Raw genomic sequence first — 55761 nt, forward strand, 5'->3', positions numbered from 1 at the left:
CCAGTGTCGCGCATATTGGTCGCCTTAAACACCGACGATGAGTAATGGCATTCAGCTATTCACCTACATGAATAGAAACTCAACTCATCAAGAAACCTTAAATGCAAAACTGAAAGTTAGGATGACGACCTGAATACTAAACGCCGTCATTCGCTAAGAACTTTTTATAAAAACATTCCCACCATCAATATCGAAAAAATTTAATGCCCCTTGTATGAAACGTCCTACACTCCGTTGCGTGCCGGATCTTTTGGATCCATTTTGCGCCCCCCCAGCAATACCAATGGAGACTCTGTAATGGAAACGTGGAAGGAGTCGCAGTTAAAGCAACTGACTTTCGCCAGGGATATAGACGCTGCTTATACGATTCTGTTGAGATTCGCCGAAAACCTGGGCTTTAATTTTTGTGCCATTTCGGTTACTTCACCCAATCGGGAACTACGTCTTGATCCCTTGCAAATCAACAACTACCCCAAAGAATGGAACGCACAATATGATCAGAAACATTACAGTAAAATCGACCCACTAATAGCACACTGCAATCACTCAATGATGCCCATCGTCTGGAGCGAGTCGGTATTTTCAGAAAAGCCTCAGCTTTGGCAGGGTTTGCAGCAATATGGACTGCAATATGGCTGGTCACAGTCGTTCCACCATGAGCAAAGCGGTTTGTGCAGCATTATCAGCCTGGCGCGCAAGCATTGCCCCATCAGTCCTCTGGAGTTGTATGAACATTTTGGTTATATGTTCTACGCCACCAGTCACCTGAGTGAACTGTTCGCCAGGACGCTGCCGCCCCAATCTCTCAAGCCCCGCCAACCGCACCTGTCGCCCCGCGAACTGGAGGTTCTGCAATTATCAGCCGGCGGCAAGACCGCTTATGAGATTTCGAAAATCCTCAGCCTGAGCGAACGCACCGTGAACTACCACGTGCAGAACGTCATCGAGAAACTCAACGTCTGCAACAAGATTTCCGCTGTCATCGCGGCCGCCAGAGCCGGCATCATCTAATCAAGCAGTCTTGCGTCCCCTATAAAACGTGCAGGTAATAACCAAGAAAAAAACGTACCATTCGCGACCCTCCTGAGTGATGACGTGAACGTTCGGCGTTGCAGTACACTCGGTCGGTGCCGCAGCACAATGTCAGGGCTGTGGAACACCCCGTTGATTACCCTGAGTTCCCGCCCCATGCCTTTGCTTGATACGCCCTTTGCCCAACTCGACCTGATCCGCCAGCCCGAACAGCAGAACGAACCGCTGCAAGCCTTCGATGCCGCTGACGAATACCTGCTCAACCATCTGGCCGCGCAGCAACCGGCGGCAGACACGCACGTATTGGTGCTCAACGACAGCTTCGGTGCCTTGGCTGCCAGTTTGTCAGGCAAGGTCAGGGTCAGTAGCAGCGGTGACTCATTCCTCGGTTTCCAGGGGTTGGAAAAAAACCTGCTGCGCAATGGTCAGGCATTCGACGCTGTTCGCGGGATCCCCGCCAGCGAGCCATTGGTCGGACCGTTTGATCGGGTGCTGATCCGCGTGCCGAAAACCCTTGCACTGCTGGAAGAACAACTGATCCGTTTACAGGGGCAACTCGCGCCCGGCGCTGAAGTCGTCGCAGCGGCCATGGTCAAACACCTGCCACGCGCCGCCGGTGATCTGCTTGAACGCTATATTGGTCCGGTGCAAGCCTCGCTGGCGGTGAAAAAGGCTCGCTTGTTGATCGCCACGCCTGAAGCAAAAGCCCCGGCCGTCTCGCCCTACCCGTCACGCTATCGCCTCGACGAGCCACCGATCGAGTTGCTCAACCACGCCAACGTGTTCTGTCGCGAAGGCCTGGATATCGGCACGCGTGCGTTCCTGCCGCATCTGCCGAAAAACCTGGGCAACGCCCGCGTCGCCGATCTGGGCTGTGGCAACGGTGTACTGGCAATCGCGAGTGCTCTGCAGAACCCTGATGCGCACTACACGCTGGTTGACGAGTCGTACATGGCGGTGCAATCGGCTAGCGAAAACTGGCGCGCAGCGCTGGGCGACCGCGAAGTGATCGTGCGAGCCGGCGACGGTCTGGCCGGACAGGAAGCGCAGTCGCTGGACGTGGTGCTGTGCAATCCGCCGTTTCATCAGCAGCAGGTGGTGGGCGATTTCCTCGCCTGGCGCATGTTCCAGCAGGCGCGCGAAGCGCTGGTAGTGGGTGGCGCGCTGTACATCGTCGGCAACCGTCATCTGGGTTACCACAGCAAACTGGCGCGGCTGTTCCGCGGCGTCGAGCAAGTGGCGGCCACGCCAAAGTTCGTCATTATCAAAGCGCGCAAGTAAACCTCAAGGCAAAAAAAACCCTCCGTGAGGAGGGTTGCAAAACCGTACCCGAAGGCGCCGGGACGGGATGATTCAGTGTGTGGTCAGGCCTGCCGCATTCATGAACAGGCGCATCAGGCTGGCAGCGATAAACAGCGCACCGACGCTACCGACCCAGATCAAGGCCAACCAGCCGAGCCGCTGCCACAGCGGTTTTTTTTCGGCTTCTTCAATGTCGTGCAGGGAATGTTTGCCGGTCATTGTTTCGATCCTCAGTAAGATCGATGGCGCCGTTGCCGACGCCATCGCGAGCAAGCTCGCTGCCAAAGGGTTTCGCTTAGTGATAACCGTCCTCATGGGTGACCTTGCCGCGGAACACGTAGTAGCTCCAGAAGGTGTAACCCAGGATGAACGGAATGATGAACAGCGTACCCACCAGCATGAAGCCCTGACTTTGCGGCGGTGCGGCGGCGTCCCAGATCGAGATCGACGGCGGCACGATATTCGGCCACAGGCTGATGCCCAGACCGCTGTAGCCGAGGAAGATCAGCACCAGGGTCAGCAGGAACGGCATGTAGTTGGCATTGCGCGCCACAGCGCGGATCAGGCCGTACATTGTCACCAACACCAGAATCGGCACCGGCATGAACCACAACAGGTTCGGCATGCTGAACCAGCGCGAAGCGATTTCCGGGTGTGCCAGCGGTGTCCACAGGCTGACGACACCGATCACCGCCAACAGCACGAATGCCAGTGGCCTCGCCAGATTGTGCATTTGCTCTTGCAACTTGCCTTCGGTTTTCATGATCAGCCAGGTGCAGCCGAGCAAGGCATACGCCACCACGAGTGCGGCGCCGCAGAACAGGGTGAACGGTGTCAGCCAATCCAGTGAGCCGCCGGCGAACTGCCGATTGACCACCGGCAAGCCGTCGATGAACGCGCCCAGCGCCACGCCCTGGAAGAACGTCGCCGCCACCGAGCCGCCGATAAAGGCTTTGTCCCACAAGTGGCGCTTGTCGTCCTTGGCCTTGAAGCGGAATTCGAACGCCACGCCGCGGAAGATCAATCCGATCAGCATGAAGATCAGCGGCAAGTACAGCGCCGACAACACCACCGAATAAGCCAGCGGGAAGGCGCCGAACAACGCCGCGCCGCCCAGTACCAGCCAGGTTTCGTTGCCGTCCCAGACCGGGGCGACCGTATTCATCATTACGTCACGGTCGACTTTGCCCGGGATGAACGGGAAAAGAATCCCGATGCCCAGATCGAAGCCGTCCATGACCACGTACATCATGATGCCGAAGATGATGATCACGGCCCAGATCAGCGGAAGATCAATACCCATGGCTCAAATCTCCTTGGTCAGGCTGGGGGTGTCGTGATCGGCATCGGCCGAATCGTCGGCGGCGGACAACGGACGCGCCGGAGTACGCTGCTTGCCTGGACCACCGTCCGGCGTCTCGGCGCCTTCGCTGATCTTCGGCCCTTTGCGCACCAAGCGCATCATGTAACCGAGACCTGCGCCGAACAGGGCGAAATACACCACCACAAACATGATCAGGGTGATGCTCATCTGCATGAAGCTGTGGTTTGAAGACGCATCCGCCGTGCGCATCAGTCCGTAGACCACCCACGGCTGACGACCGATTTCGGTGGTGAACCAGCCAGCGAGAATCGCGATCAGGCCGGAAGGCCCCATCCACAATGCCAGATAGAGGAATGGGCGCGAGGTGTAGAGCGTGTCGCGTTTACGCAGCCATAGGCTCCACAGCCCGGTGAAGATCATCAGGAAACCGAGGCCGACCATGATCCGGAACGACCAGAACACAATGGTCGAATTCGGCCGGTCTTCCGGCGGGAATTCCTTGAGCGCCGGGACCTGTTTGTCCAGCGAGTGAGTGAGGATCAGGCTGCCGAGGTACGGGATTTCCACGGCAAATCTGGTTTTTTCTTCTTTCATGTCCGGCCAGCCGAACAGGATCAGCGGCGTCGCTTCGTCGCCCTTGTTTTCCCAGTGACCTTCGATCGCGGCGATTTTCGCCGGCTGATGCTCGAGCGTATTCAGGCCATGGAAGTCGCCGATGACAGCCTGGATCGGCGCGACGATCAGCGCCATCCACATCGCCATCGACAGCATCGTGCGGATCGCCGGATTGTCCTTGCCGCGCAGCAAGTGCCAGGCCGCCGAAGAGCCGACGAAGAACGCCGTGGCGACAAACGCAGCCGTTGCCATGTGCATCAGACGATAAGGGAACGAAGGGTTGAAAATGATTGCCAGCCAGTCGGTGGGGATTACCTGACCGTTGACGATCTCGAAGCCCTGCGGAGTCTGCATCCAGCTATTGGACGCGAGAATCCAGAACGTCGAAATCAGCGTGCCGATGGCCACCATGACGGTGGAAAAGAAGTGCAGCCCACGTCCGACCTTATTCCAGCCAAACAGCATCACCCCGAGGAAACCGGCCTCAAGGAAGAATGCCGTGAGCACTTCATAGGTCAGCAACGGCCCGGTGACGGCACCGGCGAAGTCCGAGAAGCGGCTCCAGTTGGTGCCGAACTGGTAGGCCATGACGAGCCCCGAGACCACGCCCATGCCGAAGTTGACGGCAAAGATCTTCGACCAGAAATGGTAAAGGTCACGGTAGGTGTCGTTATGGGTTTTCAGCCACAAGCCTTCGAGCACCGCGAGGTAACTCGCCAGGCCGATGGTGATGGCCGGGAACAGGATGTGGAACGAAATGGTGAACGCGAACTGAATTCGGGCGAGATCGAGTGCCTCTAAACCGAACATAAGTCTTCCTCTGTCAGGTAATACCGGCTTCGGGGCTTGTGGCCCCTGCGCCTACTGCCCCCACGGATATGGAGTGCGGCGAATTCTGATTCGTTCTTTTTTAACAACCATCGCAACGCAGGGAGTCTGGCCAACGGGCCACCAGAGCATGGCCCGGGAGGGTCTTGATCTGGATCAAGCAACGTTGAAAGAGTAGTCCCATTTCCGACGAACAACTGCGTGGTCGTTTGCCGCGTGACAAGTTGCCTCATCGGCGCGGCAATGCTCTGCAATGGATTTCTTGCGGCGAGCTGGAGGAAATCGATGTCTGGCTAACTAAATTTTTTGTCATAGCAACTTCCTGTTACAGACTGGTGATAACCTCGCGGTTCCCCTCGAGCCAGACCTGCCTTCAGATGCCCAGCCAAGAGCCCCTGCTGTTACGTCACCATCGTCCGTTTCTCGCTTTCTGGTTCGCGCGGATCTTCACCGCCAGTGGCTTTCAGATGCTCACTGTGGCAATTGGCTGGAACCTCTACCAATTGACCGGCAACGTCCTCGATCTGGGTCTGGTCGGGCTCGTCGAATTCGCCCCGCGTGTGCTGTTCATGCTGCACACCGGGCATGTCGCTGATCGTTACGACCGGCGCAAAGTCGCGGCGATCTGTCAGTCGTTGCAGGCATTGATCGCCCTGGCGCTGGCCATCGGCAGCGCCACCGATCACGTCACCCGCGAGATGATCTTCATCCTCGCCTTCCTGCTCGGCGCGGCGCGTTCGTTCGAGATGCCGACCACCCAGGCACTGCTGCCGAGTATTGTGCCCAGCGCACTGTTCCCACGGGCGGTGGCAGCGGCACAATCGGCGCAACAGTCGGCAACCATCGTCGCCCCGGCGCTGGGCGGCTTGCTCTATGCATTCGGCAGCGTCTGGGTCTATGGCCCGACTGTGCTGCTTTACGTCATTGCCTGCACCTTGATGCTCAACCTGCCCGCGCGACAGACGCCGTTGAACAAAGGCAAAGCCACGCTGGATTCGTTATTGGCCGGGATTCGCTTCATTCGCAGCCGCCCGGACATTCTCGGTGCTATTTCGCTGGATTTGTTTGCGGTACTGCTCGGCGGCGCCACGGCGTTGCTGCCGGTATTCGCCAAGGACATCCTGCTGACCGGGCCGTGGGGCCTCGGCCTGCTACGTTCGGCACCGGCGGTCGGCGCACTGGGGATGTCGCTGTTCCTCGCCCGATTTGCCGTAGAACGCAACGTTGGCCGAGTGATGTTCACCGCAGTCGGGGTATTCGGCGTTGCGACCATCGCCTTCGGCCTGTCGACCTCGTTCTGGTTCTCGCTGGCGGTGCTGGTGGTGCTCGGCGCGGCGGACATGATCAGCATGGTCATCCGCGCCTCTTTCGTACAATTGGAAACCCCCGACGAAATGCGCGGCCGGGTCAGCGCGGTGAACGGGTTGTTCATCGGTGCTTCCAATCAGTTGGGCGAATTCGAGTCCGGTGTCACCGCTCACTGGTTCGGTACTGTCCCAGCGGTGGTCATGGGCGGGATCGGCACGCTGGTGGTGACCGGGACGTGGATCAAGTTGTTTCCGACGCTGGCTAACCGGGACCGGATGCATGTGCCGGTGGAAGAGGTGAAGGTCTGACAACCTCCAAAACACAAAATAACTGAAAAGGTGCGGTACATAGTTACCGCACCAAGTGTAATGTATCGCCTTACACTCCAGCCCATGATCAAATCCTTTCAGCACAAAGGCCTTCGAGGCTTCTATGAAACAGGTTCGCCTCGCGGGATTCGTGCCGACCACGCAAAACGGCTGTCGCGCATGCTGCAGTTCATGGATCGCGCTACGATTCCCGCAGATCTAGACCTTCCGGGTTGGCGCCTGCATCGATTGAAAGGTGAACTGACGGAGTACTGGTCGCTGAGCGTTTCAGGCAACTGGCGAGTGATCTTTCGTTTTGTCGGTTCGGATATTGAACTGGTCGATTATCTGGATTACCACTGACAGGAGGCAGGCTCATGCCCATGCACAACCCGCCACACCCCGGCGAAACCCTGCTGATGGATGTTTTGCCCGAGCTTGGCATCAGCGTGACCGAATTGGCCCGACACTTGGGCTTCGCGCGCCCACATCTTTCCCGTGTACTACACGGACATGCGCCAATCAGCCCGGATCTGGCTGTGCGTCTTGAGCGTGCTGGCATTGGCAAGGCGCGTGTGTGGCTAGGCGTACAAACCGACTACGATCTGTGGCAAGCGGAGCATCGGGAGCAACCGGTTATCGAACTGATCGCTGTCCACCCCTGACACCTCCAGCCACTACAACTCCCCCGCCACTTTTGCCCGCACGGCCTTGCCGCCGAGTTGCTCGACCAGCGTCAAGGCAAACTCCAGCGCAGCGCCTGAGCCTTGTGCGGTGACGCAGTTGCCGTCGACCACCACCGGTTGATCAACAAACGTACAGCCCGAGAGTTGATGGCTCGCGCTGGGCAGGCAGGTCATGCGCCGCTGGCGCAGCACGCCGAAGGATTGCAGGGCGATGGCCGGGGATTCGGCGATGGCGGCGAACAGGCGGCCGGCACTGGCCTGATCCTTGACCAGTTGTTGCAGCGGTTGATGCGCAGCCAGGTGTTGCGAACCGACGGCGCCGCCGGGCAGTACGATCAGGTCGAAGGTTTGCGCCAGCACGTCGACCAGCATGCCATCGGCGGTCAGGCGTGTGCCACGGGCGCAGGTGAGCATGCGTCGCCCTTCAATACTGGCGGCCACCACCTCGATGCCGGCCCTGCGCAGCACGTCGATCAGGGTCACGCTTTGCAGATCATCGATGCCCTCGGCGAGGGTAATCAGGGCTCTAAAGGTCATGGGCGTTATCCGCTGGGTGATCTTCCAAGCGTAGACAGCTTTGTCCGGCCCTGTTCGCAGACAGCCGTTACTTGATGTAAAGCTGGGTCGACATCGTATTGCGTGGCGCGTTGATCGAGGTGTTGCTGAAGGTGAAGGTGCCTTCCTGCTTGCCCGCCAGATCGAAGGTATAAAGAGAACCGACGGTTTTGTTGCCGGGAGTGCACTCGGTCAGGTTGCCGTTATCAAAGGCACAGACCGGCGCTCGGGTGCCGTTCACCTCGAAACCGTCCAGGGTGGCATGCGGCTGGCTCTGGCCGTATCCGACTTCCAGTACATAGACCTTGATGCTCGGCCCACTATGATTGCATTGGGTCTGCGTCTGGCCATCGGCAATGTCCTCCAGGCCACAGGCCGGCGATTGCACCTTGATCACTTTCACTTGGGTCAACGGCTCCGCCGAGGCCGCCAGCACTATCGGAGCCACGGCCATCAGTGCTGCAATCAAACCCGAAACCTTCATCCAGCACCTGCTCATGCGCTTCCCGTCCCGAAAAAATCAGCGCGCAGTATGGCGCAGTTGGCTTCTAGGCAAAACTTCGCCGACGATCGACACCAACAACCGCCATATTCCTCACGCTGCTGGTATGATGCGCGGCTTTTTCCGGCCCACCACAATTTTCCAGGCGCTTGCGATGGTCTGTGCTTTGCTGTTGAGGTCGATACATTCACGGCGCCACGCGCGCCACGGGGAGCAGACATGCTGGAAAGGCTGTTTCAACTCAAGGCACACAACACCAACGTGCGCACCGAGATTCTGGCGGGCATCACGACTTTCTTGGCCATGGCCTACATTCTGTTCGTCAACCCGAGCATTCTCGGTGAGACCGGCATGGACAAGGGCGCAGTGTTCGTCGCTACCTGTCTGGCCGCCGCGATCGGTTCGACGATCATGGGCCTGATCGCCAATTACCCGATCGCCCTTGCGCCGGGCATGGGTCTGAACGCCTTCTTCACCTACACCGTTGTCCTGCACATGGGCCACACCTGGCAAGTGGCGCTGGGCGCGGTGTTCATCTCGGCGGTGTGCTTCTTCCTGCTGTCGATCTTCCGCATCCGTGAATGGATCATCAACAGCATCCCGCTGCCGCTGCGCTCGGCGATTGCTGCCGGTATCGGCCTGTTCCTGGCACTGATCGCCCTGCACAACGCAGGTATCGTCGTCAGCAATCCGGCGACCATGGTCGGCCTTGGTGACCTGAAACAACCTGCACCGATTCTCGCCACCCTCGGTTTCGCCCTGATCGTCGCCCTCGAAGCATTGAAAGTGCGCGGCGCGGTGCTGATCGGCATTCTGGCGGTGACCATCATTTCCATCGCCATGGGTTTCACCCCGTTCGGCGGCGTGACCTCGATGCCGCCTTCGCTGGCCCCGACCTTCCTGCAACTGGACATCAAAGGTGCGCTGGACATCGGTCTGGTCAGCGTGATCTTCGCGTTCCTGTTCGTTGATCTGTTCGACAACTCCGGCACCCTGATCGGCGTCGCCAAGCGCGCCGGCCTGATGGGCAAAGACGGCCACATGCCGAAAATGGGTCGTGCGCTGATCGCCGACAGCACCGCGGCCATGGCCGGTTCGTTGCTCGGCACGTCGACCACCACCAGCTACATCGAATCCGCGGCTGGCGTGAGTGCGGGCGGGCGTACCGGTCTGACGGCCATCGTCGTGGCGATTCTGTTCCTGCTGGCACTGTTCTTCTCGCCACTGGCGGCCAGCGTTCCGGCGTTCGCCACCGCGCCGGCACTGCTGTTCGTCGCCGTGTTGATGACTTCCGGTCTGGCGGAAATAGACTGGGACGACATCACCGTCGCCGCGCCGGTCGTGGTGACCGCGCTGGCCATGCCATTCACTTACTCGATCGCCAACGGCATCGCGTTCGGCTTCATCGCCTGGACCGTGATCAAGTTGCTGTCCGGCCGCGCTCGTGAGCTGAACCCGGCGCTGGTGATTCTGTCGATTCTGTTTGTGATCAAGTTGGGTTGGTTCAACGCATGACATTCGATTCCCAGGCTTACGCCGAGCAACTTGAAGCCAAGGTCACGCGTTTGCGTGATCTGCTGGCGCCGTTCGATGCCCCCGAGCCGACCGTGTTCGACTCGCCGCTGCAGAACTTCCGTCTGCGCGCCGAATTCCGCCTATGGCGCGAAGGTGGCGAGCGGCATTACGCGATGTTTTCTCAGGACGACAAACGCACGCCGATCCTCATCGAAGCGTTCCCGATTGCCAGCCTGCGCATCAACCAGTTGATGCCGCAATTAAAGGCTGCCTGGCAGGCCAGTTCGGCGCTGAGCCACAAGCTGTTTCAAGTGGAGTTTCTGACCACACTGTCTGGCGATGCGATGATCACCCTGTGCTATCACCGCCCGCTGGACGAACACTGGCACGCGGCAGCAACCAGGTTGTCGGCGGATCTCGGTGTGAGCATCATTGGACGCTCGAAGGGTAAACGCGAAGTGCTTGGCCTCGATTACGTGGTCGAAAAACTCGAAGTCGGCGGCCGCACTTTCAGCTATCGCCAGCCGGAAGGCGCGTTCACCCAGCCGAACGGTACGGTGAACCAGAAGATGCTCAACTGGGCGTACGAAGCACTCGGTGACCGCACTGACGACTTGCTGGAGCTGTATTGCGGTAACGGCAACTTCACCCTGCCGCTCGCGACTCGCGTGCGCAAAGTGCTGGCTACCGAAATCAGCAAAACCTCGGTCAACGCTGCACTGAGTAACCTCAGCGAAAACGCTGTGGATAACGTCACCCTGGTGCGTTTGTCCGCCGAAGAACTGACCGAAGCGCTCAACGACGTGCGCCCGTTCCGTCGCCTGCAAGGCATCGACCTGAAGAGCTACGAGTTCGGCAGCGTCTTTGTCGACCCGCCGCGCGCCGGCATGGATCCGGACACCTGCGAGCTGACCCGACGTTTCGATAACATCCTGTACATCTCCTGCAACCCGGAAACCCTGGCGGCGAACATTGCCCAGTTGCACGACACCCACCGCATTACGCAGTGTGCGTTGTTCGACCAGTTCCCGTGGACGCATCATATGGAATCGGGTGTGTTGCTGACCCGGCGTTGATTACGGGACAGCAGATACGAAAAAGCCGTCGTGATTGACGGCTTTTTTGTGGGCGCTCACTAAGCGGGATCGACCTTACGCGGACGCCCGCCCTTTTTGCCATTCGCCCGAGCAGCTTCGGACTTCGCAGCACTGCTTTGACGACCGTTACGTGAAGCAACCACCGACGCGGCCATCCTCATGAGTGACGGGCTCGCTGAAATCAGCCCGGCAATGGAAACGTCAAGGTCTTTGCCCTCATGGCACAGCGCAGTGCCTGCGAAGCCGACTGTCAGCCCCTCGTAATCGCCTGCATCAAACCCGTCAAACTCTGGATACTGGTTCACCGGAAGCAACACACCACTGCCATCCTCAAAACGGATGACCAGAGATGATTCTTCAAAGGTTACGGAGACAGCCTGCAAGCTACTCGCTCGGCGTGCCTCCCCTTGCAGGATGGCGGCGTCGATCATCTCCTCCGTCAGGGGACGATGTGTGGATGGCTTAGCCTTGATGACTTTCATAAATCGATTTCCACTCCTTCCAATGCGCCTATCAATGTCAGAAGAGTTTTGCCCTCTTCTGGCAGATAACGCGCCGATCCCACTCTGTATGTCTTGTCAGTGACGAGTTTCATCCCCAGCACTTCGTTTGAATGGCTGTCCCACAATTGATTGTCGAGACAGACAGTTTGCAATCTTGACCACCAGATCCCGCGTGCTCGTCGCAGATGAGCAGGCTGCTCAAGAGATCGACACAAGCCATCCAGCACGGTTAACGGTGGTCGACGAGAAAGCGGCATGACATCCCAAAGCTCAATATCGTTGTGCCAGAAACTGAACTGTAATCGGGCGCTCCAGCTACCTGAATTCACGTGAACGTGCGGGGGGCAATGCTCATCTCGCAACATGATGACAATCGACAATCCTTTGTAGCTGCACACCTTCATGCTAACCCATCCGTTAGGTTAATAAGTTTCAGGATTCAAGATTCCTTTCAAATCCGACGACTGGTGATCGGCACATGACGTTTCACCGCTTTTCAGGCTAGCGTCGCAACAGGTCATGAGCCGGGCAATCTCCAGTGAAAAACGTAAGCAAAGCTGTCGTCATATCTCGATCAATATTGCTTCTGTGCGATCACCGAACATAAAACGCCACCTCCATTTTTGTTCAATTGACCATGGTAACCATCTAGTACATTTTATCTCCACAGGCTGAAATCCTCGGCCAAAGCCAAAAACAATAAGTGGAGTTACCCCTCATGCCCCCTATCGTTCTGGTGCTCAACGGCCCGAACCTGAACCTGCTCGGCACCCGCGAGCCGGCGACTTACGGTCACGAAACCTTGGCGGACATCTCGGCGTTGTGCGGTCGCGCAGGCGAAGAATTCGGCCTGGCCGTAAAGTTTCGTCAGACCAATCACGAAGGCGAACTGCTCGACTGGATTCACGCTGCCCGCGGCCGTTGCGCCGGGATCGTGATCAATCCGGCCGCGTGGACGCATACTTCGGTGGCGATTCGCGACGCACTGGTGGCCAGTGAATTGCCGGTGATTGAGGTACACCTGTCCAACGTCCACGCCCGCGAGCCGTTTCGTCATCACTCGTTTGTCTCGGCGATTGCCACGGCGGTAATGGCCGGGTTTGGCAGTCATGGCTATCGCCTGGCGCTGGAACATTTCAGTCAGCGGCTGAAGGGGTAATGCGCATGTCTCGCTCTAACGTAATACTCGCCGGGTTGATCGGCGCCGGCATTCAGGCCTCGCGCACGCCGGCGCTGCATGAGCACGAAGGTGATGCCCAAGGCCTGCGTTATCTGTACCGACTGATCGATCTCGATCAACTGAAAATGGACAGCACCGCCCTGCCCGACCTGCTGCTGGCGGCCGAGCGGATGAACTACACCGGGCTGAACATCACCTTCCCGTGCAAGCAGGCAATCATTCCGCTGCTTGATGAGTTGTCGCCGGAAGCCAAAGGTATTGGCGCGGTGAACACCGTGGTGTTGAAGGACGGTAAACGTGTCGGCCACAACACTGACTGCCTTGGATTCGCCGAGGGTTTTCGCCGGGGGCTGAAGGACGCTGCCCGCAAGCGCGTAGTCCAGATGGGCGCCGGTGGCGCAGGCGCAGCAGTGGCCCACGCATTGTTGAGCGAAGGCGTACAGCAACTGACTATTTTCGATGTCGATCGTGAACGCGCTGAGAGTCTGGCGAACAATCTCAATCAGCATTTCGGCTCGGGTCGCGCCGTGGCCGGGCAAGATCTAACGAGTACGCTGAATCAGGCCGACGGGCTGGTGAATACCACGCCAATGGGCATGGCCAAACTGCCGGGCATGCCGGTGCCGGTCGAACTGCTGCGCAAGGAATTGTGGGTGGCGGAGATTGTGTATTTCCCGCTGGAAACCGAACTGCTGCGCAACGCCCGCGCGCTGGGTTGCCGGACGCTGGACGGCGGCAACATGGCGGTGTTTCAGGCAGTGAAAGCGTTTGAATTGTTCAGTGACGTGGTGCCGGACGCGCAGCGGATGCTCGCGCATTTTCAAAGCATGAATGGCTGAGTTCTTTCCCCCTGCTCGCGAAGGCTTACGGCCAGCCAATACATCTATTGACTGACACACCGCTTGCGCGAGCAGGCTCGCTCCCACAGGGGGAATGTGTCAGGCCTGCAGGTAGCGCAGCACCGATTCGCAAATCATCTCGCGATGCCGCTGTTTGATGCTTTCATCCGGCAGATCGATCTGAAAGATCTCGCCAAATGTGTGCCGGTTCGACACACGATAGAAGCAGAACGAGCTGATCAGCAAATGCACATCCAGCGCATCCAGCCCCACACGGAAAACACCTTCAGCAGCACCACGACGCAGTATCTCGCCGAGTGAATCGAGGATGGTGTTGTTCATCGCTTTGATCGCGTCGGAACGCTTCACGTATTCGGCGTTGTGGATGTTTTCGATGCTGACGATGCGCACGAAATCGACATTGCGGTCGTGGTGATCGAAGGTAAATTCCACCAGACGCCGAATCGCCTCTACCGGCGCCAGCTCGGCCAGGTGCAAACGGTTTTCGGTGTTGCGAATATCGCCATATAGCTTTTCCAGCACCTCGACGTACAACTGCTCCTTACTGCCGAAGTAGTAATAGATCATGCGTTTGGAGGTGTGGATTCGCTCGGCGATCGCATCGACGCGAGCCCCAGACAAGCCTTGCTGGACGAACTCGACGATCGCCTCCTGCAAGATGTTCTCGCGGGTCTTTTCCGGGTTGTTCTTGCGACTCTTGCGCGGCTCTACAGTGGAAACTTCAGAAGCTGCGGAAAGTTCTGTATTCATCGTCATTGCGGGCTCACGGCCATCACTGCACAGGCGGCGATTATGGGCTGCGCAGCACAGTGAAGGAAGCCGCGCGGCCCGTGTTTAATCCCGCGTTTACGAATTTCCTACAACTTCGCCTGGCGCACGGCACCACTGCGAGATTTGGCCATCGCCGCCAGGCGCACCGCGACGTTCGCCGCGCCATACCCGGCATAGCCATTCTTGCGCTGGATGATCTCGAAGAAGAAACGCCCTTCAAACGGTTCGGTGTAGACGTGGAACAGCTCACCGCCCTGGGCATCACGGTCGTACAGAACGTTGTAATACGCCAGTTCACTGAGAAACTCGTCGTCAAAATCGAAGCGCGCGGCAAGGTCGTCGTAATAGTTGAGCGGAATATCCAGTAGCGGCACGCCGGCTTCTTTGGCGCGACTGACTTCGGCGAAGATGTCGTCACAATCGAAGGCGATGTGGTGCACACCGGAGCCGCGATAACTCGACAGCGCGTGGGAGATGGCGGTGTTGCGGTTCTCGGAGATGTTCAGCGGCAAGCGGATCGAACTGTCGCGGCTACGCAAGGCGCGGCTCTTCACCAGACCATACGGATCAGGCAGCACCACTTCATCGTCCGCTTCGAAATCCAGCAGGCTCTTGTAGAACAGCACCCAACTGTCGAGGCTGTCGGCCGGCAACGCCATGGCCATATGATCGATACGCTTGAGACCGCCACGGGCCGGCGCGTCTGCCAGCAGGTTGAAATCGGTGCCGTAGACGTCGGCCTGTTCATCCACCAGATAAATCAGGCTGCCGTCCGGCGCGCGCACCGCTGCCAGTTCCAGTTCGTTGGGGCCGACCAGTCCACGATAGGGCTGACCTTTGTAAGCGACGGCGCGGGCTAGCGCACTGGCGCTGTCCTTGACCCGCACAGCCGTGGCACACAGCGACGGGCCGTGAGCCTCGAAGAAGCTGTGGGCAAAGGAATACGGTTCGGAGTTGAGGATCAGGTTGATGTCGCCCTGACGCAACAGACTCACGCTCTTGGAACGATGCTGCCCAGCCTTGACGAACCCCAAGCGTTCCAGCCAGTTCGACAGTTTGGCGCCGAGGCTTTCATCGACGGCAAACTCGAGAAACTCGATGCCGTTGTACTCGCTGGCCTTCGGTGTTTCGAAAAGGATTTCGCGATTGGCGACAGGTGTCGCTTCCTGCTCAAGACGCTGACGGGTTTTCTCTTCCAGATACAGCAGTGAACGTAAACCGTCGGCGGCATTGGCCCGTGGCGGCGCGGCGCGGAAGCCATCGTTGAAAATTTCCAGCGACAGTGGCCCGGTGTAACCGCTCTGGATGATCGGCGCGAGGAAGCCCGGCAGATCGAATTCGCCCTGTCCCGGGAAGCAACGGAAATGCCGGCTCCACTCCAGCACGTCCATCTGCAGAATCGGCGCGTCGGCCATTTGCACAAAGAAAATCTTGTCGCCGGGAATGTCGGCAATGGCGCGGGGATCGCCCTTCAGCGACAACGTATGGAAGCTGTCGAGCAACACACCGAGGCTCGGGTGATCGGCCTGACGCACGATGTCCCAGACCTGTTGATAAGTATTCACGTGACGGCCCCACGCCAGCGCTTCGTAACCAATGCGCAAGCCGCGCGCACCGGCATGCTCGGCCAGCAGGCGCAGGTCATCGACGAGAATTTGTTGATCACCGACGCTGTCGGCCGAGGCGTTACTGCAGACCAGCACCAGGTCGGTGCCCAGTTCCTGCATCAGGTCGAACTTGCGTTCGGCGCGCTCAAGGTTGCGCGCGAGGCGATCACGGCGGCAGCCTTCGAAATCGCGGAACGGTTGAAACAGAGTGATGGCGATGCCGAGATCGGCGCACATCTGTTTAATTTCCCGCGGGCTGCCGTCGTAGTACAGGAGGTCGTTTTCGAAAATCTCCACCCCGTCGAACCCGGCGGCGGCGATGGCTTCGAGTTTTTCCGGCAGGGTGCCGCTCAAGGAAACGGTGGCAATGGAACGCTGCATGTTTCAACTCCCGGACTGCGCCGCTTTATCTTTACTGTAGGAGCCGCCGAAGGCTGCGATCGTTTGATCTTGATTACCAAAACAGCAAAATCAAAAGATCGCAGCCTTCGGCAGCTCCTACATGGGATGGGTTTTTATAGTGGGGAAATTATTGGCTGCATTGAACCGCGCAGCAATTTAAAGTGTACTACCCGGTTAGTTTTGCGTGCGATTATCGAACACAATGGCGGTTTGGCGAATTGACGATTTTTCGTCCACTGCCCAACATCGACTGCACATTGAGTCCGGATCTGAACCACCGGTCGCAGCGTGCAAGTAACAAGCACACCAAATAACAAATCCAAAAACGGGTGGAACACATGATTCCTTCACAGACTTCCCGCATGGCTCCGGCCATGAGCACTGCCACGGGTGGCATCGGCGACAAGATCCGCGGCGCCATGGCTGTCGGCAAGACCCGTTGGGGCATGCTGGCGCTGGTGTTTTTCGCCACTACCCTGAACTACATCGACCGCGCCGCCCTCGGCGTCATGCAGCCCATCCTCGCCAAGGAAATGAGCTGGACGGCGATGGATTACGCCAACATCAACTTCTGGTTTCAGGTCGGCTACGCGATCGGTTTCGTCCTGCAAGGACGCTTGATCGACCGGGTCGGCGTCAAGCGCGTGTTCTTCTGCGCCGTGCTGCTCTGGAGTCTGGCCACCGGTGCCCACGGTCTGGCAACGTCAGCCGTTGGTTTCATGGTCTGCCGGTTTATCCTCGGCCTGACTGAAGCGGCGAACTACCCGGCCTGCGTGAAAACCACGCGCCTGTGGTTCCCGGCCGGCGAACGTGCGGTTGCCACCGGCATCTTCAACGCCGGCACCAACGTCGGTGCGATGTTCACGCCGATGCTGCTGCCACTGGTGCTGCACGTCTGGGGCTGGCAAGCGGCGTTCCTGTGCATGTCGGCACTGGGCGGCATCTGGTTGCTGTTCTGGGGCTTGAAATACTTCAACCCGGAAGATCACCCGAGCGTGAAACAGTCCGAGCTGGACTACATCCAGCAAGAAGTCGAACCGGAACAGGCCCGCGTACCGTTCTCGAAAATCCTGCGGATGCGCGGCACCTGGGCCTTCGCCCTCGCCTACTCGCTGACCGCGCCGGTGTTCTGGTTCTATCTGTACTGGCTGCCACCGTTCCTCAATCAGCAATACAACCTGGGCATCAACGTCACCCAGATGGGCATTCCGCTGATCATCATTTACGTCACGGCTGACTTCGGCAGCGTCGGTGGCGGCATTCTGTCTTCGTTCCTGATCGGTCGCGGGATGAACTCGATCAAGGCGCGGCTGCTGTCGATGTTCCTGTTTGCTTGCTGCATCATCGGCGTGATCATGGCCGCCGGCTCAGCCAACCTGTGGGTGGCAGTGGCAGCGATTTCCCTGGCCATCGGCGCACACCAGGCGTGGACAGCAAACATCTGGAGCCTGGTGATGGACTACACGCCCAAGCACATGATGAGCACCGTGTTCGGTTTCGGCGGCATGTGCGCAGCGATCGGCGGGATGTTCATGACCCAGATCGTCGGCCACATCCTCACCGTCACCAACAACAACTACACCGTGTTGTTCACCCTGATTCCGGCGATGTACTTCATTGCGCTGACGTGGATGTATTTCATGGCACCGCGCAAGATTCCTACCGTCACCGAATAACCTGACCACTTGATTGGCCCCTTGTGGGAGCGAGCTTGCTCGCGAATGCGGACTGACAGTCGAAACAAATGTGACTGACATACCGCTTTCGCGAGCAAGCTCGCTCCCACAGTTTCTTGTGTTGTCAGCTCAACGGCGGCTCTGCTGCCACGCTGCCGCCAGTCCGCTGCAACAGATCACCGCGATACCAATGATCGTCAGCAGACTCGGCGTGTGATTGAACAGCAGCCAGCCCAACAACCCGGCAAACACAATCTGGCAATAACCGAACGGCGCCAGCAGTGCCGGAGCGGCATGGCGGAACGCCTGGGTCAGAAACAAATGCGCGGTCATCCCGCAACTGCCCAGCGCCAGCATCAACCCGGCATGGGTCAACGTCGGCACCTGCCAGAAGAACGGCACCAGTGCACTCATCACCAGCGTGTTGCATAACCCGGCGAAAAAGTTGCTGGTGGTCGGGCTGTCCACCTCGGCGAGCTTGCGGGTCAGCAGTTGATAAAAGCAGAAAAACAGCGCCGAGCAGAACGGCAGCAACACCGCCGGAGTGAACAACTCACCGCCGGGATGGACGATGATCAGCACGCCGATAAAGCCGCAGATCACCGCGATCCATTGACCTCGGGTCACTCGCTCCTTGAGCAGCGGCACCGACAATGCGGTCACCAACACTGGCGCAAGAAAGTTGACCGCCGTGGCTTCCGCCAACGGGATGTACAACAACGCGGTGGTGAAGAACAGGCTGGTGCCGAGCAGGCACAGTGCCCGAACCAATTGCCATAGCGGCTTCTTGGTGCGCAGGACACGCAATCCGGATTGCGGCAGAAAAATCCCCGCCATCAGCAGTGTGTGCACCAGATAGCGCGCCCAGACCACCATCACGATCGGATAAAAACCGGACAGGTATTTCGACAATGCGTCGTGACTGGAGAACAGGAAGGTTGCCACGACAATCAGCAAGATCCCCTTGAAGGGTTGGTTGACACCGGAGAGCGGGGTGCTGACAGTCATTGGTTATCCCTGTTTGAACAACAATACGGTGGCGAAGGGGATCGCGCGGCGGTCGCCGATTGGGGACGGCTACGCAGTCCACTGGGAGCAAGCTCCCTCGCCACAAAAAAGACTCACAGTCGCGCCAACAATTCCCGCGTCCTGTCGATCGCCATCTGCGCTCGCTCCAATCCGCTCACGCCCTGCTCCAGCAGTTTTACCGTGGGAATTTCCAGACTCAGTGGAATATTAGTCGGCAGCGCTCGCAGCAACCCGAGCAGATCGCAATCACCCTCGCCGGGAAACCGCCGCTCGTTGCGCGCCTGACGCAAGATCTCGGCCATGTCTGACGGCCTCGGCCCCGCTACATCACATAATTGCGCATAACGCAGACGCGACACTGGCACTTCAGCCAGATCCTCCAAGCGTGACGCCGAACGATCAAAGTGGAACGCATCGACCAGCACCGCAGCGTTTTCCCGATCAGCGTTTTCGACCATTCGCAGCGCTTGTTCGAGGTTGCGCGCATCAGTCCAGGGCATGAACTCCAGATGCGGGTGCAGTCCGTAAGGCGCGGCCAGATCGCAAAGCGCCGCAAAGTTATCGGTGAGCCGCTGTTCGTCAGGATCGTTACCGGCGACCAGCAATTCGGTAGCGCCAAATTCCGCACCGACCGTAAGAAGTTTCTCGAAATCGGCGACGTCGGTTTGCGGCTTCAGACGCAGGATTTCCACGTCGAGCACGCGGATGCCGGTGTCGCGCAGCCGCTGCAAAGTCTGACGGCGCAATTCAGCATCGGCGACCAAAGGGAAATGATGCTCCTCGGGCGTCGCCGGTTCCAGGCGCAGGCCGACATGGCTGTAACCAGCACGTGCCGCCACTTCGACCATTTGCGGTGGCGACAACTCCAGCACAGTGAGGCTGGCCAGAGACAGGATTCGTTCGCTCATGTTCAAGCCTCAATCAGTGCAGGGGTGCAGGCACGGCCGGTGGCGGCGGCCTCGCGGATCGCTTCGATCAGCGCCAAAGTGCGCGCAGCGTCGGCCGCACTCACCAGCGGCTCGACTTCATGCCGCGCCACGCGTACGAAATGCAGTAACTGCAAGCGTAAAGCGTCGTCACCGCCGTAGGATTCTTCGACCATCAACAAGGGCTCATGCCAACCGGCGTCGAACTGCTCAGCGGCATAGTGCCAACGCTTGAGCTGCGGAATGCTCAACGCTCCGGCGGTTCCGGCCAGCAGATAGCACGGCTGATCCGCATGACGTGGATACGCCGGGTTCTCGCCGGAATCCAGCTCCCAACTCCACGGCGCGGCGACCGCGTCGGAACCGCTCAATGTGCCCAGTGTGCCGCCTTCGAATCGCAGCAACACCGCCGCACTGTCTTCGTTGGCGAAACCGCGCACGGCGTTGTCGGTGATCGCTTGCACCGAGCGTACTTCACCGCACAGATGTCGTAATAGATCGAGGTCGTGAATCAGGTTGGTCAGCAACATCCCGGCGCCCGGTTCACGGCGCCACGGGATCTCGAAATAACTGTCCGGTTTGCGCAACTGGAACAGTGCAGTCACCGTGATCAGCCGTCCAAGCGCCCTGCTCTGCACCAGCTCATGAGCGCGAACGATCAGCGGATTGTGGCGCCGATGATGGCCGACCAGCACCGGCACGCCGCTGCTTTTGACCGCCGCAACCAGTTCGCGCACTTCATCCAGGTGCACGCCGACCGGCTTCTCCAGAAGCACCGGCACACCCGCCGCCAGACAATCGAGCGCCGTGCTGACGTGTTGATTATTCGGATTGGCGACGATCACCGCGTCTGGCCGGATTTGCTCCAGCATCTGACGATGATCAGCGAAATGCCTTACACCCCATTCCGCCGCAAGCCCTGCTGCTTGCGGCCCGGGATCCGCCACCGCGCACAGCGTTGCTTCGTTGAGGGTTTGCAGATGCCGATAATGTTGCTGGCCCATGTTGCCGGCGCCGATCAGGGCGATTCGAAGGGGCGAATTCAAGGTACGGTCCTTTTGTGATTGTTGTTGGAATATCACTCCAGCAACAATTTAGAACCCAGTTCCAGAATCAAACACCCATCCATCCTAAAACCGTGCGAACACCGCACAACTTCGTGAACAACAAAAATCCCCTGTAGGAGTGAGCCTGCTCGCGATAGCGGAGTGTCAGTCGCCGTTAACGTTGGCTGACATACCGCTATCGCGAGCAGGCTCACTCCTACAGGGGGTCTGTGTGAACTCGGATTAGATAAACAGTTCTGAGGCCAGGCTTGCTGCTGATAATTCTTCGGTAAAGGTCAGCAACAGCGGTGCCAGCTCATGCAACCGCGCCCCCGGCATCCGCGCACTGGGACCGGCAATACTCAGTACACCAATCACCCGACCATCCGTTGGATGCCTCACCACCGCCGCAATCGCTGAAGTCCCCACTGCCGAACTTTCTTCGACACAGGCATAACCCTGCTCACGAGCCAGACGCAGCCGTTCCAGCAACTCGATATTTGAACGCGGCGCATTCGGCCCGATCCCCACCGGCACCTCCGCCGCCTGCCGCTCGACCAGTGACAACGCCTCGGCGTCGCTCATGCACGCCAGCCACGCATGCCCCGACGCGGTGTAGAACAGCGGCGCGTCGCGGCCCATGTCCGGGTCGTAACGCAGACCGGTGCGCGCGCCTTGTGCCTTGGCGATCCAGGTCTGGCGCTCGCCATCGATCACGCCCAGACGCACCAGTTCGCCGGTTTCCTGCGCCAGTCGGTCGAGTACCGGCTGGACGATATCGGCACCGCAGCTCGACAGGTATTGAAAGCCCATAGCGACCAGTTTGGTCGACAAGTGATAGCGCAACGTTTCCGCATTCTGCCGTACGTAGCCCAACCGAATCAGCTCGGCGAGCAAGCGGTGTGTTGCACTCTTGGGGATAACCAGCTGCTCGGCGAGCGTCTGCATCGGCAGCCCGCGTGGATCACTGGTGAGGCTTTCCAGCACGCTGAAAACCCGTTCGATTTGACTGCCGGCCATGGAGACGTCCAAAGAAATTTTGCCGATTCTAGAAGACATTGGCGGCAAAGCGAAATCTGGAACCGGCTGTTCGATAACCGCCCATTTTATAGGCTCAAGGCTTGTAGAGTCGTCGCGACACTGGTTATTTTCTGGAATCAAATTCCAAAAAAAACTTACTGCCGGAGCGTTGTTTGATGTCTGCCGAACACCCTGATATCGACTGCGACGTATTGGTCGTCGGTTCCGGTGCCGCCGGTTTATCGGCCGCCGTGACTGCCGCGTGGCATGGTTTGAAAGTCATCGTTGTCGAGAAAGATCCGGTTTTCGGTGGCGCCACTGCCTGGTCCGGTGGCTGGGCGTGGGTGCCGTGCAATCCACTAGCGCGTCGGGCCGGGATCATCGAAGACATCGAACAACCGCGCACCTATTTGCGCCATGAACTGGGCGAGCACTTCGACCCGGCGATGATCGACGCTTTCCTTGAAGCGGGACCGCGCATGGTCGCTTTTTTCGAGCAACACACTGTGCTGCAATTTGCCGATGGCAATGCCATTGCCGACATTCATGGCGACACGCCGGGCGCTGGCACTGGTGGCCGCTCGGTCATCGCCGCGCCTTATGATGGACGCAAGGTCGGACGCTTGCTCAAGCGCCTTCGTACAACGATGCGCGAAACGTCCTTCATGGGCATGCCGATCATGGCCGGCGCCGATCTGTCGGCGTTCCTCAATCTGACCCGTTCACTGAAAGCCGCATGGCATGTCACCCGGCGCTTTACCCGACATTTGCTAGATCTCGCGATCCATGGCCGGGCCATGCAATTGGTCAATGGCGTGGCGTTGATTGCACGATTGGCAAAATCCGCCGAAGACATCGGCGTGTTGCTCTGGGAATCGGCACCCGTGACAGCGTTGCTGCGTGAAGGCGCTCGCGTCTCGGGCGCTGTGGTCAACACAGACAAAGGCCCGATCCGCATTCATGCACGCAAAGCCGTAGTGCTCGCCGCCGGTGGTTTTGCCAATGACATCGAGCGGCGCAAAGCCCTGTTCCCGCGCACGCCGACCGGTCACGAGCATTGGGCGCTGCCGCCGCTGGCCGTCGACGGCGATGGTTTGCGCCTGGGCGAAAGTGTCGGCGCACGGGTCAATGCCAATGTAGCTTCGCCCGTGGCGTGGGCGCCGGTGTCGCAAGTGCCACATCCCGACGGCAGCATCGGCCATTTCCCACACATCATTGAGCGCGGCAAACCCGGGATCATCGGTGTACTGAGTAACGGCCAACGGTTCGTCAACGAAGCCAACGGTTATTACGACTACGTCAGCGCCATGGTCGCTGCTGCGCCGGAAGGTGAAGAAGTCGCCTCATGGCTGATCTGTACGCGCGCCTTTCAACGGCGTTATGGACTGGGCATATCGCGGCCATTTCCGCTGCCAGTGTCAGATTTTATCCGCAGCGGCTATCTGAAAAGCGGCAACAGTATTGAAGAATTGGCCCGCGCCTGCGGCATCGATCCGAGCGGATTGCGCCACACCCTCGACGATTACAACCGCCATGCCCGTCACGGCGAAGACCCGTTGTTCGGTCGCGGCGCAACACCCTACAACCGCAAACAAGGTGATCCGGCGAACCTTCCCAACCCCTGCGTTGCCCCAATAGACACTGGCCCGTTCTACGCCGTGAAAGTCCAGCCGGGCTGCTTCGGCACCTTCGCCGGGCTCAAGGTCAACCCGCACGCGCAAGTACTGGATGCCCACGAACAGCCCATCGCCGGCCTCTACGCAGCCGGTGGCGACATGGCCAGCATCATGGGCGGCCACTACCCGGCGGGCGGTATCAACATCGGCCCGGCGCTGACTTTCGGTTACATCGCCGCCCGGCATATCGCCGGTATGACTGCTTTCGAACAGGAGATCGACCATGCAGCACATCGTTAATGCCCAAGGTTTGAACATGCCGAAACTCGGCCTCGGCACCTGGCCGATGCTCGGCGACGAATGCACTCGCGCCGTGGAGCAAGCGCTGGAATTGGGATATCGACACATCGACACAGCGGCGGCCTACAACAACGAGGAAGCCGTCGGACAAGCACTGGCGAATACCCCGACACCGCGCGAGCAAATTCACGTCACCACCAAAGTCTGGTGGGATCAGCTGCAACCCGACGCGATGCGCCATTCCATGGACCGCAGCCTTACCGCGTTGCGCAGCGACTACGTCGACTTGTTCATGATCCACTGGCCGAGCACCGACTGGGACCTGCCACGCACCCTCGAGACATTGGCTTCGTTCAAAAAACAGGGGCTGGCACGCAACATCGGCGTGGCGAATTTTCCGCTGCCATTGCTGCGCAAAGTCGTCGAAGACTATGGGATTGCTCTGTCAGCGATTCAGGTCGAATACCACGTCCTGCTCGGCCAAAACGCCCTGCTCGACTACGCCCGTCAACACGACATGGCACTAACGGCCTACACCCCGCTGGCGCGCAACAAGGTCTCAGACATCCCGCAGATTCAACAGATCGCCGAAAAGCACGGCGTGCTGCCGACTCAGGTCGCACTGAAATGGCTGCTGGATCAGCCCAACGTCGCGGCGATTCCCAAGGCCAGCAGCCGGGCCAATCAACTGGCCAACCTCGCATCGCTGAAAGTTGAACTGGATGATGAAGACCGCGCATTGATTGCAGCACTGCCGAAAAACCAACGTCAGGTCAGCCCGGATTTCGCCCCGGAGTGGGATGCCTTTGATCGCTGATTGATAATCCAGCGATAGAAATCCTGCGCGGGATTGAATTTGCCGCGCGCCAGACCGTCAATAACAGGCCCGACCTCGTCAGCACGAGGCCGGGCCTGTTTGCGTGTGGCCAATAGACGGACGACCGGACTGGCGCCACACTCACACAACAGCAACACTCATCACCACCCGATACACACAGAGGATTCCCACATGCTATGGAAAAAAGGCCGACGCAGTGACAACGTCGTCGATGCCCGTGGTGATGATGCCGGCGGTGGCGGCATGCGCTTCGGTGGCGGCAAAGGCCTGAGCCTGGGGGCGATTCTGCTGATCGTCGGCATTGGCTGGATCACCGGGCAGGACCCAATGCAGATCCTCGGCCAGCTCGCCGGGCAATCCACACAACAATCTGCACCTACTTCGCAAACCCGCCAGGCACCGCCGGCCAATGATGAACAGGCCGAATTCGTCCGTTCGATCCTTGGTGACACCGAAGACACCTGGGGCGCGATTTTCCAACAGGCCGGGCGCCAATATAAGGACCCGACCTTGGTGCTGTTCAGCAATCGGGTCAATTCCGCCTGCGGTCTGGCGACCTCGGCCACTGGCCCGTTCTATTGCCCGGCGGACCAGAAGGTCTACCTGGACATGGCGTTCTTCCAGGAAATGTCGCAACGCTTCAAAGCGGCCGGCGACTTCGCCCAGGCCTACGTGATCGCGCATGAAGTCGGACATCATGTGCAGACGCTTCTCGGCGTCTCGGCGAAAATTCAGACAGCTCGCCAGCAAGGTCGGCAGATGGAAGGCGACGGCGGTTTGCTGGTGCGTCAGGAATTGCAGGCCGACTGCCTGGCCGGCGTCTGGGCCTACAGTGCGCAGAAGCGTTTGAACTGGCTGGAACCGGGCGATATCGAAGAGGCCTTGAATGCGGCCAACGCCATCGGTGATGATCGCCTGCAACAACAGGGTCAGGGCCGTGTGGTGCCGGACTCGTTTACCCACGGTACGTCGGCGCAAAGGGTGCGCTGGTTCAAAACCGGATTCGCGCAGGGCCAGGTCGGCCAGTGCGACACCTTCGCGGCGAAAAACCTGTAAATGCATAAATGGCTTTTGGCGTTACTGATCGTTGGCAGCACTGCGCAAGCCGCCGGTGTCGATGCGATCAGCCCCGGTCGTTTGCAACTCAAGGCCGGGGAAATGGCGGTCGGCATTGGTCCTGCGCCGGAGAAGATCGAACGGGTGCTGATCGTCATTCATGGCCGGTTGCGCAACTCGGAAACCTATCGCAAAAGCGCCGAGAGCGCCGCCGAGCTGGCGGGACAAAGTGCCCACACGCTGGTAATCGCGCCGCAGTTCCTCAATGAAAGCGATGTCGCGCTGTACTCGCTCCCCGCCACGTTGCTGCGCTGGCAAGGCAACGAGTGGATGGGCGGCGGCTTATCCACAGGGCCGAACCCGTTGAGTTCCTACGCCGCACTTGATGAGATCGTCGGACGGATCAGCGACCGCAAACAGTTTCCCGACGTGAAGCAGATCGTGATCTTCGGTCATTCCGGCGGTGGCCAGGTGGTGCAGCGCTATGCCCTGCTGGCCAAGGATCAGCCTGCGTTGAAGGCCAACGGCATTCGCTTGCGCTACGTGGTGGCCAACCCGTCATCTTATGCCTACTTCAATGAACAACGGCCGGTAGCGTTCGATCACGCCAAATGCGCGGGTTTCAATCGCTGGAAGTACGGTCTGTCAGACATGCCGGTGTACGCCGGTGGGCAAACGCCGTTGCAGCTTGAGAGCAGTTACATCAAACGCGAGGTGATTTATCTGCTTGGACAGCAGGACGTCGATCCCAAGCATCCAGCGTTGGACAAGCGCTGTGAAGCCGAGGCGCAAGGTGCGTATCGCCTGGAGCGTGGGAAGTTGTACTTCGGCTATTTGCTGCGTCGGCATCCGGAAGGGGTGAATCAACGATTGGTTGAAGTGCCCGGGGTCGGGCATAACGGCGATGGAATGCTGACCTCGCCGGAGGGGCAGAAGGCGTTGTTCGATCAGTAAACTGTTTGGCGGATTTTATGCCCTCTTCGCGAGCAAGCTCGCTCCCACATTTGGAATACATTTCCCTGTGGGAGCGAGCTTGCTCGCGAAGAGGCCAGCTCAGGCAGCAAAGATTTCAGGCCAGCAGCATCCGCCGCAACTCGACACAATCCTTCGCATGCCAATCGGCCAACTCGGGCCACGGGTTATCCGGCAAATTCACCAACACCGTGCGCGCCCCCGCCGCTCGCCCGCAATCCAGATCAAAACGGTAATCACCGACCATGACCATCGCGCTGGCCGGCACGTCCCAGGCGTTTGCCAGTTTCAGCAAACCACCCGGATGCGGCTTCGGCGGCGCTTCATCGCGGCCCAACACATCGTCCACCGCGAAGCAATCAGCCAAACCAATCGCTTCTAGCGTCACATGCGCCAGTTCCCGCGCGTTGCGGGTGAGGATGCCGAGGCGATAACCGCGTGCGTGCAGATCACGCACCAGCTCCACCGCTCCGGTGGCCGGGGTCGAACCCAGTGCCAGATCCCTTTCATGTTCCAGCAGCCAGGCGTGTTTCGCCGCCGCTTCATCCGCCGGCAACGCGGCGAGATGAGTGAGGATGTCGTCCTCCGGCGGAATCGCCAGCGCCACGCGAATCGCCGCAAAATCATGCACGGCGACGGTCAACGTGCCGTCCATATCGAACACCCAGTGCTTGACCTCTTTCAGACTCATGCCCAGTCCTTGCGATGGCGGATCAGGCCTTCCTGCGTCACCGAAGCGACCAGTTGCCCGGCGCGGTTGTACACGCTGCCACGAGAGAATCCACGGGAATTGCCGGCCCACGGACTGTCCATCGCGTAGAGCAACCAGTCATCGGCGCGCAGATCGTTGTGGAACCACAGCGCGTGATCAAGGCTGGCGACCTGCATGTCTTTCTGCCAGACCGATTTGCCGTGGGGCAGCATTGAGGTGGTCAACAAACCGAAGTCCGAGGCGTACGCCAACAAGTATTTGTGCAGTGCCGGGATGTCGGCCAATGCGCCGTCGGCACGGAACCACACATATTTGACCGGATCGGCCGGCTGCGGGTTGTACGGGTCCTTTTCGGTGACCGGGCGTACTTCGATCGGTTTCGGGCACAGCAGTTTTTCACGCATGTGTTCCGGAATCAGGTGCGCGCGTTGCTGGGTCAATTCCAGCTCCGACGGCAGATTTTCCGGGCCGACCACCACCGGCATCTGACTCTGGTGCTCGAAGCCTGCCTCGTCGTATTGAAACGAAGCGCTGCAGGTGAAGATCGGATGGCCCTTCTGGATCGCTGTGACGCGGCGAGTGCTGAAACTGCCGCCATCGCGCACGCGATCAACCGAGTAGACCACTGGCAACTTGGCATCGCCCGGACGCAGGAAATAGCCGTGCATCGAATGCACATGGCGCGCCTCTTCAACGGTCTGACTGGCCGCCGACAGCGACTGGCCGAGCACCTGGCCACCGAACAACTGACGGAAACCCAGATCCTGGCTACGGCCACGGAACAGGTTTTCTTCGATCGGTTCCAGGGTCAGCAAGTCGACCAGATCTTCCAACACTTGGCTCATTCAGACTCTCCTCACACAAAGCACTATGCCGCGCAGTCTTGGCTGCGGCGGCCGATTCAGATTCTGGCGCGGGCCAATGATATGGCGGCCATTGTAAACGTCCGTGTCGGCTTATCCATGCAAGGTTTGCAGCCATTGTTCCCGCGTAATGCGGTACAGCAGATGCCGTCTTAGCGGATGATCGACCGCAAGCTTGGGGTGATCAAAATCATCTTCCGGGGCGTGATGCATGCCGATCGCCTGCATGACTTTCTCTGAGGGCAAATTGGATTGCGCGGTGAAGGAAACGATTTCCTTCAATGCCAACCGATCAAAGCCGCAACGCAGAGCGGTCCACGCTGCTTCGCTGGCGTAACCCAGGCCCCAATGTTCCTTGGCCAGGCGCCAGCCGATTTCCACTGCCGGGGTGAACGGTGCATCGAAACCAACCACGCCGAGCCCGGTGAAACCAATGAATTCGCCACTGTCCTTGCGCTCCAGCGCCCACAGGCCAAAACCGTGTTCGGCAAAATGCCCGCGCACGCGGCCGATCATCGACGCACTTTCCAGGCGGCTCAATGGTGTCGGGAAGTAGCGCATCACTTGAGGATCGGCGCACATCGCGGCAAATGCCGGCAAATCCTCGTCCTGCCACTGACGCATCAGCAAGCGCGCGCTTTCAAGTTCCAGTATCGGCTCCATCATGCCCCTCCGTTTCCATGCCGCAAGTCTACATCGCTGGTAGGATCCTTCACTCTTTCCTACGTTCCTACATGAAACCGCCATGCCACTGCCGCTGATCTACCACGAAGACTACAGCCCCGAGTTTCCGGCGGATCACCGCTTCCCGATGGACAAGTTTCGTCTGCTGCGCGATCACCTGGTCGACAGCGGTTTGACCCGCGACGCTGATCTGCTGCGCCCGGATATCTGCCCCAACGACATCCTCGCCCTCGCCCATGACCGTGCGTATATCGAACGCTATATGAGCGGCGAGTTGTCCCGCGAAGACCAACGGCGTCTGGGTCTACCGTGGAACGAAGCCTTGGCACGGCGCACGGTACGGGCGGTCGGCGGTTCGATTCTGGCCGCGGAGAAAGCCTTGGAGCATGGGCTGGCCTGTCACTTGGCCGGCGGCACTCACCATGCGCATTACGACTACCCGGCGGGGTTCTGCATTTTCAATGACCTGGCGATCATCAGCCATTACCTGCTGCAAAGCGGCCGGGTGAATCGCGTGCTGATCTTCGATTGCGATGTGCATCAGGGTGACGGCACCGCGCGAATTCTGCATGACACGCCGGAGGCGATTACTGTTTCCCTGCACTGCGAGAAGAATTTTCCTGCACGCAAAGCCGAAAGTGACTGGGACATTCCGCTGCCCAAAGGCATGGGCGACGCTGACTATTTGAAAGTGGTCGACGACACACTCAATTACTTGTTGCCGCTGTATCAACCGGACCTGGTGCTGTACGACGCCGGCGTTGATGTACACAAAGACGACGCCCTCGGTTATCTGCAACTGACTGACGAAGGCGTCGCCGCCCGCGATGAAAGCGTGATGCGCCATTGCCTGGGCCGCGACATTCCGGTGATGGGCGTGATTGGCGGCGGTTACAGCAAGGATCGCCACGCCCTCGCACGCCGCCACGGCATCCTCCATCACAGCGCCCAACGGGTCTGGCAGTCACACGGTTGTCATTGAGTTGTGCTGCGTTACCCACAATCGCTGTGGAACGGCCTGTGGATAACCTGAGTGAAAGGGACTGCAGGCCATACCGGTTATGGCCTGCAGCGCACTGATCATTTTTCAACCAACATTTCAAGCCAATCCGAATCCCTTGTAGGAGTGAGCCTGCTCGCGATAGCGTCAGCACCTTCAACATTAACTTGGCTGATACACCGCTATCGCGAGCAGGCTCACTCCTACAAAAGATCTCGACTGTTAGAATGCGCGCCTTATCCCGCCATACCGCAGCGCTCACCATGACCCAGAACTCCGCCTCCTCCCCCGCTCACGTCGCCATCATCGGCGGTGGCCCCGCCGGCCTGATGGCCGCCGAAGTGCTGAGCCAGGCCGGAATCCGCGTCGATCTCTACGACGGCATGCCCTCGGTGGGCCGCAAGTTCCTGCTCGCTGGCGTCGGCGGCATGAACATCACCCACTCCGAAGCCTACCCGGCGTTCCTTTCACGCTACGCCGAGCGCGCCCCGCAAATCGCCCCGCTGCTGCGCGGTTTCGACGCCGATGCGTTGTGTAAATGGATTCACGACCTGGGCATCGAAACCTTTGTGGGCAGCTCCGGCCGGGTGTTCCCCACAGATATGAAAGCGGCCCCGCTACTGCGCGCCTGGCTCAAACGTCTGCGCGACAGCGGCGTCGTTATCCACACCCGCCATCGCTGGCTCGGTTGGGATGCACATGGCGCGCTGCGCATCGACAGCCCGGAAGGTGAAATCACCGTCAAACCCGATGCCACGCTGCTTGCCCTCGGCGGCGGCAGTTGGTCGCGCCTCGGTTCCGACGGTGCGTGGATGCTGCCGCTGGAGCAACGCGGTGTAGGACTGGCGCCGTTGCAACCGAGCAATTGCGGCTTCGAGGTGCAGGCCTGGAGCGATTTGATGGTGAGCAAATTCGCCGGCGCACCGCTGAAAAATATCGCCATCGGTTTGAACGACGATGTACCGCGCTTGGGCGAATGCGTGATCACCGCGACCGGCATTGAAGGCAGTCTGATTTATGCGCTGTCGGCGCCGATTCGTGAGGCGATCAACCAATATGGCGCCGCGGTTGTTCACATTGATCTGTTGCCCGGCCGGCCTGTGGATAAATTGCAGGCGGCGTTGAGCAAACCACGCGGTTCGCGGTCGATGGCCAAGCATCTGCACAGTCAGGTCGGGATTGATGGGGTGAAAGCGGCGTTGTTGCGCGAGTTGACTGATGCGGCGACGTTTGCTGATCCGGCGCTGTTGGCGCGGGCGATCAAGGCGTTGCCGCTGACTCTGGTCAGAACGCGGCCATTGGACGAGGCGATCAGCAGTGCCGGGGGCGTGACGTTCGAGGTGATGGATGAGCGCTTGATGCTCAAGGTGTTGCCGGGAGTGTTCTGCGCGGGGGAGATGCTTGATTGGGAAGCGCCAACGGGCGGGTATTTGCTGACGGGGTGTTTTGCCAGTGGCCGGGCGGCCGGGTTGGGAATTGTGCAGTGGCTGAAAAGCTAAACCCTCACCCCAGCCCTCTCCCAGAGGGAGAGGGAGCCGACCGAGGTGTCTGGCGTCCAACATCGACCTGAAACACCGAGTCGATTATGGATTCGGCCAACCGACCGAGGTGTCTGGCGAAACTCTGTCGATTATGGATTCACGACAGAAGAATCAGGTCGGCGTACTTCGGGAGCATCCCCCAATCAGTCCCCTCTCTCTCGGGAAAGGGGGCCGACCTAGGTGTCTGGCGAAGCTCTGTCGATTATGGATTCACAACAGAAGAATCAGGTCGGCGTACTTCGGGAGCATCCCCCAATCAGTCCCCTCTCCCCCTGGGAGAGGGTTAGGGTGAGGGGCTTTTGACTTTAAGGCTTACGCTTACGCGGCCCGGTATTAAACACCGGCACTTTACGCACAGGCTTGACCGAAGGCTCCGGCGCCTGCGTCTCGCCGCTGTCGACCCACTTGCCCAGATTGCGCTTGCCGCCACCACCGGAAGCCTTCGGCTTCTTCGGTTTTTTCGGCTTCTTGATCACCTGACCGCTGGCATCGGTGTCCGGCACGCGGTGCTCCGGTTCGAAATCTGGCTCGTTCTGACGTTTCAAGGTCTGGCGCGTCAGCATTTCAATCGCCGACAACATGTTCACTTCATCCGCGCACACCAGCGAGATCGCTTCGCCCGTCGCGCCAGCACGACCCGTGCGGCCGATACGGTGAATGTAGTCTTCAGCCACGATCGGCAGATCGAAGTTGATCACCAGCGGCAGATCTTCGATATCCAGACCACGGGCAGCCACGTCAGTTGCCACCAGAATCTGCACTTCACTGAGCTTGAAACGATCCAGCGCACGCTGACGGGTTGCTTGCGGTTTATCACCATGGATACCGTCGGCATTCACGCCCAGGCCCTGGAGTTTTTCCACCAGCGCATCCACACCGTTACGGGTCTTGGCGAACACCAGCACCTGCTTCCACTTGTTCTTGCGCATCAGGTGCACGAACAGTTCGGCCTTGCGCTTCTTGTCCACCGTGACGATCCACTGCTTGACCGTATTGGCGGCGACGTTGCGCGGGCTGACTTCGACGGTCAGCGGATCGTTGAGCATCTGCCCGGCGAGCAGGCGAATGTCATCGGAGAAGGTTGCGGAAAACAGCAGGGTCTGGCGCTTTTTCGGCAGCATGCGGTAAATGTTCGCCAGTTCTTCGGAGAAGCCCAGGTCGAGCATACGATCGGCCTCATCCAGCACCAGAGTCTGCAACTGATCGAGTTTCAGCGCGTTCTGGCGGAACAGGTCGATCAGGCGACCGGGCGTGGCGACCAGCACATCGACGCCGCCGCGCAGCTTCATCATTTGTGGGTTGATGCTGACGCCGCCGTAAACCGCATAAGTACGCAGTGGCAGGTTTTCGGCGTACTGACGCACAGACTCATGAACCTGCTCGGCCAGCTCACGGGTCGGCACCAGAATCAGTGCACGCGCCGAGTTGGCAGCGACTTTCGGCCCTTCCATGGCCAGCAACTGCAGCAGTGGCAAGGCGAAACCGGCGGTTTTGCCAGTGCCGGTCTGAGCGGCTGCCATCAAGTCACGACCGGCCAGCACGGCCGGAATGGCTTGCGCCTGAACCGGCGTCGGGGTCTGGTAGCCGAGCGTCTCGAGGGAGCGCAGCAAGGGTTCGATCAGGCCAAGGGTGGCGAAAGTCATGGGAGTACCGTAGGAAAAAATAACGCAGGCATGCAATGCCGCGCAGTTTACCCTAATTCGTACGCGTTTCTGTGGGAACGGCTGTCGGCGCCACGACTGGCGGCTGTGCCGGACGGCGCCACTGTGGCAGTCCGATCAACACCACCGCGCTGATGATCACCAGCATCGCCAGCGCTTCTTCGGTGCCGATGGTCTCGCCGACAAACACAATCCCCAGCAATACCGCGACCGCCGGGTTGACGTAGGCATAACTGGTCGCCGCCGCTGGACGCACGTGCTTGAGCAAATACATATAAGAGTTGAAGGCGATGATCGATCCAAAGAAGATCAGGTACGCCAGCGCCAGCCAGCCTTCAACTGGCGGCATTGCTTGCAGACGCTCGCCACTGACGGCGCTGCCGATCAGCAGCACCACACCGCCGACCAGCATTTCCACCGCGCTGGCCATCGCGCCCTGTGGCAACGGCAAATGTCTGCTCCACACCGAACCGAACGCCCAGGTTGCCGCCGCGAAAATCAGCAATGCTGCGCCCAGCGGACTCGATTGCAGGTTCGAGCCCATGTTGAGCATGGCAATACCAACAATCCCCAACGTCACCCCGGCCCACTCGAGCCGGGTATTGCGCGCTCCCCAGAAATAGCCACAGAGCAACGTGAACAACGGCACCGTCGCCACCGCCAATGCTGCAACACCGGAAGCCACGCCCGTGTGCTCGGCCACGCTCACCGCGCCATTACCGAAACTGAGCAGCAAAATCCCGATGATCCCCGCCGCCTTCCACTGCGCCCAGGTCGGCGCCGGCGCCCCGCGCCAGCGCAGGAAGGCGTACATCAGGCTGCCGGCGATCACGAAGCGCACCCCGCCGAGCATCAGCGGCGGCCAGTATTCGACGCCAATTCGGATCACCAGATAGGTCGATCCCCAAATCACATACAACGCGAAAAACGCGGCGATCAGCGGCAAGGAAAAACGGCGCAAGGCAGGCATGGGCAGCTCGAAAGTCTGAGTCCGGGGATGGATTATTCTAGAAAGGCTGACGAGCAAAAATAAGTTACAAAACCTGTTTATAGCGCCGGTACACTTTTGAAAGAACGGAGATCATCGGAATAAACCGGGATTTCGAAAGTCTGGCATTTTCAGGAGTCCGGCCTTGGACAAATACGACCGCATGCTGCTCAGCGCCCTGCTGGAAAACGGCCGTGCGTCCTACGCCGATCTGGCGCGCAAGGTGAACCTCTCCGCCCCCGCCGTCGCCGAGCGCGTGGCCAAGCTTGAAGCGTCCGGGGTAATTACGGGATATGAGGCGAAAATCGATCTGTCGAAAATCGGTCTGCCAATCCAGTGCATGATCGAATTGCGCCTGCACCAGAACGGCAGCCAGAAGGTCTACGACGAACTGGTGAAAATCCCACAGTTGACCGAGTGCTTCCGAGTGACGGGCGATCCGTGCGTGATGATGAAGGCTGCGGTGGGGTCGATGACGGAGCTGGAGGCGTTGATCAATCGGGTGGCGAAGTTTGGCTTCAGCAAGACCTCGATTGTGTTGTCGAGCGCGATCGAAAAGCGCGTGCCGTTAGGCCAGATCGAAGGCAACGGCAAATCCTGAGGACGATGATGCCCCCTGTGGTAGCGAGCTTGCTCGCGAAAGCGGTAGATCAGTCACATTGAAGTTGAATGACACACCGCATTCGCGAGCAAGCTCGCTCCCACAGGGGTTTTGTGCTGGATTGGGGATCAGCGGTAGCGCTGCAGGTGTTCGCTGACTTTCGCGGCCGGGACTTTTTGCAGTTTGCACAGCAGGTCGTGCGATAGCTCGCTGACGCCGTGCTTGTGCCGCAACTCATCCGCCAAATGCGCCATCAGATTGGCCGCCATCTCGGCATCGGCCATGGCCCGGTGAGCCTGCCCCGTGTGCGGCAGGCGCGCAAACGTGGTCAGCGTACCCAACTTATGATTAGGCGCGGCCGGCATCAGCCGCCGTGCCAGCAGCAGCGAGCAGGCAAAGTTCTGCAACCGCGTGCGCTTGATCCGCCCCAGTTCAAAGTCCCAGAACTTCTGGTCGAACGAGGCGTTGTGCGCGACCAGCGGCGTGCAACCGACAAACTCATTGACCGCGTTCATCACCTGCTCGGCCGAGGGCGCGGTGCGCAACATGGCGTTGCTGATGCCGGTCAGTTGTTCGATGAACGCGGGGACTCGCACGCCGGAGTTCATCAGGCTCTGGTAACGCTCGACGATGCGGCCGTTTTCCAGCATGACCACAGCGATTTCCGTGGCGCGGCAGTTGCTGTTCGGCGACAGGCCAGTGGTTTCAAAGTCGATGACTGCAATGCGTTCCAAACCGGGTTCAACTCCGTACAAATCAATTCTTCAGTAACAGCTCAATTCTTCAACAACAGTGCGCCTTCGATCGGCACATAACGGCTGGCGGCGCGGATCAGCGAGTTGGCGGTCAGGCCGGGCACGCCATAGGCGACCGCTTGCACGCCGTGTTTGCTGATGATGCGTTCGAGCAGCATGTCGAAATCGCCGTCACCGGAAGCCAGGACGATTTCGTCGACGTGGTCGGCGGCGTCCATGATGTCGAGGGTGATGCCCACGTCCCAGTCGCCCTTGGCCGAGCCGTCGCTGCGCTGGATGTAGGGCTTGAGTTTCACCGTGAAACCGAGGTTGCGCAGGATCTGCTGGAACTGTTGCTGTTTGCTGTCGCCACGGTCGATCGCGTAGGCGTAGGCCTCGACGATCTGCCCGTCCTTGCTGATGTCGGCCCACAATGCGGCGTAGTTGAAGTGACAACCATAGGCCTGACGCACGGTGTAGTAGAGGTTCTGCACGTCGGCGAACACTGCGATTTTTTTCACCGGAGTTCCTGTGGGCGCGCAAGCGCACGAAGCGGGATCAGGCGCCAGGCCCGAAAAAGGCGCTCAGTATGCCAGCCATCAGGAGGGTTCCGCGAATAATCGGCCCGGAGCCCTCAGGGGCTCCGGACGAATGGTGAGTCAGACGAAGGAATCGTCGTCATCGAAGAACGATGAGTTGTCGTTGCCGTAGTCGGTGTCGGTGAAGCCGCTCTGGTCATTGCCAGAGAAGCCGTTATCGGCCACACGCGGGTCATCGCCCCAACCGTTGTTGCTCTGGTCGGCGACCTGCGCCGGCTCTTCCTTGATCACTTCAACGATTTCTTCCGGCTGCTGGTTGTGATGGAACAGGCTGCTGATGCCCTGCGCCAGCATCACGCCACCGGCCACACCGGCGGCGGTTTTCAAGGCGCCGCCGAGGAAGCTGCCGCCGGCTGCCGGAGCGGCTTGTTGCGCATAGTTAGGCGGTGGCGCGCCGAAGTTCTGTTGTGGCGCGGGGGCCGCGTAATTCTGTTGCGCTGCCGGTTCGCGCCAGCCGCCAGTCGAGGCTGGGGCGCTCTGGGTCGGCGCCGGACGCGGGCTGCCACCAAAAATGCTCGACAGGAAACCACCGCCGCCGCTCGGCGCCGGTGCGGCACTCTGCGCCTTGGCCGCTTGCAACTCGGCCTGCAACTGCTGGACTTGCTGAGTCAGTTGCTTGTTCTGCTCGTCGAGGCTCTTGAGCGCTGCCTCTTGCACCAGAATCGCCTGGGTCATGAAATAACCTGCCGCCGGCTGGCGGGTCAGGTGTTCCTTGATCCGCGCCTCGGCCTGGGCGTCGCGCGGGGCTGCCTCCGTTTCGGCCTGTTGCAGCCGGGAAAACAGTCCATCGATCAGGGTTTGCTCTTCGCTGTTCATGGCGACCTCGTAGATTGCCGGGGATAACATTGCCCTCGTCCACGTTGGCCGAGGTGCTCTCCTGTAATGGAGACGGTGACAAAACGTTTCAATGACCTTTACCGAATGTTTACGTTTGTGTCGCGCCAGCCATCATCGGTTAAAGTGAGCCACTGTTTTCGACCTGCGATACCGACTGATGAATGCCCTCGAAGTGCTGCGCGACTCTCTGTATTTTTTCAAACGCCATTTGGGCAGCATCGTGCGGTTGTGCCTGCCGCTGGTGATTTTCGAAGCATTCCTGCAACAAGTGGTCGATCACGCCAGCGGGCCGGATAACATCTCGGCGATCAGCATCGTCGTTGGTCTGTTGGTGTATCCGCTGTACACCGCCGCACTGATCCTCTTTCTCGATGCGCGCAGCCGTGGCGAGGCGCCGCGCAACCGCGATCTGCTGGCGATGGCCGCCACCCTTTGGCCGCGCTTCGCGTTGCTCACGGCGCTCAATACCTTGCTGATTCTGCTGGGCCTGTCGCTGTATTTCCTGCCGGGCCTGATGCTGATGGTGATGCTCGCGTTCGGCGAATACCTGCTGGTACTGCGTGGTATGGGGCCTTTGCAGGCGATGAAGGAAAGCCTGCGCCTGACCCGTGGGCATTTCTGGCGGATCCTGCTGTGCATTCTCTGCGTGATGACGCCGCTGTGGTTGCTCAAAGGCGCGACACTGGCGGTGTACCCCGAGCCGCAGAATCCTGTGATCGCCATTCTGATCGACAGCGCTCACAGCTTCCTGCAACTGTTCACCAGCGTGGTGCTGTTTCGCCTGTTCATGCTGATCAGCGAATTGCCTGACAAACGCGACAGAGCCATCTGAGCGCACTGCGCTTGGGCTTCGAGACGACCGTCAGGTATGCTCGGGGCCACTTTCTGTAACGCTATAAGCCGAGCCATGACCCGTCTACTGCGCTACACCCTGTTGCTTGTCGTGCTCGCCATCATCCTGATCGGCGGGCTGCTGTTCAGCCTGACCTGGCGCCCCGACGCCCGCGAAACCTTGCCGGTCAGTTGCACCGCCACAACGCCGACGCTGGTGCCCGGGCAGGCGCTGAAAGTCATGACCTGGAACGTGCAATACCTGGCCGGCAAACGCTACGTGTTCTGGAATGATCTGGCTCAGGGCGATGATGAAGCGCCGACGCTGGAAGACATGGCCTTCAGCCTCGACGAAGTGGCGCGAGTGATCCGCGACGAGCAGCCCGATCTGGTGCTGTTGCAGGAGCTCGATGACGGCGCCAAGGCCAGTGATTATCAGGATCAGCTCAAACTGTTGCAGGAACGGGTCGCCGATCTGTATCCGTGCAGCGCCAGTGCGTTCGACTGGAAGGCCGAATTCGTCCCCGACCCGCACATTTACGGCAGCGTCGGCCGGCAACTGGCGACCCTGAGTCGCTACCGCATCGAACACGCAGAACGCCTGCAATTGCCGGTCGCTGCCGCCAACTTCATCAACCGCCAGTTCCAGCCGAAAGACGCCCTGCTCGCGACCAAACTGCCCCTGAGTGACGGCGGGCAACTGACCGTATTCAACACCCACCTTGAACGCTCCAGCCAACCGGGTGACACCGCGCTGGCACAATTGACCGCCGTAGCCAAAGTGCTCGACAAGTATGAGAGCCAAGGCCTGCCGTGGCTGATCGGCGGCGATTTCAATCTGTTGCCGCTCGGCCAGTACCGCCGCCTGCCTGCCGAACAGCGCACGCCCTACTCCGCCGACAGCGAACTGCATCTGCTGTGGGACAAGTACCCGATGATCCCGACCAACAACGAAGCCAGCGGCATCGACCGTGCGCACTGGCTGACCCACTACCCCAACGACCCCGGCCTGAATGGCCCGGATCGCACGGTCGACTACCTGTTTTACAGCCCGAAGATCAAGCGGGTCGAAGCAAGGGTGCGCCAGGACGACACGTTGCGCATCTCCGATCACCTGCCGGTGATTGCGCGCTTCCTGCTGCCGGCGGCGCCATAGGCTGGGCCGAGGATCATCGCCCCGTCGCCCGAATTGACGATATGGAATCCCATGAAAATCTTATTGGTGTGCAAGGACATTGGTGGTTACGCGCGCAAACTGGCGGACTATCTGATGATCGACAACGACGTGTGTTTCATCGATACGTCATCGATGCAGAACAGCTTTGATCAAGCGCCGAAAATCCTGCGCCGCCCACTGAGACGCTGGGCGCAGATACGCCTGTTCAACAAAGCCATCGCTGCGCATGGACGTTTCGATGTGGCACTCATCATCAACCCGGCCCAGATCGATGCAAACCAGTTGGCCGCCGGACTCAAGGTCTCCGACCACAAGATCGCCTACCTCTACGACAGCTTCAGTCGTTGGCCGATGACTCGCGAAGCCCTTACCGGTTATGACGAGGTGTTTTCCTTCGACCCGGAAAATGCCGAAAGCTACGGGCTGAAAAAACTCTACAACTTCATTTACGACGACTACATCGCGGACGGTGAGCCCGGTGAGTACTCGGCGTTTGTGGTGATGGCGGGCAAGGATCGGGTGCCGGCACTTGCCGGTCTGGCCGAGGAATTCGATCGCCTCGGGCTGACCGATTACAAGTTTCTGGTTCAGTCCAAACCGGTTCAGGGCGCGCATCCGGGCATCACCTTTTTCGAGCAAAGAATGTCGCTGGAGTCGGTAGGGGAGCTGGTCAAGCGCTCACGGATCATTCTCGACATTGCCAAGCCCGGTCAGGCGGGATTGAGTTTCCGGTTCTTCGAAGCCATGGCCTCACGGAAAAAAGTCATCACCACCAACAAGAGCGTGGTCGACTATGACTTTTACAACCCAGCGAACATTCTGGTGATCGATGAGGCCAACCCGGTGATTCCGGAACGGTTCATTACTGATCCGTATGTCGATGTGCCTGAGCACATCTACCAGAAGTACACCTTGCAGGGGTGGGTCAAAACGGTCTTTTCGCGTTCATGAAATGACATCGCAGGCAGCCCCACCACGAAACCCTGTGGGAGCTGCGCAGGCTGCGATTTTTTACTCTTCAGGTGCCGCGCGGTTTGGCCCGTGCAGTCGCCTCGGCCACCAGCGGATCATCCGGCCAATAATGCTTCGGGTAGCGCCCCTTCAAATCCTTTTTCACCTCGGCATAGGTGCTGCGCCAGAAGTTGGCCAGATCCTGCGTCACCTGCACCGGTCGCCTTGCTGGCGACAACAGATGCAACTTGACCACCTGCCGCCCGCCGGCAATGCGCGGGGTATCGGCGAGCCCGAACAACTCTTGCAAACGCACCGCGAGAATCGGCGGAAACTCGCTGTAGTCCAGACGAATCGACGACCCCGACGGCACACTCAGATGATGTGGCGCCAGCTCATCGAGCTTCTGCGGCAGCGGCCATGGCAGCAGATTGCGCACAATGCTCGACAGGTCGAGGTTGGCAAAATGACTGAGCCGCGAGACCTTGCCCAGATACGGCATCAGCCAGTCTTCGAGGGTGTTCAGTAATGTCGCATCGCTGACATCCGGCCACTGACTGTCGTCCTGATGGTTCAATTCCAACTGGCGCAACAACGCCACCCGCGCCTGCCACTGACGCAATTCCGGCGTCCACGGCAACAGCTCCAGCCCCTTGCGCCGCACCAGATTGACCAGCGCCTGACTGCGCGCATTTTCATCAAGGCCGGTCAACGGTTCACGGCTGAGAATCAACTCGCCGACCTTGCGCTGGCGCTCGGCGCGCAGCACGCCTTCGCGCTCGTCCCAGTCGAGTTGATCAACGTTGCGCACCTGTTCGGCGAGCACCGAATCGAACAGCGCCGGATCGAAATCCGCCGCCAGATAAATGCGTTCTTCGCGCTGGCCCTGACGGCTGCCGAGATCGGCGATGACGATCCACGGCTCTTTCATCAGGCTGTCGGCTTCGGCGAACAGCGCCGCGCGACCGTTGGCCAGACGATATTCGGCGCCACCGGCACGCCGCTGTTGCGCGACGCGGTCCGGGTAGGCCAGCGCCAGCAAGGCGCCGAGCCAGCGCGGATGATCGGGATCGCTGACCGGCTCGCTCGCCTTGCCGCGCAGATAACCGCGATATTGCCGCGCCAGTTGCCGGGCGCGCTGCACACCACCCTGCGCACCGCGAGCAGCGCGTTCTTCGCCGGATAGCAGGACCAATCGACTGTGCAAATCCGCCCCGGCACCGCGCAAGATATCGCGCTCGCCCAGCAGCGCGGCGACATCGCAGGCCATGTTCGCCAGCCCCAGCGCCTGACCGCGCAGGAGCAAATGCCCGATGCGCGGATGCGCCGGCAACTCAGCCATGGCCCGACCGTGAGTGGTCAGCGTTTCCCCTTCCAGCGCACCGAGCCGTTGCAGCAAATCCTGCGCCTGTGCATAAGCCGCCGCTGGCGGAACATCCAGCCAGACCAGTTCACCCGGCGTGACACCCCAGCGCCCCAATTGCAGCGCCAGGCTGGCGAGATCCGCCGAAAGAATTTCCGCACTGCCATACGCGGCCAGTTGTTCGTGCTGATCCTGAGACCACAAGCGATAGCAAACGCCCGGCTCCAATCGCCCCGCCCGGCCGGCGCGCTGCGTAGCACTGGCCTTGGAAATCCGCTGAGTATCCAGGCGCGTCATACCGCTGCCGGGATCGAAACGCGGCACCCGCGCCAGCCCGGCATCAATGACTACGCGCACGCCGTTGATGGTCAAACTGGTCTCGGCAATATTGGTCGCCAGCACCACTTTGCGCTGGCCGGTCGGCGCCGGGTCGATGGCGGCACGCTGGGCGTTGAGGTCCAGTTCGCCGTGCAATGGGCACAGCAAAACATCGCTGCGCTCACCGATGGCGTCGGCCAGTTGTTGATGGACGCGACGGATTTCCGCCTGCCCCGGCAGGAACACCAACAGGCTGCCGGTTTCGTCGTGCAGCGCTTCGAGCACGGTTTGCGTAACGCGCTGATCGATGTACTCGCCGGGCTGATACGGCCGGCCCCAGCGCATCGTCACCGGGTACATGCGGCCTTCGCTGCGCAGGATCGGCGCGTCATCCAGCAACCCGGCCAGACGCTCGCCTTCCAGCGTGGCCGACATCAGCAAAATCTTCAGCGGCTGTTCAGCCCGGAATAGCTCGCGACCGTTCAGACTTAAGGCCAGCGCCAGATCGGCGTCGAGGCTGCGTTCGTGAAATTCGTCAAAGATCAGCAGGCCCACGCCTTCCAGCGCCGGATCATCCTGTAAACGGCGGGTGAGAATGCCTTCGGTGACCACTTCGATTCGCGTATTGGGGCCGACTTTGCTGTCGAGACGAATGCGATAACCGACGGTTTCACCGACCTTCTCACCCAGTTCACTGGCCAATCTTTCTGCAGCTGCACGCGCGGCGAGACGGCGCGGTTCAAGCATCAGAATGGTCTGCCCGGCCAGCCACGCTTCATTGAGCAAAGCCAAAGGCACGCGGGTGGTTTTACCGGCGCCCGGCGGTGCTTCGAGCACGGCTTCGTGGCGTGTCGCAAGGGCTTCACGCAGGGCGGGTAAAACATCATCGATTGGCAAAGAAATCATGCTGGCTCCCCAGGGCGTGCCCACAGTAAATTGCGAGTCGCGTTAAAGTTGTGAGCGTGCCAGGCAAGGCGCGGGACGCAGGTAAGGGTCGTTTCCTTGCCAAGTCCCGCAACGCAGCACGGCGCGCTCACAGCTTTAGCCCGTAGGGCCGAACCCCGATAGGATTCATTAGCCTTCACGCGGTGTCGATCTGGAGAAAACAACTTCAATCCTCAACGTATTTCGGTAGGGGTGAGACGAGGCCGCAATTTACTGTGGGCATGCCCTGCCAGGCCCGAGTATAACGGCGAACTGCTAGGCGTTCGTCAGGGTCTTAACTTCACACGACTACGCTTCGTTCTTAGATGAATCAGGAGATTTCCCCATGCGCTTACCTTTTCGCCTGATCGGCGGTGTACTGGTCGCCACCCTGCTCACGCAAATCACCGCGTGCGGTTCGATTTTCTACCCGGACCGGCGCGGGCAGATCGACGGCAAGATCGACCCGGCGATTGCCGTGCTCGACGCCGTGGGCCTGCTGTTCTACATCATCCCCGGCCTGATCGCGTTTGCCGTCGACTTCGCCACCGGTGCGATCTATTTCGAACCGGGCCACACTGCACAGATCGACCCGGCCAAACTCAAGCAAGCCATCGGCCCGGACGGTCAGGTCGATAATCACAAGTTGCAGGCTATTCTCGAAAGCGAGTTGGGCCGAGATTTCCCACTGGATGATCCGCGCCTGATTCAACACAAGGGCAGCACTCAACAACTGGCGATGTTCGGCCTGCAACCCGCCGCTTAAAAAGGACGTTCAATGACATCCAGCCCCGAACACGCCCGCCTGCTCAGGCTGGCGACCCGCGCCTCGGTAGCGGTGGCGTGCACGCTGATCATCGCCAAAGCCATCGCCTGGTGGCTCAGCGGCTCGGTGAGCATGCTCGCCGGCCTTACCGACTCGGCGCTGGATGGCATCGCTTCGCTGCTCAATCTGCTGGCCGTGCATTACGCGCTGCGCCCGGCCGATGACGATCATCGTTATGGTCACGGCAAGGCGGAGTCGCTGGCGGGGATGGCGCAGGCGCTGTTCATTGGCGGCAGCGCGGTATTGATCGCGTTTCAAGCCTATGAACGCATCCAGCATCCGGAACCGCTTGGCGCACCGTGGATCAGCATTGGCGTGATCATATTCTCATTGCTACTGACGGTGGCCTTGCTGGTGCTGCAGCATCGAGTGATCAAGCAGACCGGTTCCAACGCCGTGCGTGCCGACTCACTGCATTACCGATCCGACCTGTTACTCAACGGCAGTATTCTGGTGGCGCTGGTGTTGGCCGGCTTCGGCTGGCATCAACTGGATGCCTGGTTCGGACTCGGCATTGCCGCCTATATCCTGTGGAGTGCGATCCAGATCGCCCGGGAAAGTTTTTCGGTGCTAATGGATGAAGAACTGCCAACCGACGTCAGTCAGCACATGCTCGAACTGGCCTGCAGCGTGCCGGGGGTGTTGGGCGCGCATGACTTGCGCACGCGGATCTCCGGCAACCACTGGTTCGTGCAGTTGCACCTGGAATTGCCGGGGGAATTGACCCTGTCAGTGGCCCACGGCATCAGCGATCAAGCCGCCGATGCGATTCACAAGGCCTACCCGCGAGCCGAAGTGCTGGTGCACGCCGACCCGCAGGAAGTGGTCAAGTCAGAACGGGCGCAAACCCGGCTTCAGTAACTGACCTGATAACCGCGATTGCTCAGGCAATTACCCTGCGCCTGACGGTAGGCCTGCACCACTTCGGGTGCCGGTTGATACGTCGCGGTGCGCGGGTCGAAACCGCTTTGCTGCACGGCGTACTGATAGCACTGGTATCCATCCTGCTGCACCTGCTCCGGCGACTGGCCGTTGGCCGGATAGGCTTCGACGTCATAGCCTTGGGATTGCGGCTGCGGTTGCGGCTGAACCGGCGGCTCGACGACTACATAATCCTGGGTCGCCTCCTGATACGCGTAGTAGGCACCGGCGGCGAGGAACAATAGCGAACCGCCGATCCACACTTCACGGGCGTAATCGGGCAAATACTGAATGCGAATCCCGCGTGGCGGCTGCACGACGATGTAGCGCGGGCCTTGCGGGCGATACCAGTAGCCTGCGGAGTAGAAGTAATCCTGACCGCGATACGGCACGCGGTAGTCACGATCCGGGAAACGGTCGATCACATGCCCCGGTCGATATTGCGGACCAGCCCCCCAGCCATTGCCATGACCATCCGGACGGCCCGGCCAGCGATTGTCATTGGGCCGGTTACCGGTCTGCCATTGCTGATTGTGATAACCGTTTTGCGGGCGCTCGTCGCGGTAGTAACCCTGACGCGGTTCCTGGCTCTGGCGCACGGTGTCGGGCCGTGGCTGGATCGGCAGGCTATTGGCCGGCAGTTGTGGCGGTGGTGGCGGCTGGCGCACCGGGTTGGGGTTATACGCCGGACGGTTCTGGTCGTGGTTTTGCCACTGGCCATTGTTGTTGTGCTGCTGGCCGTTGTGCTCGAACTGGCGACTGTTGTCGCCACGAATGATCTCGTTGTTCTGCGGGCGTGGCTGATTCTGCTGTGGCTGATTATTCTGCGGACGCGGCTGATTGTTGCCGCCATGGCCCTGATTATTGCCCTGATGGTCCTGGCCATGGCCACCGCCCTCCGGCCCGCGATTCTGCGGTTCATCGGCAAGCGCTTGCGCACTGACACTCACACACAGCAAACCAACACCGGCCAGACGCCAGATGCGCGAATTCATGCTTTTTCTCACTGCGGGGCCTGTAAATGTAGGAGGGCTTGTCACTAAGACCGGGAATACACACACCGGGTTCTGCAACAGGTTATCAGTCACGCAACTTATTTACTGAGCGTCCGGCATGAAATCGCAGGCAAGAAAAAAGGGAGACCCGTCGGCCTCCCTTTAGAGAACTTCGTCCTGGCTCGACGCTTTTGACGTCGGCTCACCTCACGCCGTCTTCTGGACAGTGTGCAGCTCGGGGGCCGGCACAACCCCGGTGGGGGTGGCGGCCGCGGCGGGCCTGATAGGGCGGGCCGCTGTGGACTGTGTTACCGAGCAGTGATTCTGGTGATAAGAATAGGCCTGAGACGGCGACAGAGGATTGCGAAGATTGCTGAAATAAACACCACTTGCGCAATTTTTAACCCTGGATAGATAATCTGCCGCAATAGTTACAACCAAGGACAGATTGATGAGCAAACTCGACCGTTACGACCTGAGTATTTTGGCGGAATTGCAGCGCGACGCCCGCATCTCCAACCAGGAGCTGGCCGAGCGCATCGGTCTGTCGCCCTCCCCTTGCTCGCGCCGGGTCAAGCAACTGGAAGACGACGGCTACATCTCACGCCAGGTCGCATTGCTCGATCGCAAGATGCTCGGGCTGAGCCTGACCGCGTATGTGCTGATCGGCATGGACCGGCATACGCCGGAGCGTTTCGAGAATTTCGAAGCGGCGATTCGCACGTTGCCGCAGGTGCTGGAGTGCAGCCTGGTGACGGGGGTGGATGCTGACTATCAGTTGAAAGTGGTAGTGCCGGATATGGATCACTATCAGAAGCTATTGCTGGGACACCTGACCCGGATTGAAGGCGTGACCAGTGTGCGCTCGAGTTTTGTGCTGAATCAGGTTTTGAACAGCACGGAACTGCCGCTGACTCATTTGCGTAGCTGATCAAAGGCCCCCTCATCGGAACGCCGCCCGCCCAGCCCTCTCCCCCAGGAGAGGGAGCCGACCGAGGTGTCTGCTGTAATAAATCGACCTGAAAAATTGAGTCGATTATGGATTCACAACAGAACCTTCAGGTCGGCGTATTTTGCGAGCATCCCCGGTCAGTCCCCTCTCCCTCTGGGAGAGGGTTAGGGTGAGGGCAAAGGTTTCGGATCAGACCCAGATCAATGCCACCCCGCACACCTTGGCGTATACTCGCCGCGCCCTTTTAGCCGCGCCCATGCCGGAGAACCCCAATGGATCCAGCAGTATTCGAAGAGTGGATGATGACCGGTCTGGTCAGCATCCTGATCATTTTCATGGGTTTCATCGTCTGGGATCTGGCGAAGAAGTCCAAAGCCGGGCGCTTTGGCTCGTTCATTCTGTTCTTCGTACTGGGCCTGGGCGTGGCCGCGTTCATCATCAAGAGTGTGGTGATCGGCCTGATCGAGTCCGGCGCTTTATAAGCGCGCCGGCACTTCCTTCCACTGGCCCTGATCGAGTCCGTCGATCGTCCAGTCACCAATCTTCACCCGCACCAACCGCAATGTCGGCAGGCCTACCGCCGCCGTCATGCGCCGTACCTGACGGTTGCGCCCTTCGCGAATCACCAGTTCCAGCCATGACGTCGGTATGGTGGCGCGAAAACGCACCGGCGGATTGCGCGGCCACAATTCAGGCTCATCCAGTTGCCGCGCTTCGGCGGGCAAGGTCATGCCGTCATTCAGTTCAACGCCATCGCGCAAGCGCTGCAATTGCTCAGCCGTCGGCACACCTTCGACCTGCACCCAATAGGTCTTCGCCAGTTTGTGTTTCGGATCGGCGATACGCGCCTGCAACTGCCCGTCGTTGGTCAGCAGCAACAATCCTTCGCTGTCGCGATCCAGGCGTCCGGCCGGATAAATGCCGGGCACATCGATGAAATCCTTGAGCGTCGCCCGCCCTTCACCGTCGCTGAATTGCGTCAGCACATCGAACGGTTTGTTGAACAGGATCAGTTTCGGCTCGGCCGGAGGTGCCTTGGCAACACGGCGCGGCGAAGACGACTGAGGCTTCACGCCGGGGCGGCGGGAAGGTGGACGCGGGGGACGAGACATAGGGAGAGCAAACATTTAGCGATCAGGGCTGACAATGCTAGTGCCCCGACCGCCAAATGACCACGACTAACCGTTAACGGAACGGCGGCTCGTCGAAGCTGCGCAATTTGCGCGAGTGCAGCGAGTTGAGTTCAGTGCGCAGCAAGTCCACCGCTTCAATGCCGATCTTCAAGTGCTGGCTGACCGCGCGTTCATAGAAGGCGTTGGCCGAACCCGGCAGTTTGATTTCACTGTGCAGCGGTTTATCTGAAACGCAGAGCAACGTGCCGTACGGCACCCGCAGGCGATAACCCTGCGCTGCAATCGTGCCGCTTTCCATGTCCACGGCCACGGCGCGGGACAGGTTGATCAACGGTCGTTCCTGCGCCCAGCGCAATTCCCAGTTACGGTCGTCGTAGGTCAGCACGGTGCCGGTGCGCAGGCGTTTCTTCAGGTCATCGCCCTTCTCGCCGGTGACGTTGGCCGCTGCTTGCTGCAGGGCCATTTGCACTTCCGCCAGGGCCGGGATCGGGATGTTCGGCGGCACCACACGGTCGAGAATGCCGTCGCGGCGCATGTAAGCGTGGGCCAGCACGTAGTCGCCGATGGTCTGCGACTGACGCAGACCGCCGCAGTGGCCGATCATCAGCCAGCAATGCGGACGCAGCACCGCCAAGTGGTCGGTGATGTTCTTGGCGTTGGACGGGCCGACGCCGATGTTGACCAGGGTTACACCGTGGCCATCACTGGCGATCAGGTGATAGGCCGGCATCTGGTATCGGTGCCAGACCACACCGGCCGCAATCGCCGATGCTTCGCCGTGATCCATGCCCTTCTCGATGATCACGTTGCCCGGCAAAACCATGCGCACGAAACGCGGGTCGCGGCGCAACTGTTCCAGACCATGGACGATGAACTGGTCGACATAGCGGTGATAGTTGGTCAGCAGAATCCACGGCTGCACATGCCGCCAGTCGCTGCCGGTGTAGTGCACCAGACGGCGCAGGGAGAAATCCACGCGCGCGGCGTCGAACAAGGCCAGCGGCAGCGGATCGGTGTTTTCCCAGTCGTAGAGACCGTCGGCGATGCCATCGGTGGCGGCGGACAGGTCGGTACTCGGGAACACCCGCGCCAGCACGGCAGCAGTGACGCCGGAACCGGCGAGTTCATCGCCCTGCTCGACCACATACGGATACGGAATGTTTTGCTGGCTGACGCCGACTTCCACGGTCACGGTGAAGTCGTGCATCAACGGCACCAACTGTTCGAGCAGGTATTTGCGGAACGCCGCCGGGTGGGTGACGGTGACGCTGTAGGTGCCCGGCAGTTGCACCTTGGCATAAGCGCGGGTGGTCTGCGGCACTTCGCCCTGGCAGTGATAGGTCAGACGCAGTTCGGGATAACGAAACAGAGCACGCTGCGCAGCGTCGGGTTCGACGCGATCCTTGAGGTAACGCTTGAGCGCCGAGTTCAGCGCAGTGGTGGCCCGCTCATGCAGCTCGGCCAGACGGTCCACGGCTTGTTCGGCGGTTTGAACGACAATAAACGCTTCGGTCACGATCAGCTTCCTGTGTTCTGACTTGCAGAGCTTCATCTTGCCTGCATCGTGGCGTCACGGGAACAGTGGCGTTGTGGGTGTACCCAAATCTTCCCATCTAGGGAGATCCCGTGGGAGCGAGCTTGCTCGCGAATACGGATTGTCATTCAACATAGCTGTCGACTGATGTACCGCTTTCGCGAGCAAGCTCGCTCCCACAGGGTTTTGTGCCGCTTGGGAAATTGAGCTCAGAAACCTTGTGGAGTTGAGCGGGCGACGATGGCTTCGACGTCCAGTCCGCGAGGTAATGCACCGTAAACCCGGCCGCCACCGCTCAGGCGGCTGGCGATGAAGGCATCGCTGACCGTTGAATTTCCGGCCTCCAACAGAAGCTTGGCCTGTAAACCGAGCGCGATGTCTTCGGTCAGTTGCCGCGCGCGATACTGAATATCACTGGTGTCTTTGAACTGCGCCTGCAACTGCTGAATATGCGCCGCCAGACGCTTCTCGCCATGCCCGTCACCGAGTTCGCTGAACAACACATCCAGCACCCCCGGCTCTTTCGACAACGCGCGCAGCACGTCGAGGCATTGCACATTCCCCGAGCCTTCCCACGTCGAGTTCACCGGTGCCTCACGGTACAGACGCGGCAGGATACTGTCCTCGACATACCCGGCGCCGCCCATGCACTCGGCCGCTTCGTTGATCATCCCCGGTGCACGCTTGCAGATCCAATACTTGCCCACCGCCGTCACCAGCCGCGCGAATTGCGCTTCGTGGCGATCATCCAGATGATCCAGCGCCTTGCCCATGCGCAAACTCAGGGCCAGCGCGGCTTCGCTTTCCAGGGCCAGATCAGCCAGGACGTTTTGCATCAACGGCTGTTCGCTGAGCAGCTTGCCGCCGACCTTGCGGTGTGCGCAGTGGTGGCTGGCCTGGGTCAGCGCCTGGCGCATCAAAGCGCTGGAACCGACCATGCAATCGAACCGAGTCATGGCGACCATCTCGATAATAGTCGGCACGCCGCGCCCTTCCTCACCGACCATCCACGCCAGCGCGCCACGGAACTCCACTTCGCTGGAGGCGTTGGACTGGTTGCCGAGTTTGTGTTTCAGGCGCTGGATGTAGAACTGATTACGCGTGTCGTCCGGGCGATGCCGTGGCAGCAGGAAACAACTCAAACCCTTGTCGGTCTGCGCCAGCGTGAGGAAGGCATCGCACATCGGCGCCGAGCAGAACCACTTGTGCCCGACCAGTTCATAGGCCTGACCCGGGCCACTGGCGCCGACCGGGTAAGCCTTGGTGGTATTGGCGCGCACGTCGGTGCCGCCCTGTTTCTCGGTCATGGCCATGCCGATGGTCACGCCGGCCTTGTGCGCCATGCCGACGTTGCGCAGGTCGTATTCGGTGGCGAGGACTTTCGGTAGCCATTGCTCGGCCAGATTCGGCTGCAAACGCAGGGCCGGCACGCTGGCGAAAGTCATGGTCAACGGGCAACCGCTGCCGGCTTCTGCCTGGCTGTGCAGATAGGTCATCGAGGCGCGCGCGACATGCGCGCCGTCCTGTGGATGGGTCCATGGCAGCGACGTCAGGCCATGCTCGATCGCCGTGCGCATCAGTTCGTGATAGGCCGGATGAAATTCCACCAGATCGATGCGATGACCGTAGCGGTCATGGCTGGCGAACGTTGGTTTATTCTGGTTGGCGAGGAACCCGGCTTCCATCAACGGCCCACCAGCGAGTGCACCGTAGGCATCGATCCGCGACTCCGCCCACCCGGCACCAAAGCGCCGCGACCACTCCTGCAACGGCAGGTCGATGCGGTACAGGTTAGTGCCGTCCAGCGACGGTGGCTGGTTGGTGACTTCGTGGGTTTCGGCGAACTGATGCAGGTTCATGACGGGCTCCTTCGGGCAACCAAGGAACCCAGTTAAGCACCGCTCGGCAACCGGTCAAAGTGTCATATCCGCCGAATTCACGGCGCTTTTACCCTACTAGCAGCACAGCACCCGCCGCTCCAGTGCAGATTGCAGATCTTCGAATTTTACGGGTTTGTTCAAGTAATCGACCGGCGCCCCCGTTGCGCAAAGCTCTCGGTCGGCAGTTAGCGCCAGCATGAATACCGGCAAGTTCGCGCAGCCCGGCAACGCATGAATCTGGCAGCACAATGACGCGCCGTCGTAAGCCGGCAACTGGCAATCGATCAGCACTGCGTCGAAAGTCTCTCGTTGCAAGCAATCCAATGCCGCCGCGCCGTTGTCAGCGGTACGCACGCGAAAGCCGAGCTTGAGCAACATGCCACGCATCACCAGTTGGTTGACACTGTTGTCATCCACCAGCAGCACCGTGCAGTCCTGCGGCGCACGCACACAATCGTGCGAAGGCGCAACGATCGGCGCAGCTTCAACCGCCGGCAGTTCAAACTCAACGTCCAGTTGAAAACGGCTGCCACGTCCGGGTTCGGAGCGATGAGTAAGCTTGCCGCCGAGCAGCTCGATCAACTGTCGGCAGATCGCCAGCCCCACGCCCAGTCCGCCGTATTCGCGGGTCATCGAACCGTCGAGCTGGAAGAAGCGCTGGTACATCGTCGCCTCGCCCAGATCGGTAAAACCGATGCCGGTGTCGATCACCGCAAACGACAACGCCAGGCGATTGTCCGTCGACGGTTTGCCGGTCACCCGCAGCGCCAGCCCGCCGACGCGGGTGAACTTGATCGCGTTGTCCAGCAGGCATTCCAGGCATTGCGCGAGTTTGGCGCTGTCGCCGTGCAGGCGATCCGGCAGGGTCGGCAGCACCTCGACCTTGAAGTCCAGCGACTTGCTCGCCGCGTTGCTGTCGAACTGCACGCGCAGCGCTTCGACCACCGCGCGCAGGCTGAAACTGCCCGGCACAGCCTTGAGCTTGCCGGCCTGCAATTCCGTGAGGGTGAGGATGCCGTTGACCATGCGCATCATGTCTCGCGCGGAACCGGCGGCGGTCTGCTGGTATTGCTCAAGCTCCGGATCCAGCTCGACGGTCTGCATCAGCTCCAGCGAACCGATCACGCCGTTCATCGGTGTGCGCAATTCGTGGGTCAGGGTCGCGAGGAATTCGTCCTTGAGTTTGTTGCCGTGGGCCAGTTGCTGGTTGAGCACTTCGAGTTTCTGCCCGGCGTCATACAAGGTCTGCGCCTGTTGCTCGCGCATCGCGTTGATGCGGTCGGCCAGTGCCAGCGACAGCAGCGCCACTTCGATAGCTGAGCCGATCTGGCTGGCATACATGGTCAGGAATACGTTCGGCAGCAAGCCGAGCACCATCAGCGTATTGACGATGCCGCCGAGCAGAAACGCCGACCAGGCGATGATGAAATAGCGCGCCACCCGCAAGCCGCGCCACCAGGCCAGAATCCCGGCGGCGAAAATCACCACAGTGAAGGTCAGCGCCAGTATCGTCGCCAGGCGCAGCGACAACGCGTAACTGGTCATCAGCGACAAACCGACCACCAGCGCGCCGAACGCGATCAGTGCAATCAGCAGGCGATCAAGCCAGCGACTATGGTTTTTGGTCTGCAGGAAACTGCGGGCGAACTGACTGCCGAACAGCCCCGCACAGCCGATGAAAAATGGCGTGGCCGCGTTGGCCCACCACGGATTGTCCGGCCAGAAATACTCCACCGCCGCGCCGTTCACCGACAACTGATAAAGGCCGAACGAGGCGATATAGAAGATGTAATAGAGGTAACTGGTGTCGCGCACACTCAGATAGATGAACAGGTTGTAGACCAGCATCCCCAGCAGCACGCCATAAATGATCCCCAGCACATACAGGCGCACCGGCTGATCTTCGAGGTACGCGGTGCTCGACCACAACGTCACCGGTGCCTGAATCGAGCCTTCACTGGCCAGTCGCAGGTACACGGTTTGTTGTTGACCCGGTGCGAAAGCGAGGTCGAACAAATAGTTGTTCTGGCGGATCTCGCGGCTGGCGAACGGCCAGGCGTCGCCGGTTTGCCGGACGAGGCGGTAGTCGCCATTGGCGTCGGCCGTATAGAGGTCGAGATGGTCAAGCGGTGGATAAGCCAGTTCCAGCAGCCAGGTGCGCTGGGCGGCGGGATTGCTCGGACGGTACTGCAGGTCAATTTTCAGCCAGAACGCCGAGCGCGAGTAACCGGCATTAAGCGTGGCCTTATCGTGAACTTTGAAATTGCCGGCGGCAGCTTGCGCACGAACATCGGCAATGCTCGCCTGACCGCTCGGGTCTTCGAACACTTGCAGCGACCGGCCCAGAGGGAGGCTCTGGGTAAATTCGTCGAATTCGACGGCGCTCGCCATGAGGGGCAAGCAGAACAACAACATCAGCAAATAGCGCATTGAAGCCCCAGCGTGGCTCGTCCGGTTGTGTCAGGAAGCCCCCCATTCCCTTTGAGTAGACGTAAAACCGGTATTACCTGTTATTGGTTTGGATCCAGACTAGCATAGCCGTTGATGGCCATTGAGCACCATTGAAATTTTTCCTACAAAGGCTCTAGAACGGGCGTTCCAGAGCAAAGCAGCGAGCTAGAGCTGTTGAGATGGTCAGCTTGTGACAGAGCGGTCGGATTCTCCTGCCAGGTTAGTGGCCCGGGACAACGGCACTGAACCCGAAAATCAGCTTTGGTGGTAAGCTCGCGCACCATGAATATCTACAGCTCCCGCCCCGTTGTCCTCTGTCTCTCCGGCCACGACCCAAGTGGTGGCGCCGGCTTGCAGGCAGATATCGAAGCCCTGCTCGCGCAGGGTTGCCATGCGGCTCCGGCCGTCACCGCCCTGACCGTGCAAGACACCGTCAACGTCACTGACTTCCGCGTCCTCGACCGTGAGTGGGTGTTGGCTCAAGCCAATGCCGTACTCAACGACTCCGAAGTCGCGGCAGTCAAACTGGGCATGCTCGGTTCGCTGGAAATGGTCGACACCGTTGTCGAACTGCTTTCCGCGCACCCGCACTTGCCGGTGGTCTGCGACCCGGTGCTGCGCGCCGGCGGCGGCGGACGTCTGGGCAAGGACGAGGTGGGTTACGCGATGCGTGAGCGTCTGCTGCCGCTGTCGATCATTGCCACCCCTAATCTTCCCGAAGCGCGCATCCTCGCCGAACTGCCCGAAGGCACCGCCGACCAGTGCGCTGAAAAACTCCTGCCGTTCGTCAAAAACCTGCTGATCACCGGCGGCCATGGCGACGAAACTGAAATCCACAACCGCGTGTATAGCCGCGACGGTCTGCGTGAAACCTTTATCTGTCAGCGTCTGCCCGGCAGCTATCACGGCTCCGGCTGCACCTTGGCCAGCGCCCTCGCCGGCCGACTGGCCCAAGGCGAACACCTGGCCAGCGCCGTACGCAGTGCACTGGATTACACCTGGCGCACCCTGCGCGATGCCGAACAACTGGGCAAAGGCCAGTTCGTCCCGCGTCGCCTGCCGCTGGATTTCTGCTCGTAACGTCGTGAGGTCTGCCTGATGAAACTACGTGGCCTGTATGCCATTACCGACAGCCAGTTGCTGGCCGGCAAGTTTCTGTCTTACGTGGAGGCGGCGCTGGAAGGCGGCGTCACCCTGCTGCAATACCGCGACAAGAGCAACGATGAGGCCCGCCGTCTGCGCGAGGCCGAAGCGCTGCGCGATCTGTGCGAGCGCTACAAGACGCAGCTGATCATCAACGATGACGCTGAGCTGGCGGCGCGCCTCAACGTTGGCGTGCACCTCGGCCAGACCGACGGCCCGCTGTCGCCGACCCGCGCCCTGCTCGGCTCGAAAGCGATCATCGGCTCGACCTGCCACGCGCAAATCGCGCTGGCCGAACAAGCGGCCAAAGAAGGTGCGAGTTATGTCGCCTTCGGTCGCTTCTTCAACTCCAACACCAAGCCCGGCGCGCCGACCTGCAGCCTCGATCTGCTCGACGAAGCCAAGTGCACACTGCACCTGCCAATCTGCGCGATTGGCGGCATCACCCTCGACAACGCCGCGCCGCTGGTGGCCCATGGGGTCGACCTGCTCGCCGTGGTCCACGGTCTGTTTGGTGCCGAGAGCACCGCCGAAGTGACCCGCCGCGCCCGCGCGTTCAATGAATTACTGAAAGTCTGATTTGAGAGCCCGATCATGTCTCGTTCCGAAACCCTGTTTGCCAATGCCCAGAAACACATTCCCGGAGGCGTGAATTCGCCGGTTCGCGCGTTCAAAAGCGTGGGCGGCACACCGCTGTTCTTCAAGCACGCTGAAGGTGCTTACGTTACCGACGAAGACGACAAGCGTTATGTCGATTACGTTGGTTCGTGGGGTCCGATGATCCTCGGCCACAGCCACCCGGATGTTCTGGACGCGGTGCGCAATCAACTGCAACACGGCTTGTCCTACGGCGCGCCGACCGCGATGGAAACCGAGATGGCCGATCTGGTCTGCTCGCTGGTGCCATCGATGGACATGGTGCGCATGGTCAGCTCCGGCACCGAAGCGACCATGAGCGCGATCCGTCTGGCCCGTGGTTACACCGGCCGTGACAGCATCATCAAGTTCGAGGGCTGCTATCACGGCCACTCCGACAGCCTGCTGGTCAAGGCCGGTTCCGGCGCACTGACCCAGGGCGTACCGAGCTCGGCCGGTGTGCCGGCGGCGTTCGCCAAACACACCCTGACCCTGCCGTTCAACGACATCGACGCGGTTGAGAAGATGCTCACTGAAGTTGGCGAGGACGTGGCGTGCATCATCGTTGAGCCAGTGGCCGGCAACATGAACTGCGTACCACCAGCGCCGGGCTTCCTCGAAGGCCTGCGCAC

The 55761-nt window shown here is 60.0% G+C and carries 54 protein-coding genes (1 of these 54 only partly in view); 27 read left to right on the plus strand and 27 right to left on the minus strand.

Annotation, left to right across the window (positions count from 1 at the left end; all coding sequences use genetic code 11):
- Nucleotides 1–297 precede the first annotated feature (297 nt).
- Together AB4O01_RS16070 and AB4O01_RS16075 are read left to right on the plus strand one after the other, a co-directional pair.
- Nucleotides 298–1011, plus strand: coding sequence for an autoinducer binding domain-containing protein (locus AB4O01_RS16070; protein WP_177413114.1), 714 nt, complete (start codon nucleotides 298–300; stop codon nucleotides 1009–1011).
- A gap of 177 nt (nucleotides 1012–1188) precedes the next feature.
- Entirely contained in the window at nucleotides 1189–2313 is a 1125-nt protein-coding gene (locus AB4O01_RS16075) for a methyltransferase (protein WP_460089021.1), read from the plus strand.
- Between the two features lie 72 nt (nucleotides 2314–2385).
- Here the strand turns inward: AB4O01_RS16075 and AB4O01_RS16080 are convergent, their stop codons facing one another.
- The 3 genes from AB4O01_RS16080 to AB4O01_RS16090 all read right to left on the minus strand — a co-directional run bounded on the left by AB4O01_RS16080 (nucleotide 2386) and on the right by AB4O01_RS16090 (nucleotide 5083).
- Entirely contained in the window at nucleotides 2386–2553 is a 168-nt protein-coding gene (locus tag AB4O01_RS16080; RefSeq protein ID WP_194934856.1) for a DUF2474 domain-containing protein, read from the minus strand.
- A gap of 76 nt (nucleotides 2554–2629) precedes the next feature.
- Nucleotides 2630–3637, minus strand: coding sequence for a cytochrome d ubiquinol oxidase subunit II (gene cydB, locus AB4O01_RS16085; RefSeq protein ID WP_460089022.1), 1008 nt, complete (start codon nucleotides 3635–3637; stop codon nucleotides 2630–2632).
- Nucleotides 3638–3640: 3 nt separating this feature from the next.
- Complete coding sequence (locus tag AB4O01_RS16090) at nucleotides 3641–5083, minus strand: cytochrome ubiquinol oxidase subunit I (RefSeq protein ID WP_093434734.1); 1443 nt, start codon at nucleotides 5081–5083, stop codon at nucleotides 3641–3643.
- A gap of 395 nt (nucleotides 5084–5478) precedes the next feature.
- On the opposite strand from AB4O01_RS16090, the gene AB4O01_RS16095 reads away from it, so the two are divergent.
- The 3 genes from AB4O01_RS16095 (at nucleotide 5479) to AB4O01_RS16105 (ending at nucleotide 7382) form a co-directional block, all read left to right on the plus strand.
- Nucleotides 5479–6717 (plus strand): MFS transporter, encoded by a 1239-nt coding sequence (locus AB4O01_RS16095; RefSeq protein WP_007909739.1) that lies wholly within the window; start codon nucleotides 5479–5481, stop codon nucleotides 6715–6717.
- An 84-nt stretch (nucleotides 6718–6801) separates the two neighbouring features.
- Entirely contained in the window at nucleotides 6802–7080 is a 279-nt protein-coding gene (locus AB4O01_RS16100; protein ID WP_460089023.1) for a type II toxin-antitoxin system RelE/ParE family toxin, read from the plus strand.
- Between the two features lie 14 nt (nucleotides 7081–7094).
- Nucleotides 7095–7382, plus strand: a complete 288-nt coding sequence (locus AB4O01_RS16105) for a HigA family addiction module antitoxin (protein WP_460089024.1) — start codon at nucleotides 7095–7097, stop codon at nucleotides 7380–7382.
- A gap of 12 nt (nucleotides 7383–7394) precedes the next feature.
- Here the strand turns inward: AB4O01_RS16105 and AB4O01_RS16110 are convergent, their stop codons facing one another.
- Entirely contained in the window at nucleotides 7395–7940 is a 546-nt protein-coding gene (locus AB4O01_RS16110; protein WP_460089025.1) for a DJ-1 family glyoxalase III, read from the minus strand.
- 67 nt (nucleotides 7941–8007) lie between these two features.
- Nucleotides 8008–8442, minus strand: coding sequence for a DUF4879 domain-containing protein (locus AB4O01_RS16115; RefSeq protein WP_371748320.1), 435 nt, complete (start codon nucleotides 8440–8442; stop codon nucleotides 8008–8010).
- 237 nt (nucleotides 8443–8679) lie between these two features.
- On the opposite strand from AB4O01_RS16115, the gene AB4O01_RS16120 reads away from it, so the two are divergent.
- A complete protein-coding gene (locus AB4O01_RS16120) occupies nucleotides 8680–9975 on the plus strand; it encodes an NCS2 family permease (protein WP_186623992.1) in 1296 nt (431 codons plus the stop codon).
- Nucleotides 9972–11051 (plus strand): tRNA (uridine(54)-C5)-methyltransferase TrmA, encoded by a 1080-nt coding sequence (gene trmA, locus AB4O01_RS16125; protein ID WP_414925458.1) that lies wholly within the window; start codon nucleotides 9972–9974, stop codon nucleotides 11049–11051. The genes AB4O01_RS16120 and trmA overlap by 4 nt, the downstream gene beginning before the upstream one ends.
- A gap of 59 nt (nucleotides 11052–11110) precedes the next feature.
- Here the strand turns inward: trmA and AB4O01_RS16130 are convergent, their stop codons facing one another.
- A complete protein-coding gene (locus tag AB4O01_RS16130) occupies nucleotides 11111–11554 on the minus strand; it encodes a DUF2442 domain-containing protein (protein WP_320336296.1) in 444 nt (147 codons plus the stop codon).
- A complete protein-coding gene (locus AB4O01_RS16135) occupies nucleotides 11551–11979 on the minus strand; it encodes a DUF4160 domain-containing protein (RefSeq protein WP_093434713.1) in 429 nt (142 codons plus the stop codon). The genes AB4O01_RS16130 and AB4O01_RS16135 overlap by 4 nt, the downstream gene beginning before the upstream one ends.
- Before the next feature lie 314 nt (nucleotides 11980–12293).
- Here AB4O01_RS16135 and aroQ point away from each other — a divergent pair, with 314 nt between their 5' ends.
- Both aroQ and AB4O01_RS16145 read left to right on the plus strand, forming a co-directional pair.
- Nucleotides 12294–12734 carry a type II 3-dehydroquinate dehydratase gene (gene aroQ, locus AB4O01_RS16140; protein ID WP_460089026.1) on the plus strand — a complete coding sequence of 147 codons (441 nt, stop codon included), beginning with the start codon at nucleotides 12294–12296 and terminating at the stop codon, nucleotides 12732–12734.
- Between the two features lie 5 nt (nucleotides 12735–12739).
- The gene (locus tag AB4O01_RS16145) at nucleotides 12740–13594 is read left to right on the plus strand and encodes a shikimate dehydrogenase (RefSeq protein WP_460089027.1); all 855 of its coding nucleotides are present in this window, start codon (nucleotides 12740–12742) and stop codon (nucleotides 13592–13594) included.
- Nucleotides 13595–13693: 99 nt separating this feature from the next.
- Here the strand turns inward: AB4O01_RS16145 and AB4O01_RS16150 are convergent, their stop codons facing one another.
- Nucleotides 13694–14371, minus strand: a complete 678-nt coding sequence (locus tag AB4O01_RS16150; protein WP_460089028.1) for a TetR family transcriptional regulator — start codon at nucleotides 14369–14371, stop codon at nucleotides 13694–13696.
- A 101-nt stretch (nucleotides 14372–14472) separates the two neighbouring features.
- Entirely contained in the window at nucleotides 14473–16374 is a 1902-nt protein-coding gene (quiC, locus tag AB4O01_RS16155) for a 3-dehydroshikimate dehydratase QuiC (RefSeq protein ID WP_099757239.1), read from the minus strand.
- Between the two features lie 359 nt (nucleotides 16375–16733).
- Between quiC and AB4O01_RS16160 the strand changes: the two genes are divergently transcribed.
- Nucleotides 16734–18071: an MFS transporter gene (locus AB4O01_RS16160; protein WP_099757240.1), complete on the plus strand. Its 1338-nt coding sequence runs from the start codon at nucleotides 16734–16736 to the stop codon at nucleotides 18069–18071.
- 129 nt (nucleotides 18072–18200) lie between these two features.
- Here AB4O01_RS16160 and AB4O01_RS16165 read toward each other — a convergent pair whose 3' ends face one another.
- The 4 genes from AB4O01_RS16165 to AB4O01_RS16180 all read right to left on the minus strand — a co-directional run bounded on the left by AB4O01_RS16165 (nucleotide 18201) and on the right by AB4O01_RS16180 (nucleotide 22092).
- Entirely contained in the window at nucleotides 18201–19079 is an 879-nt protein-coding gene (locus AB4O01_RS16165; RefSeq protein WP_034153813.1) for a DMT family transporter, read from the minus strand.
- A gap of 113 nt (nucleotides 19080–19192) precedes the next feature.
- On the minus strand, nucleotides 19193–20008 hold the full coding sequence (locus AB4O01_RS16170; RefSeq protein WP_186623997.1) for a sugar phosphate isomerase/epimerase family protein: 816 nt from the start codon (nucleotides 20006–20008) through the stop codon (nucleotides 19193–19195).
- A gap of 2 nt (nucleotides 20009–20010) precedes the next feature.
- Nucleotides 20011–21072: a Gfo/Idh/MocA family protein gene (locus tag AB4O01_RS16175; protein WP_460089029.1), complete on the minus strand. Its 1062-nt coding sequence runs from the start codon at nucleotides 21070–21072 to the stop codon at nucleotides 20011–20013.
- A 243-nt stretch (nucleotides 21073–21315) separates the two neighbouring features.
- Nucleotides 21316–22092: an IclR family transcriptional regulator gene (locus AB4O01_RS16180; RefSeq protein WP_460089030.1), complete on the minus strand. Its 777-nt coding sequence runs from the start codon at nucleotides 22090–22092 to the stop codon at nucleotides 21316–21318.
- A gap of 176 nt (nucleotides 22093–22268) precedes the next feature.
- Here AB4O01_RS16180 and AB4O01_RS16185 point away from each other — a divergent pair, with 176 nt between their 5' ends.
- From AB4O01_RS16185 to AB4O01_RS16200, 4 genes are all read left to right on the plus strand, one after another.
- Entirely contained in the window at nucleotides 22269–24008 is a 1740-nt protein-coding gene (locus tag AB4O01_RS16185) for an FAD-dependent oxidoreductase (RefSeq protein WP_460089031.1), read from the plus strand.
- Nucleotides 23992–24825 (plus strand): aldo/keto reductase, encoded by an 834-nt coding sequence (locus tag AB4O01_RS16190; protein WP_460089032.1) that lies wholly within the window; start codon nucleotides 23992–23994, stop codon nucleotides 24823–24825. The genes AB4O01_RS16185 and AB4O01_RS16190 overlap by 17 nt, the downstream gene beginning before the upstream one ends.
- A 192-nt stretch (nucleotides 24826–25017) precedes the next feature.
- On the plus strand, nucleotides 25018–25902 hold the full coding sequence (gene ypfJ, locus AB4O01_RS16195; RefSeq protein ID WP_460089033.1) for a KPN_02809 family neutral zinc metallopeptidase: 885 nt from the start codon (nucleotides 25018–25020) through the stop codon (nucleotides 25900–25902).
- On the plus strand, nucleotides 25903–26856 hold the full coding sequence (locus tag AB4O01_RS16200) for an alpha/beta hydrolase family protein (RefSeq protein ID WP_116255888.1): 954 nt from the start codon (nucleotides 25903–25905) through the stop codon (nucleotides 26854–26856).
- Between the two features lie 115 nt (nucleotides 26857–26971).
- On the opposite strand, the gene AB4O01_RS16205 is transcribed toward AB4O01_RS16200, so the two are convergent.
- From AB4O01_RS16205 to AB4O01_RS16215, 3 genes are all read right to left on the minus strand, one after another.
- Nucleotides 26972–27565 carry an HAD family hydrolase gene (locus AB4O01_RS16205; protein WP_116255889.1) on the minus strand — a complete coding sequence of 198 codons (594 nt, stop codon included), beginning with the start codon at nucleotides 27563–27565 and terminating at the stop codon, nucleotides 26972–26974.
- Nucleotides 27562–28431, minus strand: coding sequence for an acyl-CoA thioesterase II (gene tesB / locus AB4O01_RS16210; RefSeq protein WP_003228466.1), 870 nt, complete (start codon nucleotides 28429–28431; stop codon nucleotides 27562–27564). The genes AB4O01_RS16205 and tesB overlap by 4 nt, the downstream gene beginning before the upstream one ends.
- Nucleotides 28432–28542: 111 nt before the next feature.
- Nucleotides 28543–29112, minus strand: coding sequence for a GNAT family N-acetyltransferase (locus AB4O01_RS16215; RefSeq protein WP_093434681.1), 570 nt, complete (start codon nucleotides 29110–29112; stop codon nucleotides 28543–28545).
- 82 nt (nucleotides 29113–29194) lie between these two features.
- Here AB4O01_RS16215 and AB4O01_RS16220 point away from each other — a divergent pair, with 82 nt between their 5' ends.
- The gene (locus AB4O01_RS16220) at nucleotides 29195–30115 is read left to right on the plus strand and encodes a histone deacetylase family protein (protein ID WP_099757249.1); all 921 of its coding nucleotides are present in this window, start codon (nucleotides 29195–29197) and stop codon (nucleotides 30113–30115) included.
- 281 nt (nucleotides 30116–30396) lie between these two features.
- Nucleotides 30397–31632 (plus strand): TIGR03862 family flavoprotein, encoded by a 1236-nt coding sequence (locus AB4O01_RS16225; RefSeq protein WP_460089034.1) that lies wholly within the window; start codon nucleotides 30397–30399, stop codon nucleotides 31630–31632.
- A gap of 347 nt (nucleotides 31633–31979) precedes the next feature.
- Here AB4O01_RS16225 and AB4O01_RS16230 read toward each other — a convergent pair whose 3' ends face one another.
- A complete protein-coding gene (locus AB4O01_RS16230; protein WP_093434676.1) occupies nucleotides 31980–33317 on the minus strand; it encodes a DEAD/DEAH box helicase in 1338 nt (445 codons plus the stop codon).
- 52 nt (nucleotides 33318–33369) lie between these two features.
- A complete protein-coding gene (gene yedA, locus AB4O01_RS16235) occupies nucleotides 33370–34305 on the minus strand; it encodes a drug/metabolite exporter YedA (protein WP_460089035.1) in 936 nt (311 codons plus the stop codon).
- A gap of 163 nt (nucleotides 34306–34468) precedes the next feature.
- On the opposite strand from yedA, the gene AB4O01_RS16240 reads away from it, so the two are divergent.
- A complete protein-coding gene (locus AB4O01_RS16240) occupies nucleotides 34469–34924 on the plus strand; it encodes an Lrp/AsnC family transcriptional regulator (RefSeq protein ID WP_460089036.1) in 456 nt (151 codons plus the stop codon).
- Nucleotides 34925–35052: 128 nt separating this feature from the next.
- On the opposite strand, the gene AB4O01_RS16245 is transcribed toward AB4O01_RS16240, so the two are convergent.
- The 3 genes from AB4O01_RS16245 to AB4O01_RS16255 form a co-directional block, all read right to left on the minus strand.
- Nucleotides 35053–35658, minus strand: coding sequence for a 3'-5' exonuclease (locus tag AB4O01_RS16245; RefSeq protein WP_460089037.1), 606 nt, complete (start codon nucleotides 35656–35658; stop codon nucleotides 35053–35055).
- A gap of 41 nt (nucleotides 35659–35699) precedes the next feature.
- Nucleotides 35700–36179, minus strand: a complete 480-nt coding sequence (locus AB4O01_RS16250) for a LabA-like NYN domain-containing protein (RefSeq protein ID WP_007949802.1) — start codon at nucleotides 36177–36179, stop codon at nucleotides 35700–35702.
- Between the two features lie 138 nt (nucleotides 36180–36317).
- Complete coding sequence (locus AB4O01_RS16255) at nucleotides 36318–37073, minus strand: DUF2076 domain-containing protein (protein ID WP_460092277.1); 756 nt, start codon at nucleotides 37071–37073, stop codon at nucleotides 36318–36320.
- Nucleotides 37074–37251: 178 nt separating this feature from the next.
- Between AB4O01_RS16255 and AB4O01_RS16260 the strand changes: the two genes are divergently transcribed.
- The 3 genes from AB4O01_RS16260 (at nucleotide 37252) to AB4O01_RS16270 (ending at nucleotide 40053) form a co-directional block, all read left to right on the plus strand.
- The gene (locus tag AB4O01_RS16260; protein ID WP_093434664.1) at nucleotides 37252–37926 is read left to right on the plus strand and encodes a YciC family protein; all 675 of its coding nucleotides are present in this window, start codon (nucleotides 37252–37254) and stop codon (nucleotides 37924–37926) included.
- A gap of 75 nt (nucleotides 37927–38001) precedes the next feature.
- Nucleotides 38002–39081 carry an endonuclease/exonuclease/phosphatase family protein gene (locus AB4O01_RS16265; protein ID WP_320336286.1) on the plus strand — a complete coding sequence of 360 codons (1080 nt, stop codon included), beginning with the start codon at nucleotides 38002–38004 and terminating at the stop codon, nucleotides 39079–39081.
- A 51-nt stretch (nucleotides 39082–39132) separates the two neighbouring features.
- Nucleotides 39133–40053, plus strand: a complete 921-nt coding sequence (locus AB4O01_RS16270; RefSeq protein WP_116255893.1) for a hypothetical protein — start codon at nucleotides 39133–39135, stop codon at nucleotides 40051–40053.
- A 67-nt stretch (nucleotides 40054–40120) separates the two neighbouring features.
- Here AB4O01_RS16270 and hrpB read toward each other — a convergent pair whose 3' ends face one another.
- On the minus strand, nucleotides 40121–42640 hold the full coding sequence (gene hrpB / locus AB4O01_RS16275) for an ATP-dependent helicase HrpB (RefSeq protein ID WP_460089038.1): 2520 nt from the start codon (nucleotides 42638–42640) through the stop codon (nucleotides 40121–40123).
- Between the two features lie 364 nt (nucleotides 42641–43004).
- Here hrpB and AB4O01_RS16280 point away from each other — a divergent pair, with 364 nt between their 5' ends.
- On the plus strand, nucleotides 43005–43424 hold the full coding sequence (locus AB4O01_RS16280) for a hypothetical protein (RefSeq protein WP_016986146.1): 420 nt from the start codon (nucleotides 43005–43007) through the stop codon (nucleotides 43422–43424).
- A 12-nt stretch (nucleotides 43425–43436) separates the two neighbouring features.
- Nucleotides 43437–44345 carry a cation diffusion facilitator family transporter gene (locus AB4O01_RS16285; RefSeq protein ID WP_093434645.1) on the plus strand — a complete coding sequence of 303 codons (909 nt, stop codon included), beginning with the start codon at nucleotides 43437–43439 and terminating at the stop codon, nucleotides 44343–44345.
- Here the strand turns inward: AB4O01_RS16285 and AB4O01_RS16290 are convergent.
- On the minus strand, nucleotides 44339–45400 hold the full coding sequence (locus tag AB4O01_RS16290; protein WP_460089039.1) for a DUF6515 family protein: 1062 nt from the start codon (nucleotides 45398–45400) through the stop codon (nucleotides 44339–44341). The two genes, AB4O01_RS16285 and AB4O01_RS16290, sit on opposite strands and share 7 nt — an antisense overlap.
- Nucleotides 45401–45851: 451 nt before the next feature.
- Here AB4O01_RS16290 and AB4O01_RS16295 point away from each other — a divergent pair, with 451 nt between their 5' ends.
- Nucleotides 45852–46331 carry an Lrp/AsnC family transcriptional regulator gene (locus tag AB4O01_RS16295; protein WP_007909658.1) on the plus strand — a complete coding sequence of 160 codons (480 nt, stop codon included), beginning with the start codon at nucleotides 45852–45854 and terminating at the stop codon, nucleotides 46329–46331.
- Between the two features lie 293 nt (nucleotides 46332–46624).
- Nucleotides 46625–46834 (plus strand): DUF2788 domain-containing protein, encoded by a 210-nt coding sequence (locus tag AB4O01_RS16300; RefSeq protein ID WP_003228500.1) that lies wholly within the window; start codon nucleotides 46625–46627, stop codon nucleotides 46832–46834.
- On the opposite strand, the gene AB4O01_RS16305 is transcribed toward AB4O01_RS16300, so the two are convergent.
- The 4 genes from AB4O01_RS16305 to AB4O01_RS16320 form a co-directional block, all read right to left on the minus strand.
- Nucleotides 46829–47464 carry a pseudouridine synthase gene (locus AB4O01_RS16305; RefSeq protein WP_460089040.1) on the minus strand — a complete coding sequence of 212 codons (636 nt, stop codon included), beginning with the start codon at nucleotides 47462–47464 and terminating at the stop codon, nucleotides 46829–46831. The genes AB4O01_RS16300 and AB4O01_RS16305 overlap by 6 nt on opposite strands.
- A gap of 73 nt (nucleotides 47465–47537) precedes the next feature.
- Entirely contained in the window at nucleotides 47538–49037 is a 1500-nt protein-coding gene (gene amn / locus AB4O01_RS16310; RefSeq protein ID WP_016986142.1) for an AMP nucleosidase, read from the minus strand.
- 191 nt (nucleotides 49038–49228) lie between these two features.
- The gene (locus AB4O01_RS16315; RefSeq protein WP_460089041.1) at nucleotides 49229–50878 is read right to left on the minus strand and encodes an acyl-CoA dehydrogenase family protein; all 1650 of its coding nucleotides are present in this window, start codon (nucleotides 50876–50878) and stop codon (nucleotides 49229–49231) included.
- Between the two features lie 96 nt (nucleotides 50879–50974).
- On the minus strand, nucleotides 50975–53329 hold the full coding sequence (locus AB4O01_RS16320; RefSeq protein ID WP_460089042.1) for a 7TM diverse intracellular signaling domain-containing protein: 2355 nt from the start codon (nucleotides 53327–53329) through the stop codon (nucleotides 50975–50977).
- A gap of 303 nt (nucleotides 53330–53632) precedes the next feature.
- Between AB4O01_RS16320 and AB4O01_RS16325 the strand changes: the two genes are divergently transcribed.
- The 3 genes in view from AB4O01_RS16325 to hemL are tightly spaced (at most 18 nt apart) and all read left to right on the plus strand, a layout consistent with a single transcriptional unit that may run on beyond the window.
- Nucleotides 53633–54430, plus strand: a complete 798-nt coding sequence (locus tag AB4O01_RS16325; protein WP_099759363.1) for a hydroxymethylpyrimidine/phosphomethylpyrimidine kinase — start codon at nucleotides 53633–53635, stop codon at nucleotides 54428–54430.
- A gap of 18 nt (nucleotides 54431–54448) precedes the next feature.
- Nucleotides 54449–55072, plus strand: a complete 624-nt coding sequence (gene thiE / locus AB4O01_RS16330) for a thiamine phosphate synthase (RefSeq protein WP_093434631.1) — start codon at nucleotides 54449–54451, stop codon at nucleotides 55070–55072.
- A gap of 15 nt (nucleotides 55073–55087) precedes the next feature.
- Nucleotides 55088–55761, plus strand: the 5' portion of a protein-coding gene (gene hemL, locus AB4O01_RS16335; RefSeq protein WP_460089043.1) for a glutamate-1-semialdehyde 2,1-aminomutase. The gene runs 610 nt beyond the window's last position; only the first 674 of its 1284 coding nucleotides appear in the window; the start codon lies at nucleotides 55088–55090; the stop codon falls past the right edge of the window.

It is taken from the genome of Pseudomonas sp. S2_E02, assembly GCF_054668355.1.

Bases quoted from the DNA above. Each gene is read 5' to 3' on its own strand.
- AB4O01_RS16070 (WP_177413114.1), top strand. From the start codon at position 298: ATGGAAACGTGGAAGGAGTCGCAGTTAAAGCAACTGACTTTCGCCAGG.
- AB4O01_RS16075 (WP_460089021.1), top strand. From the start codon at position 1,189: ATGCCTTTGCTTGATACGCCCTTTGCCCAACTCGACCTGATCCGCCAG.
- AB4O01_RS16080 (WP_194934856.1), bottom strand. From the start codon at position 2,553: ATGACCGGCAAACATTCCCTGCACGACATTGAAGAAGCCGAAAAAAAA.
- cydB (WP_460089022.1), bottom strand. From the start codon at position 3,637: ATGGGTATTGATCTTCCGCTGATCTGGGCCGTGATCATCATCTTCGGC.
- AB4O01_RS16090 (WP_093434734.1), bottom strand. From the start codon at position 5,083: ATGTTCGGTTTAGAGGCACTCGATCTCGCCCGAATTCAGTTCGCGTTC.
- AB4O01_RS16095 (WP_007909739.1), top strand. From the start codon at position 5,479: ATGCCCAGCCAAGAGCCCCTGCTGTTACGTCACCATCGTCCGTTTCTC.
- AB4O01_RS16100 (WP_460089023.1), top strand. From the start codon at position 6,802: ATGATCAAATCCTTTCAGCACAAAGGCCTTCGAGGCTTCTATGAAACA.
- AB4O01_RS16105 (WP_460089024.1), top strand. From the start codon at position 7,095: ATGCCCATGCACAACCCGCCACACCCCGGCGAAACCCTGCTGATGGAT.
- AB4O01_RS16110 (WP_460089025.1), bottom strand. From the start codon at position 7,940: ATGACCTTTAGAGCCCTGATTACCCTCGCCGAGGGCATCGATGATCTG.
- AB4O01_RS16115 (WP_371748320.1), bottom strand. From the start codon at position 8,442: ATGAAGGTTTCGGGTTTGATTGCAGCACTGATGGCCGTGGCTCCGATA.
- AB4O01_RS16120 (WP_186623992.1), top strand. From the start codon at position 8,680: ATGCTGGAAAGGCTGTTTCAACTCAAGGCACACAACACCAACGTGCGC.
- trmA (WP_414925458.1), top strand. From the start codon at position 9,972: ATGACATTCGATTCCCAGGCTTACGCCGAGCAACTTGAAGCCAAGGTC.
- AB4O01_RS16130 (WP_320336296.1), bottom strand. From the start codon at position 11,554: ATGAAAGTCATCAAGGCTAAGCCATCCACACATCGTCCCCTGACGGAG.
- AB4O01_RS16135 (WP_093434713.1), bottom strand. From the start codon at position 11,979: ATGAAGGTGTGCAGCTACAAAGGATTGTCGATTGTCATCATGTTGCGA.
- aroQ (WP_460089026.1), top strand. From the start codon at position 12,294: ATGCCCCCTATCGTTCTGGTGCTCAACGGCCCGAACCTGAACCTGCTC.
- AB4O01_RS16145 (WP_460089027.1), top strand. From the start codon at position 12,740: ATGTCTCGCTCTAACGTAATACTCGCCGGGTTGATCGGCGCCGGCATT.
- AB4O01_RS16150 (WP_460089028.1), bottom strand. From the start codon at position 14,371: ATGACGATGAATACAGAACTTTCCGCAGCTTCTGAAGTTTCCACTGTA.
- quiC (WP_099757239.1), bottom strand. From the start codon at position 16,374: ATGCAGCGTTCCATTGCCACCGTTTCCTTGAGCGGCACCCTGCCGGAA.
- AB4O01_RS16160 (WP_099757240.1), top strand. From the start codon at position 16,734: ATGATTCCTTCACAGACTTCCCGCATGGCTCCGGCCATGAGCACTGCC.
- AB4O01_RS16165 (WP_034153813.1), bottom strand. From the start codon at position 19,079: ATGACTGTCAGCACCCCGCTCTCCGGTGTCAACCAACCCTTCAAGGGG.
- AB4O01_RS16170 (WP_186623997.1), bottom strand. From the start codon at position 20,008: ATGAGCGAACGAATCCTGTCTCTGGCCAGCCTCACTGTGCTGGAGTTG.
- AB4O01_RS16180 (WP_460089030.1), bottom strand. From the start codon at position 22,092: ATGGCCGGCAGTCAAATCGAACGGGTTTTCAGCGTGCTGGAAAGCCTC.
- AB4O01_RS16185 (WP_460089031.1), top strand. From the start codon at position 22,269: ATGTCTGCCGAACACCCTGATATCGACTGCGACGTATTGGTCGTCGGT.
- AB4O01_RS16190 (WP_460089032.1), top strand. From the start codon at position 23,992: ATGCAGCACATCGTTAATGCCCAAGGTTTGAACATGCCGAAACTCGGC.
- ypfJ (WP_460089033.1), top strand. From the start codon at position 25,018: ATGCTATGGAAAAAAGGCCGACGCAGTGACAACGTCGTCGATGCCCGT.
- AB4O01_RS16200 (WP_116255888.1), top strand. From the start codon at position 25,903: ATGCATAAATGGCTTTTGGCGTTACTGATCGTTGGCAGCACTGCGCAA.
- AB4O01_RS16205 (WP_116255889.1), bottom strand. From the start codon at position 27,565: ATGAGTCTGAAAGAGGTCAAGCACTGGGTGTTCGATATGGACGGCACG.
- tesB (WP_003228466.1), bottom strand. From the start codon at position 28,431: ATGAGCCAAGTGTTGGAAGATCTGGTCGACTTGCTGACCCTGGAACCG.
- AB4O01_RS16215 (WP_093434681.1), bottom strand. From the start codon at position 29,112: ATGGAGCCGATACTGGAACTTGAAAGCGCGCGCTTGCTGATGCGTCAG.
- AB4O01_RS16220 (WP_099757249.1), top strand. From the start codon at position 29,195: ATGCCACTGCCGCTGATCTACCACGAAGACTACAGCCCCGAGTTTCCG.
- AB4O01_RS16225 (WP_460089034.1), top strand. From the start codon at position 30,397: ATGACCCAGAACTCCGCCTCCTCCCCCGCTCACGTCGCCATCATCGGC.
- AB4O01_RS16230 (WP_093434676.1), bottom strand. From the start codon at position 33,317: ATGACTTTCGCCACCCTTGGCCTGATCGAACCCTTGCTGCGCTCCCTC.
- yedA (WP_460089035.1), bottom strand. From the start codon at position 34,305: ATGCCTGCCTTGCGCCGTTTTTCCTTGCCGCTGATCGCCGCGTTTTTC.
- AB4O01_RS16255 (WP_460092277.1), bottom strand. From the start codon at position 37,073: ATGAACAGCGAAGAGCAAACCCTGATCGATGGACTGTTTTCCCGGCTG.
- AB4O01_RS16260 (WP_093434664.1), top strand. From the start codon at position 37,252: ATGAATGCCCTCGAAGTGCTGCGCGACTCTCTGTATTTTTTCAAACGC.
- AB4O01_RS16265 (WP_320336286.1), top strand. From the start codon at position 38,002: ATGACCCGTCTACTGCGCTACACCCTGTTGCTTGTCGTGCTCGCCATC.
- AB4O01_RS16270 (WP_116255893.1), top strand. From the start codon at position 39,133: ATGAAAATCTTATTGGTGTGCAAGGACATTGGTGGTTACGCGCGCAAA.
- hrpB (WP_460089038.1), bottom strand. From the start codon at position 42,640: ATGATTTCTTTGCCAATCGATGATGTTTTACCCGCCCTGCGTGAAGCC.
- AB4O01_RS16280 (WP_016986146.1), top strand. From the start codon at position 43,005: ATGCGCTTACCTTTTCGCCTGATCGGCGGTGTACTGGTCGCCACCCTG.
- AB4O01_RS16285 (WP_093434645.1), top strand. From the start codon at position 43,437: ATGACATCCAGCCCCGAACACGCCCGCCTGCTCAGGCTGGCGACCCGC.
- AB4O01_RS16290 (WP_460089039.1), bottom strand. From the start codon at position 45,400: ATGAATTCGCGCATCTGGCGTCTGGCCGGTGTTGGTTTGCTGTGTGTG.
- AB4O01_RS16295 (WP_007909658.1), top strand. From the start codon at position 45,852: ATGAGCAAACTCGACCGTTACGACCTGAGTATTTTGGCGGAATTGCAG.
- AB4O01_RS16300 (WP_003228500.1), top strand. From the start codon at position 46,625: ATGGATCCAGCAGTATTCGAAGAGTGGATGATGACCGGTCTGGTCAGC.
- AB4O01_RS16305 (WP_460089040.1), bottom strand. From the start codon at position 47,464: ATGTCTCGTCCCCCGCGTCCACCTTCCCGCCGCCCCGGCGTGAAGCCT.
- amn (WP_016986142.1), bottom strand. From the start codon at position 49,037: ATGAAGCTCTGCAAGTCAGAACACAGGAAGCTGATCGTGACCGAAGCG.
- AB4O01_RS16315 (WP_460089041.1), bottom strand. From the start codon at position 50,878: ATGAACCTGCATCAGTTCGCCGAAACCCACGAAGTCACCAACCAGCCA.
- AB4O01_RS16320 (WP_460089042.1), bottom strand. From the start codon at position 53,329: ATGCGCTATTTGCTGATGTTGTTGTTCTGCTTGCCCCTCATGGCGAGC.
- AB4O01_RS16325 (WP_099759363.1), top strand. From the start codon at position 53,633: ATGAATATCTACAGCTCCCGCCCCGTTGTCCTCTGTCTCTCCGGCCAC.
- thiE (WP_093434631.1), top strand. From the start codon at position 54,449: ATGAAACTACGTGGCCTGTATGCCATTACCGACAGCCAGTTGCTGGCC.